Origin of the sequence: Paenibacillus sp. YN15 (assembly GCF_003285005.1) — a bacterium.
GTDB lineage: Bacteria > Bacillota > Bacilli > Paenibacillales > NBRC-103111 > Paenibacillus_AR.
In genome coordinates, this window is the sequence record NZ_QMFA01000012.1 from 1 (window position 1) to 57,671 (window position 57,671).

Below are 57,671 nucleotides of genomic sequence, written 5' to 3' on the forward strand. Positions count from 1 at the left end.
TACTGAGTTATTCTTACGTACTCAAGGGTTTAAGCTATTTTTTCAGGTGCGAAAGTTGAGTTATTAACTGAGCAAGTTCATAAGGAGGGTTTGAGTAATGTTGAACGTGTTTGATGTTGCCCATACGCTTGTGAATCATATCAAGGCCAATTATCCGGAAGACATTGCAATTATCGCTTATTACGGGTCGTATGCTCAAGGAACGGCTACTAAGCGTTCTGATTTGGACTTCTTTTTTATTCCTGCCACTTCTAACGGTTATCGTGCCGGCATCCAGTTTATTATTGACGGCATAAGCTTTGACTTTTGGCCTATCGGTTGGGAGCGCGCGGAAAGAATGGCTTCATTTAAAGAACCGCTAACTACGATTATCGCCGATTGCAAATTACTTTATATTCGTTCAGATGAGGACCGCGAACGCTTCATGAAGCTGCGTAACATAAGCGCCACCTTACAGCAGCCTGAAAATAAACAAAAACTGGTTGATCTGTCAGAGGCTGAACTTCATGATGTTTATGCGAGTTTGTATAAGATGAGCCGAGCAGGCGATGGGGATAATATTAGCTTTTACCGCTCAGAAGCGCAAAAGGTTCTGACAAAGGTGCTGCAAAGTCTTGCGCTGTTAAATCAATCGTACTTCACCAAAGGGTTTGGTAAAAACAAGGAGGAAATATTGCGATTACCGTTAAAACCGGCTGGCTTGGAGTCCTATATGAACACGATTATGCATGGTGTTACGGCGGGAGGTATTTTGCAGGCTTGTGAGCAGCTGACAGCAGATACTCTTGAATTAGTATTGGCACAAATGGAAAAGCACACTGGCTCTCCATCTTATCGGGATAGAATGAAAGGCCATTACGAAGAGGCAAAGGGGGTTTTGGACAAAATCATTACGGCTTGCGAAATGAAAGATTTTGATACGGCTTTTTACTATGCGGTCCATGTGCAGAATGAAATCGCCGGCTTTTTATTTTTTGCCGAAACCGGGCAGTGGCCATGCCACTTAATGGCTTACTCAGCATATCAGCAATTTTACATAAAAGCGGGGCTCCCGGAGCTTATTCCCCTTCTCAATTCCCATGATTTATCGCAACTGGAAGCAGGTATACACCATTTGAGTTCTTGTTTGGAAAGCCATTTACGTTCCAAAGGAGTCGAAATCAATCGGTTCCAAGATATTGAACAATTCGAAGCGTTTCTTAGGAATAAGGCGGAAAGTTCATAAAATTAACGGGGATGATAGTTCAACAAGGGATTATGGATTTGCCAAACCGCCGTTTTCCTGCCGCTATATTCAGCTTCCAGGTTCCGCCGCTGACCGCTCGTCTTTCGTGGCTGGGGTGTTGCAGTTGCTCTTTTTACGGAACTCAGCGCCCCTTATGGAGCAATATTGCCACCTTCTCGCCTGCAACGGAACTCAAATACCCTTATTTACTCAAATTTATGCTTTCTCCCCCTTCCTCCCCCCGTTTCCCCCTGGTAAGAGTCGCTGAGTTCCGTCCGCCAACATAAACAAATTTGCCCTTTAAGCGTCGCTGAATTCCGTTACAGCCCCCCCTCCTCTCTCCTCTCCCAACTCCCGTTCAAGCAGCTTCAGACTTCCGCCGCCGACCGCCCATCATTCGTTGGCAAGCTCCCATCGCCGCTTCTCCAGACAGCCCGGACAACTCGCTTACAACTTCTCGTTGCCGCCATAGCCGCCGCGGGTTATAATATTGGCATTACTGGTTGTGAAGCACACACCGCTATGATCCTTTCTATGGGATCTGGCGGTGTTTTTGCTTTATTTACATTATAGGAGGAGTGAGGAAATGTCGGGTTTTGCGCAAAAGTATGAGGCATGGCTGCAGAGTCAGATTGCGGCTGAAAAAAATCACCGCAGGCGTGAAATACTGGAGAAAGGTTTGGGGCATGGAACGGTGGAGTTTCTGCGGACGATCTGGTTTCCCACGGTAAGAAACTTTGATTACCTCTATCCGGAATGGGAGGTCAGGGATTTTCACAACGGGTACCGGTACGTGGATTTGGCCTACATGCCGGGAGGGCTAAAGGGAGGCATCGAAATTCAGGGCTACGGGCCCCATGCCCGGGATTTGGATGTCCGCCGGTTCAAGGATTTATGCTGGCGGCATTGCCTGCTGGCTCTGGGTGGCTGGACGTTTTTGCCGATAGCCTATCCGTCCATTCAGGAGGAGCCCGAACGTTGCCGGCAGCTGGTGTTGGCGTTTATCGGCAGGTTTATGTCGCCGGATTCGCCTGATCAACTGGCGGCTCTTGAGGCGGAAACTCTGCGTTACGCCAGACGGGTGATGCGTCCCTTTCCCGCAACGGAGCTCGCCTCCCATCTGCGCGTCACGGTGCGGTATGCCAGACGGTTGCTGCAGCATTTGGCCGAATTGGAGCTGGTTCGGGTTACCAACGGCAAGCAGCGAAATCGGTTGTATGGCTTAACGGAAATGAGCGACTCTTACGCCGGGAAATTGCAGGTTTCCAAAAAATAACGGAACTCAGACGCCGTTAATGGCCGAAAACGAGGCATAAACAAGCATAGACGGCCTCTTTCCCCCATTAGCGGCTCCTCAGTTCCGTTGCAAAATCAAAACCGGCAAATTTGTCTATTAAGGTGCTCTGAGTTCCGTTAGCGTAACCCCGTACGGAGCGACAGACTGAGCAGGTCCAAACTCGGCACAGCGTCCACCGCACAAGGTGCTCTGAGTTCCGTTAGCGAAACTCTGGCGCACACCCCCAGCCTGAGCTAGCCGGACTCGGCTCAGCAGTTAGCGCCGCCGCCCGGCGCGCAAAAAAGCAGCGGGCGCCGCATCCGCGTTCCCGCTGCTTCTCCCGCTGCTCCCCCGTTGGCGCAGCTTGCTTGCTTACCCCACTTCCACCTCGCCGCCAACACCGGCGGTGGTGAACTGGCTGTTGTACAGGTCGGCGTAGAAGCCTCCCGCGGCCAGAAGCTCCTGGTGGGTGCCCTTCTCGATGACCTTGCCGTGGTTCATCACCAGGATCAGATCCGCATCCCGGATGGTGGACAGCCGGTGGGCAATAACGAAGCTGGTCCGGCCTTGCATCAGCCGGGTCATGGCCTTCTGGATGTACACCTCGGTGCGCGTATCCACGCTGCTGGTGGCCTCATCCAGAATCAGGATGGCCGGATCGGCCAGAATAGCCCGGGCAATGGTCAACAGCTGCCGCTGCCCTTGCGAAATATTGGACGCATCCTCGTTCAAGATGGTGTTGTACCCGTCGGGCAGCGTCCGGATGAAGCGGTCCGCGTGCGCTGCCTTGGCCGCCGCGACAATCTCCTCCTCCGAAGCGCCCTTCCGTCCGTAGGCGATATTATCGCGAATGGTGCCGTTAAACAGCCAGGTATCCTGGAGCACCATGCCGAACAGGCTGCGCAGGCTGCCCCGCTTCCAGTCGCGGATATTGCGGCCGTCGATGGTAATGCTGCCGTCCCCCACCTCGTAGAAGCGCATCAGCAGGTTGACCAGCGTAGTTTTGCCTGCTCCGGTAGGACCGACAATGGCTACCGTCTGCCCCGGCTTCACCTCAATATTCATATCCTCGATCAGCGGCGCATCCGCCTTGTAGCCGAAGTTCACATGCTCGAAGCGGACGGTGCCCTGCACGGAATCCGCAGCGGCAATGGCCGTTGCCGCATCCGGCTCCTCTTCCGTCTCGTCCAGAATCTCGAAGACCCGCTCCGCAGAAGCGATGGTGGCCTGCAGCACGTTGGCGATATTGGCCGTTTGCACAATAGGCTGAGTGAACTGGCGCATATAGGAGATAAAAGCCTGCACATCACCGATGTTCATCCGTTCGCGGGCGACGAACAGACCGCCCACTACACAGATCAGCACATACCCTACGTTATTGACGAAGTTCAGCACCGGCATAATAACACCCGAAACAAAGTTAGCCTTATAGCCGGCTTCGTACAGTCTTTCATTAATCTCCTCGAATTTCTTGGCTGAGGACTCCTCGCGGCCGAAGGCCTTGACGATATTATGCCCCGTATACATCTCCTCGATATGGCCGTTCAATTCCCCCAAGGACCGGGCCTGGGCAATAAAATGGCTCTGCGAGCGTTTGGCAATCACTTGAGTAATAACAGCGCTGGCCGGGAGAGTCACCAGAGCAATCAACGTCATTATCGGGCTGATGGTGAGCATCATGACCAGAATTCCGATAATCGTGACCACAGAGGTAATCAGCTGGGTCAGACTTTGCTGCAGGGTGGTGCTGATGGTGTCGATATCGTTGGTGACGCGGCTTAAGATTTCCCCATGCTTCCGTCCATCATAATAACGGAGCGGAAGGCGGGTCAGCTTATCCTTCACCTTCTGGCGCAGATCATACATGGCCTTTTGGGCCACGTCCGCCATAATGAATTGGGTAATGTATGTGAAAAAGGCGCTTAAAATATACAGCCCGATCAGAATCAAACAAATCTGGGCGATATAATCGAAATCAATGGCTGCTCCCGGCACCTTGGCCACAAACTTGGCCATTACGCCTTCAAACAGCTTGGTTGTAGCTTTCCCCATAATCTTCGGGCTGACAATGGAGAACACCGTAGACAGGATGGCCACCAGGAAAATTGCCAGCAGCTTGCCCCGGTACGGGGACATATATTGAACCAGACGCTTGAAGGTGCCTTTGGCGTCCTTGGCCTTCTCTACCGGGCGTCCGAAGCCGCCGGGCCCCCCTCCTCCGGGACCGCCGCCGCCATGGCCGCGTTTGGGACGGTTCGATTGATTCTCACTCATGCGATCTCCTCCTCGGAAAGCTGGGACGCCACAATTTCACGGTAGACGCCGCAGGTGGACAGCAGCTCCTTGTGCTTGCCCATACCGGCGACACGTCCGTCCTCCAGCACAATAATCCGGTCCGCATCCACCACAGTGCTGACCCGTTGGGCCACAATCAGTACAGTGGCATCCCCGGTCTCATGGCGCAGGGCGGCCCGCAGACGGGCGTCCGTCTTGTAATCCAAGGCCGAGAAGCTGTCGTCGAAGATATAGATTTCCGGCTTGCGGACCAAAGCCCGGGCGATGGAGAGACGCTGCTTCTGTCCGCCGGACAGGTTGCTGCCTCCTTGGGAAATCATGGAGTCGAAGCCCTGCTCCATCTCCTGGATGAAATCCAGAGCCTGGGCGGTAGCGGCTGCATTGCGCACCTCTTCGTCGGTAGCGTCCTCCTTGCCGAAGCGGATATTATCCGCAGCCGTACCGGTGAACAGCACCGCCTTCTGAGGGACAAAGCCGATCTTCTGCCGCAGCGCCTCCTGGGTCATCTCCCGGACATCCACGCCGTCCACCAGCACATTCCCGTTTTCCACATCATAGAAACGGGGGATCAGCTGAATAAGAGTGGATTTGCCCGAACCGGTGCCCCCGATAATGGCCGTCACCTCGCCAGGCTCCGCTTTGAAGGTGATGCCGGACAACACCGGCTGCTCGGCCCCCGGATACCGGAAGGAAACATCCTTGAATTCCACATAGCCCTTTTGGCCCTTGGCGGATTTGGGGGAGGCGGGATCGTCGAATTCCGGCTCCATCGCCAGCACTTCATTAATACGGATGGCGGATGCTTGCGCCCGCGGCACCATGACGAACATGAAGGAAGCCATCAGGAAGGAGAACATGATCTGGAACACATATTGGACGAAGGCCATCATATCGCCTACCTGCATTTCGCCGATATCGATGCGCTTGGCGGCGAACCAGGTAACCGCAATAACCGTAAAGTTCATAATCAGCATCATGGCAGGCATAAAAAACGCCATCAGCTTGTTGACCCGGATGCCGGTGTCCGTCAGCTCCCAGTTGGCGCCGGTGAAGCGCTCCTTCTCATGCTCATCGCGGTTGAAGGCGCGGACAACGCGGATGCCCACAAGGAATTCCCGCAGCACCAGGTTCAGCTTGTCGATGCGCTTTTGCATAACCTTGAAATACGGCATGCCCTTGGAGGCGATAAACCAGATGGTCAGGCCCATCACCGGCAGCGAAATCGCCAGAATCCACGTCAGAATGTGGTCCCGGTTGTAGGCCATAATCAGACCGCCGATGCCCATAATCGGAGCGGAAATCATCATCCGCAGCATCATGATCAGCACCTGCTGCATCTGCTGCACGTCGTTGGTGGTCCGGGTAATCAGGGAGGCGGTGCCAACGGCGTCGAACTCCCGCAGAGTAAAATTGCCCACGTGATGGAAAACCTTGCCCCGCAGATCGCGGCCAAAGCCGATGGCGATGCGCGAGGAGAGGTACATGGCAATCACGGAGCAGATGGTGCCGCCCAAGGCGATCAGGAGCATCCAGCCGCCGGTGGACCAGATATAGCCGGTATCTTTTTGCACAATGCCCTTGTCCACAATGTCCGACATCAGCGTCGGCAGATACAAATCGGACAGGGACTGGAGGAACAGAAGCGCCACAGCGGCTACAAGCAGCCAGCTGTAAGGCTTCAAATAACGAAAGAGCTTCAGCACAGTCTCATCATCTCCAATTATCCTGAAATCGCGTCGCCCGTACCCGGAGCAAAAGTAGTCCGCATCCCTTTTTCCGAGGGTGCCGGGCGTCTATTTAGCATAAAACAAACTGCTTACTCGCATTCAACGGGCTTGCCGCCAACCTTATCTTCGTCATGCTGCAGAAGCCGGTCGCGCACAAGAGTCAATCCCTCCTTCATTTTCTCCTTGTCCTCGGGGGTCAATGCACCGAAATACTTCTGCTCCATATTGGCAAAAGCTTTCCTGACCTGAAGACAAAGCTCCTTGCCCTTGTCTGTCAGATAAACCCGGGACACTCGCTGGTCCTGCGGATCAGGACTGCGGCTGACATAACCGCTGGCCTCCATCCGCTTCAGCATAACCGTCAGCGTCGCCGGCTGGATATGCAGATGATCGGCAAGCTCCCGCTGCTTAAGCCCGCTTTTGTGGGCCAGAACAAACAAGACCGGCGGCTGCCCCGGATACAGCCCAAGGGGCTCCAGAGTGGCATGGACCAGTTGAAAATGAAGCCGGATCACTTGATTGAACAGCTGATACAAGGAATTTGTCTCTATATGAAACAAGATTCCATCCCACCTCCCGGAATTTCACCTCTAGCCAAGCTGACCATAGCAGGCATAAGCCTCATTCGCCCAAACAAGCCCGCAAAAAAAGGTTAGCCGTCAAACAATTAGGCACCTAACTATATTACACGATTTTCAAGCCAAAAGAAACCGGAACAAATTCTTAAAATTATATTATCCTTTTTCAAAAAGGGAAACCTCCGTCTCGAGGAGGAAAGGCGTCCACTCCCCCACAGAATAAAGCATCAGGCGGTGCATAGCCCGGGTGCAGGCCGTATAAAACAGCTTGCGCCGGCTCTCCTCCCCATATACTCTCCGGGATGCGTCATAGATGATGACGGCATCGAATTCCACTCCCTTGGCCAAATAAGCGGGAATGACCAGGAGACCCTTCGCGAATTCCGCAGAAGTCTTCGTCACCAGCTTCACATCCTCGTTGCCCTGCTCCCTCAGAAGCCGGTAAGCCTCTTCGCTTTCGGCCGCCGTCTGGGCAATAACCGCCACCGAGGAATACCCCTCCGCTTGAAGCATGGCCAAATCCCCGCGAAGCCTTGCGGCCAATTGCTCCTTGCTCTCCACTTGAGCAAGCGTCGGCTTTTTCCCGCTTCTATGGAAGGTTTCGATCTCCTTGCCTCCGGGCAAAAGCGACTTGGTGAATTCGGCAATTTCCCGGGTGGACCGGTAGCTCTTGGCCAGACGGAATTGCCTGGTGTCGGCTTCGCCGAACAGCTTCACCAGGGGAGAGCCGCCGCCGCGCAGCTCCGACGCTTGGGTAAAGATGGCTTGGCTGGAGTCGCCCAGCACCGTCATGCGGGCTCTCGGGAACAGCTTGGCAAGAAACTCATATTGGAAAACCGAATAGTCCTGGCCCTCATCCACAAAAACATGCCGGACTTCCGTATTGGTCCGGACCCCCTCCACCAGCTCCTTCACATACAGATACGGTGTGGCATCCTCATAAAACAGCCGCCCGCCGTCAAGCCGGGCCTGGGTCTGAGCACAGATTTCCGCCCACAGCGCAGGCAATGCGGTTTCGCCGGTCATGCTCCGGAAGGCCTCTCTCCCGCTGAACAACTGGGCATACACTCCGCGGATATTGATGAACGAGAGCCGTCTGACGCTTTTTCGCAGGGTCCTGAAATGCTCCTTCACCACCGCCTGCCTCAGTATATCCTCCTCCCGTTCGGCAAAGTCGAAATCATCCTCTTCGCCCCAGGTGATATTCTGCTGCTTCTCGTGAACGGCCTCATATGCTTCCGCAAAATCAAATACCCCCCCGGCCCGGTGCAGCCTTCCGAATGCCGCGGCATACTGCTCCTTGTCCAGATAATTCAGCTCCTCGCCGACCCACACCTCATCCCGCTCCTGCCGTTCCAGCAAGGTCAATTGGCGCAGCAGCCATTCCTGCAGCAGCGTCACCCGGTTGGTCAGGCGGATTGCCGGATCATAGCTGTAGAATTGGCTCCGCAGCTCATCCTCCGTGATCAGCTCGCGCCCGCGGAACCGGATGCTGTTAAATTGCATTCCCTCCCGGTTCAGCCACAGCCCGTAGCTCTGCAATGCACGCAAGAATGCCGCGGAGGCTTTGTAGGCCATTCCTTCCACCCGGGCCTCGTAGCCTTCCGTTCCGGAACCGGTCAAGACAACCTCCATTTGGTCAAAAGGGTCCTCCAGCGCCCACTCCTTCCCAAGAGCGTGCTCCAGATATTCCTGGAAGGTGGCCTGCTGCATATTCTCCTCGCCCAGCTCGGGGAGCACCGCCGATACATAGCTGTTGAAGACAGGGTTGGGGGAAAACAGCACGATCTGGTCAGCCTTCAGCCGCTCCCGGTTTTTGTAGAGCAGGTAGGCTACCCGCTGCAGGGCGGCAGAGGTTTTGCCGCTGCCCGCTACGCCATCCACAAGAACCATCCGGCTGGTATCGTCGCGGATGATGGCATTTTGCTCCTTCTGGATGGTGGCTACAATGCTCCTCATTTGGGAATCGGCTCCCTTGCCCAGAACCTGCTGCAAGAGCTCATCCCCGATGGTCAGGCTGGTGTCGAATACATTCTTCAGTTGGCCGTTGGCAATCTGGTATTGCCGCTTCAGTTGGATGGTCCCTGTGATTTCCCCGCCGGGCGCATGGAATGCGGCTTTGCCGGTGGAATAATCGTAATACATCCCGGCAATGGGGGTGCGCCAGTCATAAACCAGAAACGACATCCCATCCTCATCCGCAAAGGAAGCAACGCCAATGTAAATCTTCTCGTCGAAGCTTTCGCCGTCCTCGCGGAAATCGATTCTGCCGAAATAGGGGGAGGCCAGAAGCCGGTTCATATTTTTCCATTGCCGCAGCCGGAGCCGGTAGCTGCGTTCCCGCTCGGAGAGCAGCGCTTCCTGCTGCCTGATGCTGTGGAATGTCTCCTCGAAGTCCTCTTGTGAAGCTGTATTGACGGTCACTTCTTCCCAAAAGTGCTTGCGGATTTCCGCCGTCTGACTTCCCAGCCGATCTACATCAGGCTCCAGTTCGCGAATATTCTCCTCCAGCTTCTCCTTCACCTGCTCCAAATACGCCTGCTCCTGTTTCCAATCCGACCGCTTCATCATTTTCCCAGCACGCTCCCTTCAAAAAATAGAGAAGCAACCCCCTTGACAAACCTCTTGATAAATCCCCTTGACAAATGCCAAACTCCTTGCTACAATAAAATTGTAAAAGGAAATTAAAATTGGTCTTACTATGCGAAAAACCAAAATGATGACAGATCGTTTTTGATTATAGCACTGTGCATAGAGATGTGCAACTATAATTTTTGCTATTGAACCCGGCGGGCTTCCGTCGGGTTTTTCGATGTGCAATCCCCCGGTCCGGCCAGCCGGAGCGGATGCGCGGCTATACCGTTTGTCACGAGGCGATCATCGGCATCACATAACCGGGGGGCTATGAAGCTTATGCGTAGGTATGCGCTTTGTCACTCCCGTTTATTTGAAGGCACCAGGTAAATATAGGATAATAAAGGATAGTGGCTAAGCCTCCGTTGTCGCACCTCCTCTCCTTTGAGCCGGAAAGTTGCAGATTCCTTATATAGGTTTTATAATTAGACTTATTCTAATTAATAATGCCAGGGGGTCTGTGCCGTGAAGCCCAAAGGTCTTTTAACACCCCAACGGAAAGCCATTCTGGATGTTATATGCGCCTCATCGGACCATCCCACCGCGGCGGAGATTATGGACCGTTTGCGGGAGAGAGGCCGCCAATTTGCTTACGGAACGGTATACAATTCACTGAAATATTTGACCGAAACCGGCCAGATCCAGGAGCTGCGGGTAGGCGACGCCTGCCGCTACGATGCCCGGACAGAGCACCATCACCACATCCAATGCACCGTTTGCGGACGGGTGGACGAGGTGTTTGCTCCCATTCCCGGGGAATGGGCCGAGGAGGTAGCCCGGGAAACCGGATATCTCCTGGATCAGGACCAGATATTGCTGAAAGGAGTGTGTGCTTCATGCAGGGCACGAACAAGCTGACGGCGGAGGAAAAAGAGGAAATCAGACGTTTTCTCCCGCCGGGTGTGGACCCTGAGGAGGCTTATTGTACCGTAACCAACCGGATCGTCATTGTCAGTCCGGTGCCGGGAACGCTTCATGAGCTGGTGCGGGAGCTGGCGGCAGCCTGTTACGATGTAATGGTCTTCCACCACGCGGATTATTCCTTGCTCTTCCAGCTTAAGCCGGATCTGCTGATTCTGGATTTCACCCGGGAGGATCATGCCCCCGCCCTTGAGGGAATCGCCAATCTGGAAATGTACGGCACCAGACTTCTGCAGTTGGTTCCGCCTGTATCCGGAGCCTCCCTCCGGCTGGTTTCCGCCGCTTCGCTGGCTTGGCCTTCCTCCTTGGGCAATGCCTTGTCTGCAATCAAAACCCAAATGGCGCAAGCGCCAAGAGCCGGGAAGGCGGCAGCCCCTTTTCAACAGGAAGGCATTCTTCAATTGAAGGATTTGGTGCTGGATTTGAACCGGTATATGGTGCAGTGCGGCACACACCGGGTAGAGCTGACCAGGACGGAGTTCGATTTGCTGCGGGTCATTCTGGAGGGTGGAGGCAAAGTGCTGTCCCGGCAGGAGCTTCTGGACCGGGTATGGGGCGAGGGCTACTTTGGCGGGAGCAATATTGTGGATGTTCACGTCCGCTCTCTGCGCCAGAAGCTGGGCGACGATCCCAAAAAGTCCTCATATGTAGGAACAGTCCGCGGCATCGGCTACCGTGCAGTAGAGGAAGAATAGTGAAAGGACGTCATAATTTGTTCACCTTTTCTTCATCAAACCTTCATGCAGATTCCCTATAGGCTTGTTAAAATGTATTCATAACTTATATTTAGTCTAATTATTAATTAGAAATAAATATTATGAAATGCATCTTACAAGGAGGCTTGAATCGCATGTATGACGTGATTATCATCGGCGGCGGCCCTGCCGGAGCGACAGCAGCCATCTATACTGCCCGCGCCAATCTCTCCACCCTGGTGCTGGATAAAGCCCCCGGGGCCGGAGCCCTGGCGCTGACGCACAAAATCGCCAACTACCCCGGCGTTGCCGGAGAGATCAGCGGCAAAGAACTTTTGGATACGATAAGGGAGCAAGCCAAGAGCTTCGGCGCTGCCTTCGAAACCACCTCGATCACCGCGGTGGATCTGGAGGGCGAGACCAAGATGGTCTTTACCCCCGAAGGCATGTATGAGTCCAAAGCGGTGATTGTCGCCACCGGCTCCAAAGGCCGCAACCGGATGCTTCCCGGCGAGGAGAAGCTGCTGGGACGGGGCGTCAGCACCTGCGCCACCTGCGACGGAGCCTTCTATCAGGGCAAGGAGGTGGCGGTGATCGGCGACTCCGAGGAAGCGCTGGAGGAAGCGGCGGCTCTGACCAAATTCGCCTCCAAAATCCATTTTATCGTGCCGCGGCCTGATCTCCAGGGCGTGGACGGTTTCCCGGAGCTGGAGAACACCGTTTATCTGCCGAAGACCCGCCCTTTGGAAATTGTCGGCGAGAGCAAGGTTACCGGCGTGAAGCTCAAAACCGCCTCCGGCGAGGAGCAACTGCTTGAGGTGGACGGCGTATTCGTCTTCCTGTCCGGCAGCAAGCCGGGCACCGACTTCCTGGAAGGCCAGGTGCCTCTGGATGAAGCGGGCTTCATGGAGCTGGACGCCTTCATGCAATCCTCTGTCCCCGGTGTCTTCGGAGCCGGCGAGGTCCGCCGTTCTCCCGTGAAGCAAGCTGTAGTGGCCGCCGCCGACGGCGCCATCGCCGCCATGGCCGTGGATAAATTCATCCACCGCCGCGCCAATCTGATTCCCCAATACAAATAACCATATAAGGAGAGATTTTGACCATGTCCACTCCCGTAAAAGCCGTTGTTTACTCCAGTACCCACTGCACCTTCTGCAAGCAGCTGAAGGCCTATCTGACCGAGCAAAATGTGGAATTTGAAGAGCGCAACATCGATACCAGCGAAGCGTATGCCAAAGAACTGCAGGATCTGGGAATGAACTCCGTGCCTGTTACCGTTATCGGCGAAACCACCATTCTGGGCCTGAACCCCACCCGGATCAAAAAAGCTATCGCCGCTTTGGCCTAAAAAACGAGTTCCCCAAAGTGACGGGAGGCTCTGAAGGGAAGTCCCGGCGCTTTTGGGGGAGACCCCATATGCACAAACATACCCCTGCAACCACAAACCCAAAATTCGAGGAGGAAATAAACTATGAGTCAAGTTGTTGAAACCGCCGTTGTAAAAGTGGGCAAGCCCGCTCCGTCCTTTAACCTGCTGTCCACCAAAAACCTGGAGACGCTGGAAGAGCGCGTGGCCCTGGAAGACTATAAAGGCAAGTGGCTGGTTGTCTTTTTCTGGCCCTTCGACTTCACCTTTGTTTGCCCCACCGAAATCATTTCCCTGAGCGACGCATACGAGCAGTTCCTGGATCTGGATTGCGAAATTGTGGGCATTTCCACCGACAGCGTCCACACCCACCGCGCCTGGATCAATACCCCCCGGGACGCCAAGGGCATCGGCGACATCAAGTATCCGCTGGCTGCGGACTTCACCAAGGTAACCGCCCGCGCTTACGGCGTGCTGGATGAGGAGCTGGGCGCCGCCAACCGCGGCCTGTTCATCATCGACCCGGAAGGTATTCTGCGCTACCAAGTGGTCACCGACCTGAACGTGGGCCGCAGCGTAGATGAAACCCTCCGTGTGCTCCAAGCGCTGCAAGCCGGCGGACTGTGCCCGGCCAACTGGAAGCCCGGCGACAAAACACTGGGATAATTGAACTGCCAGCAGCGGCTGATGCCGCTCCTTTCACACCCGCCAGAGGAACTAAGGCGGGTGTTTTTGCATGTGAACGGGTATCCCGCACGGCCTGCCGGGGGATAGTGGGTATTGTATGTGTATGGAAGCAGCGGGTTGGGTAAAAAGACAGAGGTTGGTATGCGGACACAGGTTCCGTTATTCCTCGAAAAATTAGTGTTTTGACTTTTACGCGGACTGACGATCCGTTATGTGGCGGAAAACAGCCGGTTTAGGCGGTCAAACAGGCAAATAACGTATCCATTGTCCGTGAAATTTGCATAAGAGCTTATTTGTGAGAAATAACGGAACGTCGGTCCGGATAGCAGCTGGTTCCAGCTTCTAGATTCCAGCTTCCAGACATCAGAGTTCCAGCCCAGCACAGACGATTCGGAGGAGGTACAATAAATTGACCAATCGTAAGCAATTATCAGCCGTCATGGCTGGCTTGGGCATCTGCCTTGCATTGGCGGTGACGGCCGCAGGCTGCGGCAAGGAACAGGCCGCTCCCTCCCCTGCCGCGCCGCCTTCCATGGCAGCAGCCCCTTCGGCGACGGCGGTTACTCCCATTCCGTCCCCAAGCGCACCGGTTCCCCCTCCCGCTCCTTCTCCCACGGTTACAGGCGACGCAGCTCTTCCTGACAAGCTGAAGAGCATGACCCCGGATGAAAAGCTGGGGCAGCTGCTGGTAGCCGGACTTGACGGGACGGAAGCCGGTGACGAAGCCAGGCGGCTGGTGGAGGAAACCCATGTGGGCGGCTTCATCCTATACAAGCCCAATATGGTTAACACCGGGCAAACGGTGGCCCTGCTTAATCAATTGAAGAAATTTAACCGGCCGTCCGGGATTCCCCTTTGGCTTAGTGTGGACCAGGAGGGAGGCAAGGTCAGCCGGCTGCCTGTGGACATCGCCCTCCCGGCCAGCCGCGACCTTGCCGCCGGCGGTACGCCGGAGCGGGCCAAAGCCTTGGGCAAGGCGGTGGGCCAGGAGCTCCTGGCCTTTGGCTTCAACATGAACTATGCCCCGGTGCTGGATATTGACAGCAATCCGGCCAATCCGGTCATCGGCAGCCGCTCCTTCGGCTCTGACGCCAAGACGGTGAAGCTGTACGGCCTGGCGGCTATGCAGGGCCTGCAGGACAGCGGTGTGGTGTCGGTGGTGAAGCATTTTCCCGGGCATGGCGACACGGCCACGGATTCCCATCTGGAGCTGCCGGTGGTCAACAAAACCCTGGCGGAGCTGGAAAAGCTGGAGCTGGTGCCCTTCCGGGCCGCCGCAGAGGCCGGGGCGGATGCGGTGATGGCGGCGCACATTTTGCTGCCCCGCCTGGACCCGGACTATCCGGCCACCCTTTCGCCGGCCATCATCACAGGGCTGCTCCGGGAGAAAATCGGCTACGACGGGGTGGTCATCACCGACGATATGACCATGGGGGCCATCGTCAAGCACTACTCCCTGAAGGAGGCCGCCGTGCGGGCGGTGCAGGCGGGCTGCGACCTGGTTCTGGTAGCCCACGGCTACAGCCAGGTGCAGGAAGCGGCGCAGGGCCTAAAGGAGGCGCTGGCCGACGGCCGGTTGACCTGGGCGCGGATCGATGAAAGCGTGGCGCGGATATTGGCGCTGAAGGCCTCGCGGAAGCTGGCGGACACGCCTGTTGCGGCGTCCCCGGACATCGGGGCGCTGCAGGCCGCTGTGAAGCAGGCGCTGGCCGTGCACTAAAGCCGCCGCCGCGGCGGCGCGACCGCTGCGCGATCCCTGCTAGCCAAACCCTAACGAATATCAGAAGGCTTATTTCCCCCAAAACAGCAGGTTTGAAAATGCAACGAATATGAGCCACGTTATCTCCTGCTCACTGGGCTAATTTCAGCTTGCTTTTGCCAAATAAGCTTCCACAGATTCGTTAAACCGGAGACAGGAGGCTAATTGGCAAAATAACGCCGCTGATATTCGTTAGGGCGTGTTTGCACACACGCCCTGGGAAGCCGCCGCTGCCGATCCCGAACGGGCCTTTTGCAAGGAGCCTCGTCCCTGAGCTGCGGGCTTCAACAAAAAAACCGCCGGAGCCATGGTCCCGGCGGTTTGCTTTTGGATCAGATGATTACGGGTTTATTGCAGCAAAAGCGGGTCCGCATGCACCTCAAAGCCGTTTTGCTCCAGCAGATAACCCAAATACCGGTTTTCCTTCTTGAAGCTCCAGTCCGCCGTAAACAGCACCTTATCGGCAAATGTATATCTGGCGACCAGCACTCCGCCTACATACAGCTCCAAATTGCCCGGATTGTGGCTCAGGGTGTATTCCCCCTGAATATAATCCGTATTCGGCTCCCGCTTCTCCAGTGCAGTTAGCAGAATGCTTCTGACCTCGTTTTTCATGGGAATCACATCCTCCGCGAGATAATCCGGTTCACAAAACCGTTTATCAGAATTGTTCGACAGCGGAGGAGCAATCCCTTTGCATAATCATGTCTATTCCTTGACGGAAGCGGCTTGTGCCGCCAGCTCCTCTCCCAGCCAAGCGCCTTGGGCAATCAAGGTGCGCTGGAGTGAAGGCACCTCCACCTGGCGGGAGGTGATGCCTCCTGCCTGCACCGCCATCGCAGCGGCGGTTCCCGACGCCTGGCCCATTGCGAAGCAGTTGGGCATTACCCGCAGCGAACCCTGGACTGCCCGGTCCGAGGAGGCGGCCCGGCCCGGCACCCACAGATTCTCCAGCCCCTTGGGCAGCAGGCAGCGGTAAGGCACTCCATGGGATTCTCCGGGGTTCAAGCGGTGAATCCGGGTTTGTCCCTTGCTGTTGGCCAAGTGAACGTCGATGAAATAGGAGTTGCGGGCAATATCGTCGGGGAAGCTGCGCAGCTGCATAAAGTCCTCTGTCAGAAGCACATAATCCCCCTCGATCCGGCGGGTTTCCCGGATGCCCAGCTGCTCGCCGGTAGCCACTACGTGGACATGTTCAAAACCAGGCACATACTTGCGCAGGAAATCCACCTGCACCTGCACCAGCTTCCGCCCTTCCATGGCGCCGCGGGTCAAATCCTCCGGTTTGGTCCCGTCCACACCGAACACATGCCCGAAGTTTACGCTGACCAGATCATCCGCCAGCCAGGCAAAGCCGGACACCTTCTTGCGGCCCTCGGGAAGATCGCCGTTTTGCTGGGCTTTTTCCACTGCCAGAGGAATTTGCCCACCGTCTCCGCTCTCCTCCAGATATTGCAGAAACCGCTTATAGTCCGCACGGGCCAGCACATAACACATGGTGCCGGGCTGAAGTTCGCCCTCTTCCCCACCCTTCTGGAAAGGGGCGCCCGCCCGGGCGGCAAGATCGCCGTCCCCTGTGGCATCGATGAAATATTTGCTTTTGACCACGGAAAGCCCTGCCTTATTGGCCAGAATGACTCCCTCCAGCCGGGTGCCGTCCTCTGCCATCAGCACATCCGCCACAAAGGTATGGAACAGCACCTGCACCCCCGCCTCTGTTACGGCATCGTCGTAAACCAGCTTCAGCACCTCGGCATCAATGGGCACCCAGTCCAGCAGCTGGCCATAGCGCTCTTGGAAGGCAGCCGGACTGGCCGCTTTCATCTTCTCCAGCAGCTCAAGACCAATCCCGCGGATGACGGGCTTCTCCTTATCCGTATACGGGCAAAATGCCGGAACCAGCGCCAGCGTCCCCATTCCTCCAAGAAATCCCCGCTGCTCCAGAAGCAGCACCCGCGCGCCATTCCGCGCTGCCGCCAATGCCGCCGCCACTCCGGCAGGACCGCCTCCCGCCACCAGTACATCCGTTTCTGCCACAACCGGCAGCTCCCTGGCCGGCAACCGATAACCTTCGCTCATCATCCTTACCCCCTGCATAGTTGATTGAGGCGAACCGGGTACACCTCTGTTTGTCTTCAGTGTATAATAAAGAGTAGCTTCCGTTTAGTTATCATTTGGTTTACATATAGGAGGGTCCATCATGCCCCGCAAAAAAACAACCATGGAAGACCTGGCCCGCGAGCTGGGGGTAAGCCGTCTGACTGTTTCCAAGGCGCTGCGCGGCTTGCCGGGCATGTCGCTGGAAACCCGCCGGGACATTCTCCGGCTGGCCGAGGCCAAAGGCTACCTGACCCGGGAGCAGAAGGAAAGCGCCCTTTTTGAGCATACCTCCCTGCAGAGTCTCCAGCCAAGGCGGTTCTATATGGTGCTGCAAGAGCATAACGCTTCCCCTTCACACGTCCACCTGGAGCTGCTGAAGGGGCTGAACCAGCGCTTTCACGGCACTCATTCCTCTGTGGCGCCGCTGTTTGCTCCTGCCGCCGCCTCTCAGAGCGACGCCGCCTGGCGGGAGTGGTCGGACGGCTGCGGACTTGCTTTTGCCGACGGGATTTTCATTCCTCCCATGACTCCGCCGGAGCTGGAAAAACGTCTGCTTGACCTGCCGCTTCCCCGGATTTTGCTGAACTTCCCGCCCACCGGGGCCATGGCGGACAGTGTCGTCTGGGATGTGTACGAGTCGGTCAGGCAAGCGGTCCAGCTCCTGGCGGAGCATGGCCACCGGCGGATTCTGTATATCGGCGACACCCGCTCCTCCCGGGGCTACCGGCTCCGCTGGTCAGCCTTTGCCGAAGCCATGGCCGAACATGGGCTGGAAGCGGACCCGGCCCGGCACCTGACGGCGCCCCAGGAGGCTGACAGGATTGCCTGGCGGGAGGAATTTATCCGGCTGATGACTGCGGAAAAACCCACTGCCTTGCTCAACACCGTGGAGGGATATCTGCCATGGATCTACTATTTATGCAGCCAGTCGGGCCTGTCGATTCCTGCAGACTGTTCCCTGGTCAGCCTGGATGTATCGGCGGAGCCGCCTGCGCCGGGCCTCTGCTACTTCTATTTGCCTGTGCGGGAAACCGGAGCCCGGGCCGCCGACCGGATGATCTGGCGCATCGCCAATCCGGGTGAGCCGTTGGAGCATCTGCGGCTCCAGGGGCGGCTGGTCCGGGGGGACAGCCTGCGTGAAGCGCCCCGGGAGTAAGCAAGCACCGCTCCAGCGCTCCCCACTCTTGGAACAATCCGATGTGCGGATGTGCAATTTCTCTATACTGTCTCTACTTCAAAAATAATTTCTGCCGTAAACTCACACTGCGGATTTTTCACCTTCAAATCCAGCAGGTAAAGCTCCGCCAGTGTTGTTCTTGGACCCACAAAAATATCCTTTTCAACGGAAAATTCCAGTACATTCGGGTCGTAGACAACGAAAATGCGGCCCCTCTCGCCTTGAATCTCCACTCTGCCGGGGGATAGCGGCTTGGGCTCCCGGAAGGTGACGAAGCGTTCTGTCACAGACGAAGGCGCATGTTTAAATGTATAGCTATCCTTCACCGTCAGCTTGGGCGCTGCCGTTTTTTCAAATACGAAGGACCTTAGCAGGGATACCAGGCTGTTATCGTTATATGCCCTGGAAATCTCCAGTACAAATACATCTGTGCTCCCGGTACCGGACTGCTCCAGCACACGGGCGGACTGCTCCCGGCCCTCCGCTTGATAACCTCCGTTAATGACAGGAACGGAATGCCCCCGGGAGCTGTTGCACAAGATCGTATACCGCTCCGGCCCGAAATACTGCTTCGTATATTCACCCGCCCCTGTATCGGTCAGCAGCAATTCCCCATTGACATCCAGAATGAAATTTCCCACATCGTTATGATTATGCGGCTCATCATTGTGTCCGCCCTTGGCCGCCAGGGAAACGGCATTCATCCCTGTGCGAAGCCTGGAAACCAGCCACTGCGCATCCTTCAGGTAATAGGTTCCGCCTGCCAAACCTCCGCCTCCCATCCCCGGACTGCTCCAGATCAGATTGCGGATGGCTTCCGCCCAGTTGTGGCAATTGTTATCCATAAACCGGGCCCTGTATTGTAGATCCGGAATCTCCACCTCCCCAAAGCAGTTCTTCAAATACCAAGTCAACCCGGGCTGGAACTTGAAGGTCAGATTGGCGTCCGAAAAGCTGACCACATTATTATCGCTCAGATAGCATTTTTGCTGGAAAAGCGCAATCTGCCGAATCTTTTCTCCCTGCATGAGATCAATTTGCCCTGCAGTCCTTTGTCTCAGCAGTTCTGCAAAATAGGTATATAAACCAAAGCCGTACTTCCAGTAGCCCAGTCCTTCGGTACAGGCCCCATCCTCCGCATAGCCGCTGAGGAAGGTTTCCATTGTGCCCAGCAGCCGCAGCAAAACCGGGGCCAGCGCATCATTGTCCTTAATCAAATAAAGCGCCGCTGCGCCTACTGATCCTGCGCACACTGCCGCCCAATTGTTCGTCGCCGTCTCCCACCAGAACATGGAGTTGAGCTCACAGTAGGGCTGGAGAATCCTCTCCTTCACCAGCTCATGTACCCGGTGTACCACAATAGGGGCCAAACGCTCCTCCAGCATCGAGCATATTTCCATCAGCGCAAATCCGGTTTCGGAAGCAAAAAGGTCTACCTGCCGTTGATGCTCCCGAATCCTTCCAATGTTTTTCTTGCCGCCGGCATAGGGGCCCGTCTTTTCATAGACCGTCAGGCTCTCCCCGCCCAAATGCGCAGGCAGGCACCAGGTATATTCATCACAAATGGCCCAAATGGCATCCTCCAGCGCATGGATGTATGGGTCTTCTCCGCAGGCTGCCGATAAAACAGCAAAGGTTTTCAGCCTTCCCCTATGCTCGAAGTATTCACGTTCATATTCCTTTCTGGAACCGGTAAGATCGTATATTTTATAATCTGAAAAACGGAGGGATCGGATGGGCTGTTCCAGATAACGCCTTCCCGCTTCCAGTATGAGATGCCATTCCTCCTTATAAAATGGATTTTCCCCTTGAATTTCCTTCCACTTTTCCGAATTGCGCCCCTCCGCAAACAACACGGGTCTGCCTTGATTCACCTCGTCGCCATACAACAAGGCCGCTTTGATTTTCTGTAAATTCATAATTAATCCTCCACAAATCTATCAAGGATATTGAATGACCAGCTTCGGTTCAAAGCCTGTTTTTTCTCTTGAAGCAAAGCTTATGGAGCTTTGGGAGGAGCCTGTGCCTTCATTTACAAGCAGAAAGGAAACCTTCTTGTCATTCAGATGACTTCTTATATAATTGGTTACATCATACGAGATCCACTTTCCATTGTCCGTGGCATTTATGCTTTTGCCGGTAATATAGGCCGTTCCCGCGGGGGCATTGTTCCAGGTTATCCCTGTCTCGGACCAGGTTGTATCCGACACGCCGTAAAGCTTGATGGTCCTTGCAGCATCAGTCCCTATACTGGACACATACAGCCTTAATTCCGCTTTTGAACTTGTCGAAAATCCATAGGCGCTGAAATCGAATTTCACATACGACTTCCGGTTATATCCGCTATTGCTGGACGTATCCTTTTTAACCGGCAAATTATCGATTGTGCCATAGTTTGTATTGGCGTATGTCCCATCGGTTATATTGGCGTCTGCGCCCGGAAGAAAGCTCTTCCCGCCTTGGATTTCCAGCTTGGGTTCAAAGCCTGCCCGTTCCCGCGAGGCAAACAGTACCGTGTTTTGGGTGGAGGCTGTACCTTCGTTCACAAGCAGAAAGGATACGTTTTTATCGGTCAAATTACTTTTCACATAAGAAGACACATCAAACGAAATCCATTTTCCCTTGTCCGTATTGCTGATGCTCTGGCTTGTAATATAGGTTGCTCCTGCCGGAGCATTATTCCAGTTTATTCCCGTCTCTGACCAGGCTTCATTGGAAACTCCGTACAGCTTTATTATTCTGGTGGAGTCCGTGCCTATATTGCTTACATACAGCTTTAATTTTGCCTCCGGCTCCGAATAGTCAAATCCGCTAAAATCAAAATGCACGTACGCCTTACGGTTAAAGCCGGTATCAGCGGCGATATCCTTTTTTACCATAAGATTAGTATCCGCACCATAATTTGTGGCGGCATTTGCCCCATCGTTCACATAAGCATCCTTATTGGAGGTAAAGGTCTTCGCGCTCAGCTTAAATTTTGCACGGAACGTAGCCCCCTTCATATTAACTGCATTGATGCTCAGCTTGATGGTAGGCTCCAATTGCAAAACCGTTACATTGGAATCCTTGGATATCACATCGGCGCCTTTTCTGTTTATTTCCAGCACAATGGGCGAGCCGCCTACCTGGGTGGGATCAGACACAGCGAGCTCATAATCGGCATCCGTCTCTTTAGTGATCACGGAGGCTTTTCTCGTGCTGGTAATATCGCCTGCCGTTTTGGTGCTGTCATTCCAGAAGTTAACCGCCGTCAGCCCCAAGGTTGTCTCCTGCACCGCCTGTGCATCCGGTGAATTTTCGATAATTTTTATATTCGGATTGGCCGCATAAGCAGCCACCTGAGAGGTTGTTTTATTCGGCAGCAGCACGTAGGAATAGCCTTGATCCACCGGATTATTGCCGTGATTGAACCACATGGTCAAGTAATTCCTGGTCTGGGTTGCCGTGCGGGCGTCATCAATAACTCCGTTTTTATTAATGTCAAACCATGTTCCCGTCCGGGTTTCACGTTTTACCTGTACCGTAGAGCCCCCCGGGAAATAATAGCCGATATCGGATTTTGCCGTATTTCCGGCCAAGTGCGCCCAATTGGTGCCTGTAAGTGTTGCGCTTTGTCCGAGAGAAGGGATTTTCAGGCTGCCGTTTACGGTAAACCCATTGGCGCCGGAGCTATTCAACGCCCGATTCTCCACAATGGTCTCAATGGGCGAATTATCGGTGCTGTTTATGCCTGCTCCCAACAAAACAATCTCATCATCAAACATGAAATATGACTTTTTGGCATCCAGTGTTTTCGGCACATCATGGAGCTGCATGCCGGTTACCCCATAAAGCCCGGCAATATCCGCCCCTCCAACCCAGCTTCTTCCTCCCAGTATGCCTGACTTATAACCCTTTTTGCCTGTGGTATCACCGGGATCAATATCCGGTCTTGCGGACTTGTCCACGGTGGTTCCCGGAATCCGGTACGGATCAATGGTAGCCCAGTAATTGCCGTTATATTGCCCTTGGTCGCCGTTATAGAGATAGGTTGCGCCGTAATTGGTAAACCACCCGTGAAGATTCTCCTTGCTAAACGATTCATAGTTGTATATCCGGCTTGAAAACATGCTTAGCCCAAATGTATAATCCGGACGTCCATGCACCACACGGTCCATGTTCGGATACCTTTTGTGGGCCACAAAAGGGGCTGCTGCCGGAATCGCAGGATCATTCATAATCTGCTTTGCAATCTGCATTTCATACAGAGGCATATTCGGGAGAATGGGCTGAAAGGTATTATTGGTGATCCATCTTTTGAGCAAACGTTTGAAATATAGCCTGTCGCCGGAATCCGGCGCACTTTGCGAGGCGAATACCACCGCCCTCACTCCATCCATGCCATAGGAAAAATCATTTTGGGGAGAATAGGAGATGAATCTGCCGCGCACCATCGACATGAAACCGCCTTCATACATCACCGGCTCATAGACAGTATATATCCAATTATAAATATTGCTGACATTCGGATTGACCACCTGGTATCCGGTTCCGACTAAGCTGTCGACTATTTTAAGCAGTCCATACGCATAACCCGATCCGTATCCCCCGTTATACGCATGATGCTCATGCTGGATGAAAGACCCGTCCGGATAGACTCCTTCTCCGCTTGTAACCTCCAAATAAAGCGGGTCCATGGCATCCCTTCCTGCTGTCACCAACGCGGCCCGTTTGCTGACCGCACCTGCTTTCACAAACTCTTCGGCGAAGGAGAGCCGGTTGGCCCCCGTAAAAACACCTGAATACCCGCCGATGCTGGGCGTATAACGCAGAACCGCATCTACATATTTGTTCACCTGTGCGGCAGTGAGATGATCATACATTAAAATGGTACAGTTCATTAATTTTATCGCACCGCCGATTTGGTAATCCCACCAGTTGGGACTTGGAGCTTTTGGCGCGGTTGTACTGTACCTGTTTTGGTTCATCCACTCAAGGGCATTGACAATATCCGTTTTCAAGCTGGCATTATGGTACAGGCTTGAGCCTACTGTATTGTATGCGGTTGCCATAAATTCCAGCGATTTATAGGATTCATTAATATAATAGGAATATTGATTATCAGGCATATAATCCCATAGATACGTTCTTGTGGGAGACTTTTCCATCGTATTCCAACGTTCCTGTGCCGTCTGTGTCAGAGCCGCAATCTTGCTGGCGGTATTCGGATCATTGGGATCATAGGGTGAACCTCCGGTGAGATAGTTGAAGTGCTTCATCCTGATGGCGTCAAAATCATCCGCCGCCTTCACGGTCTGAATGGAAGGCGGAAAAAATAAAATCCCCGCTGCTAAAAAGAAAACAATACAACAGCTTACTAATTTTTTCATCATCCGACGCTCCTCGTAACATTTTTTCTTTCATTCCATACTTGTCCCGATCCATATTATGCAGCTATTCTGCATCATCTCCTTTCATATCCCGGATATCGCCTCTCATCTTTTTCTGATACTCCTTCGGAGTCAGCACATACCTTTCCTTAAAGAGCTTGATAAAATGCTGGATGCTGTTATATCCAAGCTGGGAAGCGATTTCCTTAACCGTGCGGTCGGACTCATACAGAAGCTTTGCCGCGCACTGCATTTTCTTTTCAGATAAATATTCAGAGAAGCCCATCCCGATCAAGGCTCTGAAATTCCTGCTTAAATAGGAGGCGCTTATATTCAATGCTTTGCTTACATTTTCAAGAGACAGATTGTTGTATATGTTTTCATCGATATAGGTTATAATTTTCTGCTCCAGCTCATTATTGATCATCGATTTCTTCGTATTTTGCCTTTTCAGACATAGAACCTGGAACACATCATTCATCCACATCCGAAAATCAGCGATATTCCCGATCTCCTGCATCTGCTCCCGCAAATCAAAACCAAAGGTATCCCATTCATTCATATCCAAACCGATTAAGGTTTTTTTGATGCCGGAAACGATGGAATTGAGAATATACATGCCGTCGTCCATATGATAGAAGCCGGTCATCAAATCCTCTACTATGGAATCCAGGAGTGTGCTGAAGTCAGTATCCTTCCCGCTTCTTATTGCATCCTCCAGCCTGTTTAACAGCTTAACCGGATTTTCAAGGTCATGCTTTGGGGAAACACATAAATCCTCATAGGCAAATATCCGTTTATGGGGCATAAAGTACATATATTTGCAGCACTCCTGCGCTTCTTTATAGGATTTGAATATGGCATCTCCCGTTCTCGGATAAGTCCCTCCGATGCAAAACGCAAATTTTGTATTCACCGCCGACTCAATTGCTGCTTGCAGCTGTCCGCAGATATTCTTCTTATCTTCCAATAGCTCAAAGTTGACGAATCCGACGATTGTTCTATCGTCCTCCGATATGCTTTCCACCTGCAGTCCTTCTCTTTTCATCCCCAGCTCCTGAACAATGCTGTAGTTGACAAGCATCCTGTTTTCATACCCCAGGCCCGTATCGGAATAGATTTGAATGATAAAGGTAAAGATGTAGCTCCCGGTAAAGCTCAAACCCGCCAATCTTTCGATATCCTTTACCTCGTCCAGATTGGTTTTCCCCAGGATCAGCCTTGAAATGGCATCATGGTGAATGATGGGCTTGTTTGCCTCCAATTTTTCACTCAAGCTGTGAATATTCCCCGCCAGGTTATGAATCGTCCCCTCCAGCATCTGGTATTCATTTTGGGCCAGAGTATTTTCCTCTCCGCGGAATACGGCAGACAGCTTTCTGATCCTGTCCAACACCACTCCGAAGGGTTGGTAAGCCCCTTTGGTAAACACGAAGGACATGGTCAAATTGACAACAAGCAGGATGATGCAAAGGGTCAGAATATAGAGCATCATCTGGCGGTTCTTATTATGGATGCTCTCAATGGACAGAACGGAAACATATTTCCAGTCGTTGTAGCCGGATTTTACATAGGAAACCGTGACCAGCTCTCCTTCACTTTTCAAATCCTTATTTCCGCTCATCTCCGACTGAAGGACAAACCTGCCTAAAGCCGTATCCGCAATGCTGGCTCCGATTTTGCTGCTGTCTTGATGGGCCACAATTTCCCCCTCTTTATTGACAATCAGCATCACCTCTTCTTGCTGCAAATTCATGTTTTTAATAAATTTATTGAGAAAGTCCTGCTTGATATTGATCACCACAATGGCCTTGCTTTCCTGATTGCTTACGTTATACGGAATATTTCTTTTGTAAGCGGTAACATTTCTTTCCGCTCCAGTTTTGACCGTTTCATTGACAAACCAGGAGCGTTCGGAAGCAGCATCCCTGTATTTGGATATCCATTCAAAGGCATAGTCATTTCCAGTTTCCACATCCTGAATAAAATGGACGTTGGAATTGATAAAAAGCACCTCTCCCGCCCGGTAATACACATCAATGGAGTCCAGAAAATCCATGGAGGATGTTATATTGAATATTTTTTGGCTGATCGTTAAAATTCTCGAAGGCGTGTTTCTTATATCATTCTCCATTGGAAATACCAAGTCATCATTGCTTTGCAGCTGTGAAAAATAGACATTGGGAAGATTAACCACTTTCTCAACAACGGTTTCATCCACGTAATTTCGGATTTCAAGAGCGTTTTTCGTATTGTATGCTTTGGCATTATCGTCATAGGTTTTGGTAAAAAAATTGAAAAAGACAGCCTGCGGTATGATGGTTGCCATGATAATCATGGCCATGTTAAAAATTAACATCCTTGCGAAAATTGTATTTAGCTTTAAAGGCAGTTTCATTATTGCTCCCCCTCCCCCTGATGTTTTCTAATTGCTCTATATCATTTAAGGGGAACGTAATCTTGTGCGATGAAAAGCATAACTTATCCGGAGTACCGATAACCCGCGTAACCGGTACTCCGATTGTTACAATAGCAGCTTAAGGCAATCTTATTTCGCTGTCAACGCCTTCCATGCATCCTGGGTTTGCTTAATCATTTCTTCCCCGCCATTGCTCATGAAGGTCTTTACATACTCGTCAAAGGAATCCACGCTTTTCTCGCCGGTAATAATTTTGAAATACGTTTCCACCGTCAGCTTCTGCAAGCTGGCATAGCTTTTGGAGTATGCATCCGTCGCAGGTATGGAAAGCTGCGTGTATGCCTTCACCAAATATTTGTCGCCAAAATCATATTGCGGGCCCTTCAGCTTTTTGGAAACCGCAGGCACCGTCTGCATGAAGTTAAAAATGTTTCTTCCTTTGCTGGCGCCCTCCTGAACGGTTTTTACCAAATCCACTAAGGTACCGTCGGGATTGATGGTGTAATCTCTATCTTTTTGTCCGTACATAGCCATCATGGTGTAATCTTTATCGGAAATATAGGTATCCAGCATTTTCAGAATCGTCTCGACCTTCCGCTCGTCCTTCACAACCTTTGAGGAAAATACCATGGATTCCGTAAAATTTTCACCTGCCAGCTGTCCGGATTTCCCTTTGGGGCCAACAGGGGCTTTGCCCAGCATGTAGTTCTTCCCGAATTCCACATCCGGCTTGATCTTTTTCCACTCCTGATAAATCGTTCCGCCGGGATCATTGGCCGCTAAGGGCGGTACCCAATGATAATACGAGGCAAATCCGTTCACGCCTACTCTCCCGTTCATAAAATCCTGCGAGAGCGCCCAATATCCTCCTTTATTCTCACCAGTTACAAACTCCGGATCAACAATGCCGTCCTTGTACCATTTCTGAAGCAATGACAGCGCTTCCTTCATTTCCGGCTGAACCGCATTCAATGCCGGAAGCCCTTGATCGTTCAATGACCACCGCAATTCGGGCATAGGGGTTCCCTTAAAATCATTGGAAGCGAAAGGCGGCGCTCCAAAGGCTCCCATGACGGCCGGCATGATGGAATTGGACAGACCATAGGTGTCTTTTTTCCCGTTTCCATCGGGATCATCATTTCTGAATTTGTAGAAGGCTTCCTCAAATTCCTGGAGTGTTTCCGGAATCTTGGTGATTCCCACTTTATTCAGCCAATCGATCCTCCATGAAATCACCGAGGGATACTGGCCGGTTCCTACGCCGGTGAACCCGTAGTTTTTCCCGTTTTGGGTGGTCAGTCTCCAAATTGTACTGTCCAGATTATTCTCTTGAATCAACTTCATATAATTGGGTGCATACTTGGCTATCTTTTCCACCGGAATTTCGCCGACAATGCCCTGCTCTACATACTTTTTAAGATTGGCTCTGTTTTTCAGCCTCATGATGTCGGGAACTTCTCCCGCGGACAGGCGAATGTTTAGGACCTCATCCCATTTCTGGTCGTCCACGTACCAGATATTGAATTTCGCATTAAACCGCTCCTCAACCGCCTTCACCACATCCGACTCCATATTGGGCTGCGCGACGGACTGCCACCCCAGCCAATCAATGGCAACCGGCGGCAATTTCCCCGCCTGTGAGGCAGCGGGTTCGGTTTTGGAGCTTGCTTCAGGCTGGCCTGCAGAATCCTTGCTGCAGCCTGCAACCGCCGTCAGTGCCAAGATGCCCGCAGTACAAATGAAAAGACCCCTTTTTGAACGGAATAACATAGCGTTCCTCCTACATTCAATTTGATTTATATTACCAGCATATCGCTGACAACATCATGCTTAGCCTTTTACGGACCCGATAAGCATTCCTTTGACAAAGTATTTCTGCAAAAACGGGTAGGTGCAAATGATGGGAAGAGTTGCAGCCACCAGGGCGGCCATCTTCATGGTTTCGCTGTTCACATAGATGTTCTGGCTTTCCCCCATCACATCCACCGATTGTCCTTGAAGCAGAATCTGTCTCAAAACATATTGCAAGACATATTTGTTTTGATCCTTGATATAAATCATGCAATCAAACCATGCATTCCAGTTTGAAACTGCTGACCACAACGCCGCAGTGGCGATAATCGGCATGGAGATGGGAATAACGATTTTAAACAGGATATACATCTCATTTGCGCCATCGATCCGGGCCGATTCCTCAATCTCTTGGGGAACCGTCATGAAGAAGTTTCTGACAATAATCAGCGTAAATGTGTTTACCGCTGCCGGAAGAATCAGCGCGCCAAAGCTGTTATAAAGCCCCAATCCTTTGACAAGCAGGTAGGACGGAATCAGTCCTCCGCTGAAATACATGGTAAATATAATAATCAGTGTCCAAAGCTTCCGGTTGGGCAGATAGCTTTTGGACAAGGGATAGGCCCCAATCGTATAAAGGAATACGGACAGCGCTGTAGCCACAACAGTACGTATAATGGTATTCCGGTAGGCCTCCCAGATTAAGGAATACTCCAGAATCCGCTTGTATCCTTCAAAGTCGAATTTGGTGGGAATGATATGAAAGCCGAAGCTGGATACAACAGAGGACGGGCTTACCGATATGGTAATGGCCTGCAGGAAGGGCAATAGGGTTGCGATTGACAGCAGGATCAATACGGTGTAAACGAATGTGTCTATAAGGACATCCTCTACCGTCCTTTTTATTCTCATAAAGTTACCTCGTTTCCTATAAAATAGCATAATTGCTGAATTTTCTTGCGATAAAGTTTGCATTCATCACCAATGTGAAAGCGACTACATTTTTAAACAACCCCACTGCTGTGGCATAACCAAAGTTCATATTCACAAGCCCTTCACGGTAGGTATAGGTGGAGATGACGTCTCCCACCGATAAAACCTTGGCATTCAACAGGTTATAAATCTGATCAAAATCATCCTGTATAATACTCCCCGTGGCAAAAATGAACATGATAATGATAACCGGCGTAATGGAGGGGATGGTGATATACCATATTCTTTGCAGCCTGCCTGCCCCGTCCATATTGGCAACATCATACAGCTCCGTGTTAATTCCTGCTACGGCGGCGAGATAGATGATGGATTGCCAGCCTACCTCCCGCCAGATCGAGGATGCTACGATAACTCCCCTAAACCAGTTTACGTCTGCAATAAAGAAGATGGGGTCAATGCCCAAAAGCTGAAGCAAAATATTGATCGGGCCCCGGCTGGGAGAAAGCAGCTCAATCAGGAATCCCGCCAGCACCACCCACGATATAAAATGTGGCAAATAAGTAACTGTTTGCACGGCTTTTTTAAAAAAGGTATGCCTGACTTCATTGATAATTAAGCACAGTATGATGGGTGCAGGGAAGCCGAAAAAAAGCTTGTAGAAGCTGATGATCAGTGTATTCTTCAATACAGGCAGAAAATCCAGACCGGTAAAAAGCATGGTGAAATGCTCCAGGCCAACCCACGGGCTTCCCGCAATCCCTTTCAAGGGATAAAAATCCTTAAAGGCCAACATGATTCCATACATGGGGGCATAGTGAAAAACCGCATAATAAACAAGCAAAGGCAATAGCAACAGGAATAAATACTTATGCTTTACATATTCCCTCAAGAGGGAATTTCGTTTTAAAAGACTTTTTCCTTTTTGTCGGGTGCCGTTTAATGGAGCCGGTATGGTAACATTGCTCTTCAAATTGTAATCCCTCTTTCTGTACATTCTGTATTTTCAACCTGCCTGCTGAGATTACCTTAACAGCTGAGGGTACCACTGTAAATTACAATGATCTTGTTTTCATGTTGTTTTATTGCCCGATTTCGCTCCGCCACTGCTGTTTTGTTGGATTTCCGGCCGGAAATATGGGGTAGGCGCTTCGTCCAGACGCGAAAAAAGAGCAGTTATCTTTTCGATAATCTGCCCTTTCTGATTGTCTGTCCTGCGTCTCCACTTATGACATTGGCTGCCGGTCTGTCCTTACTCTGGAGCCTACAGCTGCACTCCCACCGGGGCCGCATATACCACAAATTCCTCTTCGCCGTCCACTTGGAGCAGCCGGTCCGCCACCTCCTGCTCAAAGGCGGCAATAGCGCAGGTTCCGCAGCCAATGGCATGTGCGGACAGGTACAAATTCTGCATCACATGGCCCACATCCATAAGCATGACCCGGTGGGAGGCAATGGAGTACCGCCATTCGCTGCGGTAGGGCACCGCCGTATAAAAGAAGGTCACCGCTCCTTTGGCTGCCCAGCCTTGACCGCACAGGCTCACCGTTACCTCTTCCTCCAGATTGTCCACCGCAACCACAAATTCCAGGGCATGCTCCAGCGGAAGATAGTGGTAAATCCCCTTTTCCAACCCCTCCACCTGGAACACGGCCAGGTAGGTTTCAAAGGGATGCCTGGCTCCCGCCGAAGGCACCGGGCGCAGCGCCGCATACCCGCTGCCGCGGATGCCCGTTACTCCTTGGGTGGACCACAAGAGAAATGCCAGCTGCTCCAGGGAAATGGGCTCCTGCTTGTACACTCTCACGCTTTTGCGGGTTTGGAGCAAGGCCAGATAATCTGCCTGCTTCACGGTTCCCGCGAACTCCTTGGTCAACGGAATGACAGTTGTTCCTCTTGCCGGGTGGGACAGGGGCGGCTGGGGCAGCTTTTTGCTTTGGTCGGATTCATACTGGTCCTTGCCGAAGATGCTTTTCATAAAATTGCGGTTTTCCTGAATTTTCCGGCGCACTTCTTCCTCTGACAGCATTTCTCTTCCCTCCAAATAGTCTTGTTCATTATGAAAATTAACCCAATTGTACCGCAATCCTGCATTGACGGATAGCCTGTCTCTTTGTTAAAATAATTATAATTATTCCAATCATTTTAATCAGATTAATTTGGAGGCGGACCCTTTATGAAGGAAATCCCCATTGAATATGTAAAAGCCAACCAAACCGGCATCGTGCTGTCGGTGATTGCCTTTCTTGTGTTCCGTCAGCCCTGGATCATCGCTGCCCTATGGGTGATTCAGGCGGCGGGGCTGGCTACCGGGGGACGCTGGAATCCGTTTGCCGCCTTGGGCCGGCGTTTCCTTACCCCCAAGGGCAAGGAAACGCAAGCCGCGGAGCTGCTCCGGTTCAACAATTCGCTGGCCGTGGCTTTCCTTACGCTGTCGCTGGGAAGCCTGCTGCTGGGCTGGACCGCCGCAGGCTATGTGTTCGCCGTGATGCTGCTGGCGCGGCAGGCGCTGCCCTGCTGGGTTATTGCGTCGGCTGTACCCTCTACTTCTGGGTGAAGCAGCTTAGAGCCGGGCGCTTGACCGGAGGACGTTAAGCCATTTCACTGTTTCCGATTCCCGAAGAGTCTGCCGCGCAGGCTCTTTTTGGGTTTGCACGGCGGTTTGGACCATGCGGATAGTCCCCGGCGGAAATTCTCCCCGCGAGTCGGATTAATGTAAGCGCCAGACAATGTACGCTAACGGCCCCTCAACCGGAAAAAGTCCGGCAATAAGAACATAAAATGTATGCTATTTGCCAAATCCCCCTCAAAAACAGCCTCATTTACACCATTAGCATACATTTTCGGTACGCTATTTTGCTTCGAGCCGCTCAGTTTGCCGGATAGCATACATTTGATGACCGCTATCATGGGAGGTCCACGCAGGCGAGCAAGGCCGCAGCCGACTTACCTTTTCCCGCGGAATGTGGCAAAATAAAAGGATAGGCTGAAGCTGGCAATCCAATGTGAAACGAGGGGATGACGGTGCTGTCTCAGGAATGGGATTGGATCAAAAGCAAGGACCCTGTTTGGGAGACACCCGCACAGGAGTGCTACTATTACGTGTGGAGATGGAAAGAGCTTGGCCTCACCCGGTTTCTGGACCTGGGCTGCGGTCTGGGCCGCCATGCCCTGCAATTTGCGGAGGCGGGTTATGCGGTAACCGCCTTCGACCTGTCCCAATCGGGGCTGGACGCCCTTGCCGCAAGCGCTGCATCCCGGGAGCTGCCGATGGAGCTGGTGAGAGGGGACATGCAGGCTTTGCCTTTTGCCGACAATACCTTCGACAGCCTTCTCTCGTACCATTGCATTTATCACACGGATGTGAAGGGGCTGAAGCAAGCCGCCCGGGAAATCGCCAGAGTCACCCGCCCCGGCGACGAGATCTTCCTGACCCTGAATTCCACGCTAAGCCCCAACTATACCAGGGCCGGGCCCGAATACCGGCGGCTGGATGTGCGGACGCTGCAATATGCCAAGGACGGGGAAGAGGGCATTCCCCATTGTTATGTGAACGCCCATGAAGCGGCGGAGCTGTTCTCCGGCTTTGAGATGCTGCAATTCAGGCATGTGGAGGACCATTCCTTCCTGGGCAAAAAAGGCTGCCACTTCCACATCCATGCGCGGGCGCTTTAAATCGGTGCCATCTATTCAGGGAAAGCGGAGGGATATGCAATGAACAACACAGGCAAATTTACCGGAAAGGCCGAGCTTTACGCCAAGGCCAGGCCGGGATACCCACAGGCTATGCTGGACCGCATCGCCCAGGCGGCGGGAATCGGAGCAGGCTCGGAGGTGGCGGATATCGGGGCGGGCACCGGGATTTTTTCCAGGGCGCTGCTCACCTGCGGCTGCCGGGTCTACGGCGTGGAGCCCAATGCCGACATGCGTGCGGTAGCCGAGCGGGAGCTGGCGGATGAGCAGCGGTTTGTGCCCGTGGCCGGGACGGCGGAGGATACCACCCTTCCCGGCGGGAGCGTGGACGCGGTAACCGTAGCCCAAGCCTTCCATTGGTTTGATGCAGAGGCCTTCGGCCAAGAATGCCGGCGGATTCTCCGGCCTGGCGGCCAGGTGGTGCTGGTGTGGAATTCGCGGATTCACAACCGGGATTCCGTCCGCGAAAATGAAGCCGTCCTGCGGGAGTTCTGCCCCAATTTCACCGGCTTCAGCGGCGGGATCGCCTATCTGGACGACAAGATCGGAGGCTTCTTTCACCAGAATTTTACCGTAGAAAAATTCCCCAATGATCTGCCGTTTGACAAAACCGGCTTTATTGAGCGGAACCTGTCCAGCTCCTATTCGCTAAAACCCGGCGATCCCCGCTATGAGGAATACGTTGCGGCGCTGGAGGACCTGTTTGATCGCTGCGCCCAGGACGGCATCTACATGCAGCCCAACGAAACAGTGGCCTATTGGGGCCGCCCGTAACCGTTGGCCCCATAGAGGGCGGCGGCCGAGGCTAAGGCTATGCAGGTGGATGTCTTTTGGGACGGTGGCGTCGAGGCTGATGCGTGTGGATGACGATGGCCGCCAAACCAACTGCTTGATGGTGTTTTGTAGGCGCGGTGTGCTGGGCTCCAATATGGATTCTATTTGATCATGGTGGTCTGTTATTTTGTCAAAATAGGCACTTTCGGATGATCCGTCAAATAAAATTTTAAAATAAATGTGTTTACTTGGTGAGAAAATATAGGAAAAATCCCAACTGGGAAATGCTCGCCGCAATGCGCATAGACGGCAAAAAACCGGCCAGGTTTCCCTGTGCCGGTTTTTCGTCCATTGTATAGATCGTATGCGCACCGCTTGCCTGCGCTTTTATCTGCGGGACATGGTGACGCCGGTCTTGCTCTTGTACTTCTCGGTAGCTTCCTTGATGACGTCCTTGCCGCCCTTGGAGAGCCATTCTTCCACAGCCTTAGGCCAGTCGCTGATGGGCTCCTTGCCGTAAACCATCTTGACCATGTGTGTCAGCAGTACAGGAGGTGCAGTATCGGAGTTGGGAGCTACATCCGGATTTTTCACCAACGAATCCAGACGCGGGTCAAACTGGATGCCGTCGCGGCCTTCTTTTGCCAGAATCGTGTCGTAAACCTTGATCAGGTTCTTGCCTTCCTCTGTCAAGCTGAGAGAGCCTTTGTTGTAGGTGGTATCCTGCACCAGCCACAGGAAGGCTTGGCGGTAGCGCTCCTCATCCACGCCGTTGGCGTCAGTGGGGGAGGTGTAGGAAATCTTGCCATTTTCCTCCTGGTAGGTCTCTCCCTTGATGCCGAAGGTGAAGAAGGTTTCTGCTTCGTCGCTCATCATCCAATCGAAGAATTTGATAATATCCGCCGCATTCTTGGTGCCTTCCTTAATGAAGTAAGAGCGGGTAACAGAGCCGTAGAGATAATAGCCGCCCTTGCCGTCCGGTCCTACCGGGGAAGGAATGATTTCCAGCTTGGCGCCGGGAACGGTGGCCTTCATTTGCTGCTCCCACTGGAGAAGCTCGTTGGCGTTCATGGTCCACATGCCTGCTTTGCCGGCCAGAATGGCATTCTTGTAGTTGGTGGCGTTAATGGTGGCAAATTCCTTGTTGATGAGGCCTTCATCGTACATGGTCTTGTAGGTTTGGAGCGCCTTCATCATGTTTTCGTTGTCCATAAACTTGGGCTGAACCTGGCCGTTTACTTCCTCAAACATGGACAGGTACGGGTATACGTCATACGGTCCGAAGAAGGTGTCGGCATACTTGAAGTCCTGGCGGCCCATGTACGGGTTTTCCACACCCAGCTTCTTGAAGGCCCGCAGCACCTCGAGGTACTCGTCCACAGTTTTCGGCACAGGCAGTCCGGTTTGGTCCAGCAGGTCTTTACGAATCCAGGTAGCGCGGCGGGACGGGTTGGACAGGTACTCCGGTATGGCGTAAATCTTGCCCTGATAGCTTACGTTGTCCCAGGCATCCTTGGGGATTTTCTTCAACAGATTGGGACCGTACTGCTTCAGCAGATCATCCAGCGGCATAAATACGCCCGCCGCTACGGAGCCGGCCATTTCCTTGCCGTTGACGCCGCCGGCGCCTTGCACCACATCGGGAATATCGTTGGTGGCAAACATCTGCACCATCTTTTGCTCATATTCCTTGTGGGGCACCAGCACGATGTCCAGATCGGAGTTGGTCATCTCCTCCAGCTTTTTCACCCATTTATCGTTGTTGATATCGGGTGATTTCTCCACGTAGTTAAACGCCAGCGTCCGCAGCGAGATGGAGAATTTGGTTTTTTCAGGGGCTTTGGAAGCTGCAGGCGAGCTGCTGCCTCCCTCTTCTTTGTTGTCGCTTCCGCAGCCTGCTGCAACGCTGGCAGCCAATGCGGCGGTGAGACATACGCCAAGCCATTTTTTCATTGCGAACCTCTCCCTTTTTATCCATATAGGCAGGTGACTGAGTGGGTAAAGCGTTGTTTGTAAACGCTTTATCTTGCATGGCTTTATCTTATCGCCCGGACGGGATCACGACAATGGAATGATTCCATGTGGGATTGTCATTTTTTTAGATGGGCCGGTCAAAAGCCCTCTGCCGGGGTACCGTTATGGCCTTGGGCAGGCGTTTCGGCCGATGATGCGGTGGTGCGGGCTCGGCGGTGCGGCTGGAGCTATGCAGCTTGCCAGCTGCACGGCAATGCGACTCAGCGGTGCAGCAGCGCGGGCTGCGGGCTATACGGTGGTGCGGGCTCGGCGGTGCGGCTGTAACGGAACTATAAGACCCTTCTGCCGGGAAAAATCAGCAATTGGAGCATTAACGGAGCTATAGAACACTTAACCAGCGAAAATTGGCGCCGCAAGCCGTTGCAGGCCTCCTCGCGCCCCCGCAAGAGCTTCTGAGCTCCGCTAAAACTGAAACTAACCCGATTTTCCTCTGTAAGCGCCGCTGAGTTCCGCTGCGGATGAAGCGGGCGCGTGAGCGGAAGGTGGCGAAGCTGAGAATAGGGGCATAAGTCTCGTTGCGGATGCGGTGAGCGTATGGGCGAAAGGTGGCGAGGCCGAAGTTATAGGGGCATAGCGGAAACGGATTTCCGCTATGTCCTACCCACAGCTGGACGGAGACCTGTTAACGGAAGCAATTTTCCGCTAATCGGCCCGTTGGCTCCCTCACAGCGCCTGTTCCCCGCAGTTAGCGGTAATTCGCTTCCGCTATCCATGGCGATGCCAGACGGCTCCCAGAGATAGCGGAAAATCGCTTCCGCTACTGCGGGCCGGCTGATGGCATAAGACTCCGCAGCCCAGCCAGCCGCGGGCAGCGCCACATCTGCGCCTCCCGCTGCCGCCTCGCTCATTGCCCCTCCTGCCTCTCAGCTTAATACGGCTTGGCGACCTCCACCCGGCGGCTCACGCCTTGATAGGTGAAGTACAAGTGGACCCCATGGCCCTGGTCATCCATAAAATACGACACATAATCCTGCAACCCCGCCTTGCGCGGCGTAAGCAGGGTCACCAGCCGGTGGCTTGCCGCCTCCCGGGTGGACGCGGTCAGGTGCCAATGGGCGGGCTGCCCCTCCCACTCCGCCGGATCGACGCCGGTGAACTCATTATGCTGGGACAGCGTCAGATCGCCGGAGGAGCTATAGACGAAGCGCCCCTCCATCTGGGCTTTGACTCCGTTGACCAGGAAAGTCTGGCCCTTCAGCGTCATGGGATACAGAGTGTGGAACAACCAATCCACCTTGCCCGGCTGCGCCAGATCCACCGTATCCACAACCACCACGTAGGCGCTGTCCAACAGATAATATTCCCGTAAATAGCGCCGGATATAGGGCACATGCTCCCGGTAGGCCTCAGTGGCATCCATGGAGGCGTAGCTCACGCCGTCCCGGTGCCAGGCTTCCCGCACAGTTCCCGTAGCGGCCATATTCTTGGTTTTATCCGTACCCGCATACTGGCCCTGGCCGTCGATGAGGATCACATTCTTGGAGCGGGTCGCCTTGCGCCACTGCATATGCATCGTGCTGTTAAACGCCACATAGTACCCGCTTTCGATAGCCAACGGCTCCCCGTAGGCATGGAGCACGAAGGCGTTCTGATCCCCGTGGCTGTGGCTGACCGAGCCGTAGCGGCTGCTTTTGGCAAGCAGCATCAGATGCTCCGCGGGATCGTCCATCCGGTGGTGCATGGCCACCCAGCCTACGTCCCGGAACCACTTCAGCGGCTCCGCCTGCAAGGGCGCCACCGGCTCCACCTGGGGATAATCCCAGCGGTAGACCATCTCGTCGAAGCAGAAATCCCACCAGCCGTAATTGTAAAAAATCTTCTGGCTGTCCGGGTTCAGCTCCCGCGTCCGCTCATAGTACCACTGGTACAGGCCGTTGCCAGTCACCCCGGCGAATTGGCGGATGTTGAAGCCGGTCTTGAGGTTCACCGGATCGCCCAGGGAGGACTGGTCGCAGAAGCTGGCCCGGAGGGTATCCGGACTTAGCGCATATAAGGGGAAATCCCCGGTTTTGCGGAAAAAAGGACGGTTGTAGAAGTTGATGCCGGTATATTTGCGCACCAGGTTCAGCGCTTCGGTGACAAAGGCCATCTGAGTGGTCCAGTACATGGCCCCCTCCGCCCAGCCTCCGTCCTGGCCGCCCCAGGGCGTATACATAGCCGAGAAATACTCCAGAGCATAGTCCAGCCAATCCCGGGCCTCCGCTTCCTCACCCAGCATAGCGGTACAGCAGGGAATCAGCACCGAGGACAGGGAGCGGACCGCATGGCTGTCGTAGGGCACATGGTGAATCCGGGAGCGTTCGATAACATGGAACGCCACCTGGCGGGTGCGCTCAAGCAGCACCCCGCGGACCATGGCCCGCTCTTCCTCCGTCAGCTCCCCGTAGAGCCAGTCATAACCCCAGGCCAATGCTCCCGCCATGCGGAAAGCAGCCTCATCGTTGTAATCCCGGTGAGTGGTGCCGTCGGGATTCCAGGCGGCCGCATGGAGCAGCCAGGCCTTGGCCTTGGCGATCAGCTCCGCGTCCTCCAGGACCACGCCCGCCACGGCCAAATGCCGGATGGCGTACAGCATCTCCTGGCAGTCGATATACATCTGCCGCCACAGGGACGCTACCCGCTTGTTGTTCGGGTAGGGCTGCGGCTCGGCAATCAGCGGCCGCTCCGCCCAGGGCAGGGCGGCTTCGGCCAGGAACTCGGCCCAGCCAGTGCCCTCGGGGTCCCGCTTCACCGCCTCGCGGAAGCGGGGCAGCTCCTCCGCCTGCAGCCACAGGCGGGGATGGGCCGTTGCGGCGGCGGCATACCGCCGGGTCCGGTCGGGCAAGGGCGTCTCCGGCAGGCCGGGAGTCACGGTGAAGCCTCTGATCTTGCTCCATTCGGACAGCGTTCCGCCCTCTCCCGCCAGAGCGTACCGCCAATAATAGCTGCCGGGAGCCAGAATTTCATCCGGTGTAAACAGATTATAGGGAATATCGGCATACTCCCGGGTGGTTTCCGGGGCAAACCCCGGGTCCGCCGACAATTGGAGATGGTAGGAGCCTCCCTCCAAGGCCGCGGGCATCCAGGTAAACCGGGGCGGATTTTCGGCAATCTCCGTATGCTCCTCCGGGGCGTAAGCCACGTCGAGCACACCGTTATGAGGCTGAAATAATGGCGTTGCCATAAGAAGTCCTCCATTTGGTCAAGGATAGACAAATGTCGTGATAAGAGGGTTTAAAGCTCGGACGGCCCAATTCAGTTCAGCTTTAGCTTAGCTGCGTCAAACCCGAATCCGGGTCAAGAACAAAGCAGCCGCTGAACACTCCCGGCGTTTCCGTTTCCACCTGCACGGCGAAGCCGCCGCCTTCCCGCTCTACGGCAGTCAGCCGGATGGGTTCCTCCCCTGCCCGGTACACAGCCACAAACTCCGCCGACGTTCCCTTCTGCCGCAGCAGCAAACCGCTGATGGTCCGGCTGGGGTCCTCGGCTATGCCGGGGGTGCGGATATGATGCAGCTCCGCTCCTGGAGCCTGCAGAACAGCCGCCTGCACCGTAAAGCCTTCGCCGTCAAGGCGGAACGCCGCAGACAAAGCCGCGGCGGAGCTGTTGTCCCGCCGGGAAAGCAGCTCCACCAGGGCATAACCATCCTCCGTACCGGCGGCCTGGGGCGCAAGCGGTTCCCATGCCTCCTTCTCGCCCAGGGAAAGCTCTGCCGACGGATGCAGCCACCAATCGATCAGTTCGTCCCCTTCCGTTGTTACACGGAACCAGTCCACCAGCACCTCCCCGGTCAAAAGCAGATGGCGCTCCAGCACCGTCCCCGGGTACGCCCCCTCCGAACGGAGGCGGATGCAGGTTCCCGTTTCGTCCGCGCGGAACAGAGTGCAGGCTGCAATATGGGGAGCCTGGGAGCGGCCGCCGACGCTGACCGTGTTATGGCTGGCCGTGGTGGCGTACCAGCCCAAGCGCCGGGCGGAGCCGTAGGGGACGGTGCCCATCTCCGGGGCCACCTCGCCAAGCCGGTGCATAATGGATATATGCAGCTTGTCGAAATGACCGTGAGAACCTCCGTGCTCCCCGAAGTCCGTTTGTACGGACAGAGGATTGCCCTTCTGGCGCAGCACGGCAAAGCCGGAGTCCTCCAACAGAAGCGAAGACCGCTCCTTGCCTGCCTCCGGAACCGTCGCGGAAAACAGCTCCGCCTCCGTCGCCGGGCCATCCCCATAAAGCAGAGCCTCCAGGCCGCCCCGCTTCTCCGCACCGAAGATATAGCGGTAGCTGTGGGCCAATACCGGCAGTAGATCCCGGTCCCCGTAAACGGACAGCCCGGCTTCGAATACTTCCGCCACCTCCCGCGCAAAGGGTACGCGGTTATACGGGCCGTCATGCAGCGCAGGCAGCCGGCCTGTATCGCTGCTTAGCTCCGCCAGCACCTGGAGCATGCCGTGGAGGGACTGGCCCGCCTCTCCTTTGGCCCCGTACAGATCAACGCCGAAGCGCCGGCACATCTCGGCGGCAATGAAGTAAGCCCGCAGCACAAACAGATGGTAATAGGTGCTGCCCTCAAATTCAAAGCCGTCGGGCTTAACGCCGATGGACAGATGATGGTAGAAGCCGCCGGGGCCCTCCAGCAGGGTTTGCAGCTTGGCACGGTCCGCCCCTTTGGCGGCATATACGCAGGCCAGGCTGGCATTCAGCCAGGCCGTATAGTTGTTTTCCGCATTCTTTTTTTCGTGGATGAGAATGTGGCGGTACTGCTCCATGCTCTCTTCCAGCATGGTAAAAAAGGTCTGAAGCGCCTCCTCGTCCGCCGGGGCAAACTCCACCCCGCTGTCCTTCAGGAGCAGATACGCCCTGATCAGGGTGGTGGACCAGATGGCCTCCGTCAAGGCCTGATGGAAGGCTCTGCCCTTCAGCATCCAGGGCTGGGCGTCGGGATGGACGGGATACAAGGGGAACTGGCGGGCATACCCCGCCAGAATCTCCTTGGCCGTATCAGCGCACCACTCTTCCCCGTCCGCCGCGTACACCGCCGCCGCCTGAAGGGCGTAGCGGGCCATGGCCTGATGCCGGAACACCAGCCATGCTCCCCGGTAGGGTTCGCCCTCCAGCACACAGCCGTGGGGGCAGCGGAATTGGACGGCGTCCTCCTCCAGCGGATCAAACAGCAGCTCCGCATGATGCTCCGGGCACACATACTGATGCCACCAGCCGCCGGGTTCCAGGGGCAGCCGTATCTCCCGGAGCGGTTGTTGGCGTCCGGCCTCCGGCAGCGGGGCAGAGGCGTCCGCCCCTCCCCGCCACTCTGCCAGCTCCGCCTTCAGCTCATCCGCTGTCCGGCGGGCCCAGCTCCAGGCTGCGGTTTTGTCTTGGATGATTTTCATCGCATGAACAAGCCTCCGTTGATCTCGATGGTTTCTCCGGTGAGATAATCGGCCAGCTCCGAGGCCAGGAACAGAACCACCCGTCCCACATCCTGCGGCACTCCTTCCCTTCCCAGCGGGATCTTGGCGATAGTGGCCTGACGGGCCGCATCTGCCGTGAAGGTGGCATGGAAGGCGGTTTGGCCGATGAAGCCCGGGGAAATGGCGTTTACGTTGATGCCATGCGGTGCCAGCTCCTTGGCCAGCCCCTTGCTGTAGGACCATACGGCAGCCTTGCTGGCCGCATAAACGGATGCGCCCGGTCCGCCGCCGTCATGGGCTGCCAGGGAAGCCACGTTGACGATTTTGCCGCTTTTTTTGGCGATCATGCCTGCAGCTACTGCCTTGCAAGCGAAGACGCAGGATTTGAAGTTAACGTCCATGACCTTGTTGTAGTGCTCCTCATCCATCTCCGCATTGGGCACCCGCTTGATCATGCCGCCTGCGTTGTTGACCAGAATATCCACGGTGCCGCCGAAATGGGCTTCAATATCCTTCACCATTTGGTCCAGCTCTGCAGGATTGGTGGCATCCGCCTTGAAGGCATAGGCTTCGCCGCCCGCCTGACGGATGGCCTCAACGGCCTCCACTGGGTCGCCGTACAAATAGTTGATGGCTACTTTGGCGCCGGAAGCTGCCAGCGTTTCGGCAATTTGGCGGCCCAAGCCTGCGTTGGAACCGGTTACGAGTGCGATTTTACCTGTCAGATCGATATGCATATGGATGAATCCTCCTAATAGTAGTTTGGTTGTCATTTCTAACGGCGGTCACAGCCGTTATACGGGCTAAAACGGGGGGCTGCAATTTCTAACGGCGGCCAAAGCCGCTATTTCCGCTGCAGGAGCTCCTTTGGGGGCATTTTCCGTGAAATAAGAGCGCTCACTTCCGTTAAAATTCGAAAAAACCATTATGAGCTCAAATAACGGCGCTCTCTTCCGTTAGAATTCCGGAAGGGGGACTCCGCCCGGAATCTCTGCCGGTGACCGGGACTCCACTCGGAACCTCTGCCGATGGCTTCACCGGGAGCTTCCCCCCGGTCCTATCGGCGGTCTCACCGGCAGCCTCTTTCCCAAGCGGGAGCTCCTGCCCTTAAGCTTCGCCTCCCCGCTCCTTACTTCCTCTCCGGCAGCTGGCTGTTCCGCCGCTCTGCGGGCATGGACAGGGTCATCCGCGTCCCTTCCCCTTCGCTGCTTTCCACGCTCAGTCCGTATTCCTCGCCGAACACCATCTGAATCCGGCGGTGCACATTCATAAGGCCGATGCCGCCGCGGTGGTACAGCGAGTCGTCCTCCCCGCCTGCCAGCTGGTTCAGCTTCAGCTTTTCCCTAAGCCGCTCCAGCCGCCCCGGGGAGATGCCCGCGCCGTTGTCCTCTACCATCACCAGAAACCGGCCGTGCTCAATCCGGGCGTCGATGCGGATGTAGTGGCGGTCCTCAATGCCTCCGGGAAACGCATGCTGGAAAATATTCTCGATCAGGGGCTGCAGCGTAAGACGAACCGTTTTTTCCAGCAGCAGTCCCGGCGGAATGATCACATCAATCTCGAACTCCCGGTCGATGCGGTGCTTGAGAATGGTCATGTAGCTTAAGACATGGCGCAATTCATTGGCGATGGTAATTTCCTTCAGATTGGTCTGGATGGAGTAGCGGAGCATAAACGCCATGGCTTCCACCATCTCAGTAATTTCCTCCGACTCCTGAATCACCGCGTAGCTCTTGATGGTTTCCAGCGTGTTGTACAAAAAATGCGGGTTAATCTGCAGCTGCAAGGCCTGAAATTCCGCCTGCTGCCGCTCCAGCCGGGTTTCCTGAAGCTCCAGCGCCGCCTTCTGGGTGGTAAGCTCCGCCTCGTACACCCGCTCAATCATGTCCGACAGTCTGCTGACCATCAGGTTGTAGCTGCGCATCAGTCCCCCCAGCTCATCCTGGCGGTCATCCGTATCCAGCCGCTGCCAGTTCCCCTTTTCCGTCTCCCGCATGCCTTCCTTCAGCACCTTAATGGGTCTGGTAATGGACTGGCCAAAGCGGGTAGCCAGAAGCAGGGTGCCCACCAGAGTCAGCACCCCCACCAGAATCGTGGTGGTGCGGATGGTGGAGATGGGCTCCCGCAGCTCGCTGACCGGCATGGTCACCACCAGCTGCCAGTTGGAATAGTCCGACTTCCGGGAAACAAACAGATAATCCTTTCCCTCTACCCCCTCAATGTAGGAGGTATTGGGGTGAGCCGCCACATTGGCCAGCAGCTCGGGGGACAGGACCGGTCCCGTCCCTGTGGGCTGATACAAGGGTTTGCCGAATTCATCCAGGATGAGGAAGAAGCCTCCCTGCCCCAGGTCCAGGGGTTCCCAGATCCGGGCCAGCTCCTGGGCCTTGAACTCGATGGCCAGAATGCCGTTGGGCCGGTAAGAGGAGACGCCGCGGATTTGACGCACCATGCTGATGATGCCGGCGTTGGGCACATTTTGCACATTGGTGTTGAGAATGGCGATCCGCCCGCTCTCCGGGGTTTGGGACGCCAAAGCCTTGTACCGGTCCGCCGCATTGAACTGGGTGCTGTACGCCTGGTTGGCGTTATCGTCGCTGATGGCCTTGCCGTTCTCATTAATCACATAAATCAGGTTGATCTGCGGATACAGGATAAACAACGAGCGGAACAGATACTTCTGGATGTCATTGGTGTATTGGTAATACGAGTAGCTGTCCTCCGGGTCCATATCCAGGAACTGCTTCACCTGGTAATAGGACAGAACGGAATCGCTGGCTTTTTCATAATTTTGCAGATACAGGTCCGTCTGGTAGGAGGCGCTGCGGATCACCTGGGCAATGGTCCGTTCCGTGGATTGGTCCAGGGCGCTGGAGGCCTGAAAGTACGAGATGAAGCCGACCATGGACAAGGACAGGACAATCACCGTCAGAAACGAGACGAACAGCTTGGCGGAAAGGCTCTTTCGCAGCATTATTCGATCCCCAGCTGGCTGCGGTATTCGGAAGGGGACAGGCCGGTATATTTCTTGAAGGTTTTGGTGAAATGGGGATGATCCGCATACCCCACCTCAAAGGAGATATCCGTAATCCTGTATTGGGATTGCCCCAAGAGCTTCTTGGCCTTCTCCATTCTCCGGCTGATCCGGTAATGGACGAAGGTTTCCCCCGTCACCTGCTTGAACAGCTGGCTGAAATAGGAGGGATTCAGCCCCAACAGCTCCGCTACCTCCTCCAGGGAGATTTCCCGGGCCAGGTTCTCCTCCATAAAGGCCTTGGCCTCCTCCACCGGGTCCTTGGCCTTGCCCTTGCGCCTCACCCGCAGCTCCTGCAGGATTTCGCGGACCGCTCCCGAGAACTGCCCGAACAATTCGGCAGGCATCCCTTCCCGCAGGCGGAGGGCGCTTTGGGAGGGATTCACAGAGCTGGCATGCAGCCGCCGGATCAAAAGGGTATACCCCTCCTCCAGCAGCTCCTTGTGCTGGCTGCGGCTCATTTTCCGCCGGAGCATCTCGCTCTCCCATTCCTGAAGAACGGCCCCCAGCTTCTCCTCCTCCAAATTCCAGACGGCGTCATGAAGCCGTTCCACCCAATCGTCCAGCTTGGCCACCGCTACGAAGCCTGTCGGCTCATTGGCCGCCTCCTCCAGCTTGGCGATGGTCTTCTGCAGCTCCGCCCGGCCCACCGGCTTCAGCAAATATTCCTTTACGCCGTAGGACACGCATTGGCGGGCATATTCAAAGTCTCCGTAGCCGGACACCACTACGATCTGGGTTACCGTATCCATGCCGGCCAGACGCCGGCACAGCTCCAGCCCGTCCATCCGGGGCATCCGGATATCGGTAAATAAATAGTCGGGTTGATCTTCCTTCATGAGAGCCAGCGCTTCCTCTCCGTCTGCGGCCAGACGGATGTCCGCCCCAGGCCCGACAATCTGGCGGACCATAACGGAAAGACCCTTTCGAATAACCGGCTCGTCGTCTACAATGACGATTTTTCTCATGCTGGAAGCCCCCCTTTTGCTGTGTCCGGGCTTGCTTTCGGCTACTGCTCTCTCCTTGGCGGTTGTTGCCGCGGAGCGCTGGTTTGGCCTAGCAGCCCGTCCTTATGATCCGAACGTGCATATCTGTCTTATTGTACCACATTCGGGCATTTAGGCTTTTACCGAGCCCACCATCATCCCCTGTACAAAATGCCGCTGCAGGAAAGGATACACCATGATAATGGGAAGTGTAGCAATGATGATGACCGCCATTTTGATGCCCTCCGGCGAGGTATGGGCCAGCGAGCTGAAAACCGAGGAAGCGGGGTCGATGCTGATGTCATCGCTTTCAAACAGCTTCTTCAGCTTCACCTGCAGGGGCCACAGTGACGGTTTGTTGATGTAATACAGGGCGTTCATGTAAGCATTCCAGTGTCCCACCGCATAGAAAATTCCCAGGGACGCCATAACCGGCTTGGACAAAGGAAGCACGATGCTGTAAATGATCCGCAGCTCGCCGCAGCCGTCGATCCGCGAGGAGTCGATGAGCTCCGGGGGAATCTGCATGAAGAAGCTGCGCATCACGAAGAAATTGAAGGCGCTGATGGCGCCGGGAATCATCAGGGCCCACAGGGTGTTCATCAGGCCCACATTCTTGATCAGAATGAAGTTGGGGATCAGCGGCGCGGTGAACACCATGGTGAACAGCACCATAAGCACAACGTACCTGCGTCCCACAAACTCCGGCCGGGAAACGGGATAAGCCAGTGAAGAGGTAGCCGCCAGATTGATGAAGGTGCCCAGCACCGTAATGTACACCGACACGCCGAAGGCCCGCCAGATGGATTGGTCGCTGAAGACGTATTGGTAGTTGATCATGGTAAATTCTTTGGGCCATAGGCCCACCCGGCCGTTAATGATCGCGTCCGAGGTGCTGAAGGACTGGGCGATGACGTTCAGGAACGGCAGGAACATCGCCAGCGCAATCAGCGTCAGCAGCACCAGGTTGAAGATGTTGAAAATATTTTGTCCGCGGGTATAGCGCGCTCTCATTATGAAGCACCTCCTGAAGGCTTTCCGCCAGGAAAGCCGGCATCGTAAGCATAGACTAATACAGGGACTCGCCGGTGGTTTTTTTGCTCAGGAAGTTCCCGATGAACACCAGCATCAGCCCCACCACGGATTTGAACAGACCGACTGCAGTGGTGTAGCTGTATTGCTGGGACAAGAGGCCCGCCTTGTAGATGTAGGTGTCGAGAATTTCACCGTTGCCTGTATTCAGCGCATTCAGGAAAACCCATACCCGCTCAAAGCCCAAATCCAGGAACTTGCCGATGTGCAGCAGGAACAGGATCATGATGGTGGGAATCAAAGACGGCAAGGTAATGGCCATGGTCTGCTTCCAGCGTCCGGCGCCGTCCACCTCGGCAGCTTCGTACAGGTCCGGGTTGATGCCTGCCAGCGCCGCCAGATAAATGATGGTGCCGTAGCCGGAATCCCGCCAGATGCCGGAGCCGATGAGCACTGTGCGGATGTAGGAATTTTCGCCGAGGAAATAAATCGGTTCAAAGCCCAGCCACTCGATGACATGGTTCACGATGCCTGTAGACGGAGACAGGATGCCCAGGGCGATACCGCTGATAATAACCCAGGACAAGAAGTGGGGCATATACACGATGGTTTGCAGCAGCCGCTTGTACACCACCAGTCTGATCTCGTTTAAGAGAAGAGCCAGAATAATCGGCGCCGGGAAAGCAAACACCAGATCATATAATCCCAACAGAATGGTATTGGTCAGAATCCGCATAAAATCCTGATACTGAAACATGGTCTTGAAATGCTCCAGCCCTACCCATTCACTGCCTGTAAAGCCCTTGAAAATATTGTAATTCTGAAATGCAATAACCGATCCGGCCAGCGGCACATACTTGAAAATGATGAAATAAATAATGCCGGGCAAAGCGATCAGATACAAGGTTCTGTATTTCCACATATACGTCAACAGAGAGTGTTTGGTCGTCGCCTTGTAGCTCACCCGGTCCGCCGCTGTAACTTTAGCCGCCATGTTCCTTCCTCCCTAAGGGCTATCCGAAGGATAGCCTACTTCGTAAGCATGAGCCAGGTTTTGCATAGGCAAAACTCGCATCGTAAGCATGAGCCAGGTTTTGCGTAAGCAAAACTCGCATCATAAACTAGGTTTTCCGCAAGTTTGCCGGGGCATTTTCATCCAGCGGAATTTCGTTGAATTCGATGGTGATAAATTGTTCCTCCCGTTGGATAATTCGGGATAATTCCTTGGTAAACACATGGACGATCTCATCTTTTTGCTCCTGGGTGCGTCCTTCATACATCTTGATGGTGATATGAGGCACTCTATTCCCTCCTTTCCCAAGCCAAGTCACTGAATCTGCTTTTATCGTACCCTGATTCCGGGAATCCCAAAATGGAGTCCCTGTGAGTAAGCTTGTGTTTTTTTTAGGTATGAAACCGCTCTATCGGCAGGGTTATCCGGCGCCCCGCAAGATGGGCTAAAGACAAACCCGGTTTGAATTATTATAGACAATATGTTAAATTGTTTATGTAAAAATAAACGAATTGGAGTTTTGTTTATGAGCAGTCTTTTGTTTGAGGCGACAATTGAGGAGCTGAAGCTTGGCTTCCGGCGGGAGGGACGGCGGCGGCTCTGCCTGTGCTGCGGCTTCGAGACGGAGGCCGGGCTGGTCTATCCCGCGGAGGGCCGGTTTTATGAGGCGGAGCGGTATATGGAGGCGCATATTGAAGAGGAGCACGGCGGGATGCTCAGGTTTCTGCTGGCGCTGGACAGAAGCGCCACCGGCCTGACCGGCACCCACAAGCGGCTGCTGGAGCTCAGCGCCCAAGGGTTGAGCGATGACCAGCTCCAGAAGGAGATGGGCATCGGCAGCTCCTCCACCATCCGCAACCACCGCTTTGCCCTGCGGGAGAAGGAGCGCCAGGCCCGGCTGTTTCTGGCAGTGATGGAGCTGATGGCGGCGCAGGGGGCAAAGGCGGCCCCGGCTAGCGGCGGCTCCGGCGTTGCAGCGGGAGCCGCGGGCAATCCCAAAGAAAAGCATGGCCGCGAAGAGCTGGCATCCCTGTTCCCTCTGGGGACAGACGGACCGCTCTCCCGCTATCCCTCCCGCAGCAAGCCGTTGAAGCTGGTCTTGGATGTGATTGCAGAGCATTTTGCCTATGGAGAAATCTACACGGAGCAGCAGGTGAATGACTTGCTGGAGCCGGTTTATGCGGACTACGCCTTGCTGCGGCGCAGCCTGGTGGACTACGGCTATCTGGAACGGAAGAAGGATGGAAGCGAATATTGGCGCCTGGCGCGCAGGAAGGAAGATGACGCTGTGGACCGGCGGAAGGAATTGCAGGAGTTGGCCAAGGAGATCAAGGTGGAGGCGGGGATTTATTGCATCCGCAACCTCAAAAATGACAAGAGACTGGTGGAGAGCACCCCCAACCTCAAAAAGCTCAACGGACTCAAGCTGTCCCTGGACATGGGAAGCCACATGAACCGGCAGCTTCAGAAGGATTGGACCGCTATCGGGGAGGATTCCTTCGCCTTCGAGGTGCTGGAAAAGCTGAAGAGGCCGGAAACCGGCCCCTTCGATGAAAAGCGGGAGCTGAAAAAGCTGAAAGAAAAGTGGCTGCAGGAGCTGATGCCTTTCGGCGACCGGGGCTACAATTCGGATAAAGAGCGCCCGGAGGAATAGCGCGGCGGGGCTACACCTCCGCCTCATAGACCATCAGCTTCACCACGGAGCCGGAGCGGTTCTCCAGACCATGGCTCCAGCCGGGTTTGTTGAGAATCACATCCCCCGGCTTCACCTCCCGCTCCTCCCCATTGACGGTCATAATGCCTTGGCCTTCCAGGATGACATATACCTCTTCATTGGTTTGCCTATGGGTATGGTAGCCGATGGAGGTTTCCGGCGGCAGCTCCATGTAATAGAAAAACTTCAGCTTGCTGTCATGGTCTTCCTCACTGAACAGCTTCACGGAGCGGACCTCTCCTTTGCCCTTGTGGCTGCTGGCCGTTTTCAGCGGAGCCTCCAAAAAATTGCGTATGATCATGGTGCAATCTCCTTTCCGAAGGTGGATATTCCTTAACCTTCATTATAATCGATTTGCCTCATGAAAGCTTTTCCGGCAAAGATGGCATACTATCCGTAAAGAGGTGAATATGATGTCCCGGCCCCCCGAACCGAATGCCCGTTTGTTTGTAGCTCTGCCTTTGCCGGAGCAGTTGAAGGCCAAAATGGAGACGGAGATGGAACAGCTCCGGAAGGAGCTTTCTTTTCAAAAGTGGGTCCATCCCCAGGATCTGCATCTTACTCTTGTGTTCCTGGGGGATACGGCTCCTGAAGCTGTTGAGGGGATCATTGCCCAGCTTAAGGAAGCCGTTGGCGGGCACCGCCCGTTCCCCCTCGGGCTGAAGGAAGCCGGAGTTTTCGGGCAGCCGAACTCGCCCCGGGTTCTGTGGGCAGGTGTTGACGGGGCATTGGAAGCGCTTAAGTCGCTGCAGGCCGATATATCCTCCCGGTTGCAAACCGTCGGCTATGTGCCGGAGAGCCGCCCCTACTCTCCCCATCTGACCTTGGCCCGCCGATACACCGGAAGCGAACCGTTACCCAGGGAGGCGTTAGCCGCTTTTTCTGCCGGTGAGCCCGCTTACCAATGGACCGCCGACCGGGTGGTGCTGTATCAGACGCGCCTGAACCGGTTGCCTATGTATGAGGAGTTGGCCTCCATCCCGCTTTCCTGACAGCCGGCGCGGTCCCGTAATACAGCTTTACCGCATAGCCGCATTACCGGAGTTTTCACAAAAAAACGCTGCCCGTGTCATAGACCGGAGCAGCGTTTTTTTGCAATAGGTGCTATTTAGTGGAAGCTTACGGATTTACCTTGGCTTTAAACACTTGCTTGCCGTCCTTGTACTCCAGCACAACAGCGGATTTCACCGGGTCATGGGTTTCGTTCAGCGTCAGGGAGCCGGTAGCCAGCTTCAGATCCTTGGTTTGGGCCAGGGCATCGGTGATCTTCTGCGGATCAGTGGAATTGGCGCGCTTGATGGCATCCACCAGCATGTTCACAGCATCATAACCGAGAGCAGCCAGGGAGTCGGGAGTTTCATTGTTGTTTTCCTTCTTGAAGGCTTCCACGAACTTCTTGATCTCTGCCGAGCTGTCGTCAGCGGCATAGTGGTTGGACAGATAGGTGTTGTTCAGAGCGTCCTTGCCGGCAATCTCCAGGAGCTGCGGGGAATCCCAGCCGTCGCCGCCCATAATGGGAGCCTTGATGCCCAGCTCGCGGGCTTGCTTCACAATCTTGCCGACTTCCTCATAGTAGCCGGGAACATAGATGAATTCCGGGTTCTTTTCCTTGATGCGGGTCAGAACCGCTTTGAAGTCGGTATCCTTTTGCTGATAGGATTCTTCGGCTACAATGGTGCCGCCGTTTTTGGTGAAGGTTTCTTTAAAGAACTTTTGGAGACCCTTGGAATAGTCGGAGGAGGAGTCCAGATAGATAGCTGCGTTCTTCGCCTTCAGCTCCTTGGAGGCGAAGTCTGCCGCCACCTTGCCTTGGAAGGGGTCGATGAAGCAAACGCGGAATACATACTCATTCACCTTGTTGGTGCGCTCATCCACGGTAACCTTGGGGTTGGTGGCGGAGGTGGTGATGAGCGGTACTTTCTTCTCTTGTGCAACCGGTACGGCGCCCAAGGTGTTGGTGGAGGTTACGGGCCCAATCAGCGCCACAACCTTGTCGTTGGAGATGAGCTTCTGTGCAGCCCGTGTAGCTTCCTCGGATTTGGAGGCATTGTCGGCTTGAATCAGTTCAAGCTGCTTGCCCAACACGCCGCCTGCGGCGTTGATTTCGTTGACGGCCAGCTTCAATCCTTTCATCGAGGAATTGCCGAAGGAAGCTTGCCCGCCGGTCATCTCGAAGTTGGCTCCAATCTTGATGGTACCCCCTGTGTCTCCTCCGCTTGCGGAGTTCTCTTTTTTCTCCCCGCAGCCTGCCAGGGGGGCGACTGTCAGCACCAGTGCTGTCGCCGCAGCGATCCATGTTTTCTTCATTTCTGATTCCCTTCCTTCTCCCATTAATGATGAATTGTATATTCTGAACGTGTCTGGGGCACGTTTCATTCGGCTCTGGCTTCACTTTTTGGGGGAAAATTGCTTAATGGCCGCCCAGGTAAGCCGCCTTGATTTCCTCGGATTGCGACAGCTCTGCGGCAGTGCCCGACAGCACAATATTGCCGGTCTCCAGCACGTAGGCCCGGTCAGCAATCTTGAGGGCCTGATTGGCGTTTTGCTCCACGAGCAGGACGGTGGTGCCTTGTTTGTTGATTTCCTCGACGGTGCGGAAAATATCCTGCACCAGGAGCGGAGCAAGCCCCATGGAGGGCTCATCCAGAAGCAGCAGCTTGGGGCGGGACATCAGCGCCCGGCCAATGGCCAGCATCTGCTGCTCGCCGCCGGACAAGGTGCCGGATTGCTGTTTTTTGCGCTCCAGAAGGCGGGGGAAACGCTCGTACACCCCATCCATGTCCTTCTTGATCTGCTGGGAATCCTTGCGCAGATAAGCGCCCAGCTCCAGGTTCTCCTCAACGGACATATTGGCGAACACGCGCCGTCCCTCGGGACAATGAATCAGACCCTGCATGACGATAGAGGTAGCGGACTGCCCGGCGATGGATTTGCCCAGGAACCTGATGTCGCCGGTCTTGGGCTTCAGGAGGCCGGACAGAGTTTTCAGAAGCGTGGACTTGCCTGCGCCGTTGGCGCCGATCAGCGTCACAATCTCCCCTTCGAGCACCTCCAGGCTTACACCCTGCAGCGCATGGATTGCTCCGTAATATACATTGATGTCTTCAACCTTCAGCATGAATTAAGCCTCCTGTCCCAAGTATGCCTCGATTACCTTCGGATTTGAACGGATCATCTCCGGCGTGCCGTTGGCAATCAGCATACCCCGGTCCAGTACATAGATGCGGTCGCACACGCCCATAACCAGGGACATGTCATGCTCAATCAGGAGGATGGTCAGATTGAATTCCTCCCGTATCCAGCGGATCAGATGCATCAATTCTTCCGTTTCATTGGGATTCATCCCGGCGGCCGGCTCATCCAGAAGCAGCAGCTTGGGCCGGGAAGCCAAGGCGCGGGCAATCTCCAGACGGCGCTGGTTGCCGTAGCTTAAGTTCTTGGCCAGCTCATCCTTCATATGATCCAGCTTGAAAATTTTCAGCAGATTCAGCGCCTCTGTGGTAATTTCCTGCTCGCCCTTGAAAAATCCGGGCAGTCTCAGAAAGGTGGTCCAGACGCTGTGCTTGGCATGCTGGTGGAAGGCAATCTTCACATTCTCCTCCACCGTCATATTGCCGAACAGCCGGATGTTCTGGAAGGTGCGGGCAGCGCCTTTCCAGTTGATCTTATAGGGCTTCATGCCCCCAATGGACTCCCCCGACAGCAGCACCTGGCCCTCGGAGGGCTCGTATACGCCGGTCAGCAGATTAAAGAGGGTGGTTTTGCCCGCTCCATTGGGGCCGATCAGCCCGATGAGCTCCCCTTCGTTCAAGTACAGGGATACATCGGTCAGAGCCTTCAGGCCGCCGAAGGTACGGCTGGCTTGTTTGACATTAAGAAGCGCTAGAGACGTCGCTGTCATGGACATTCGCTCCCTTCTTCCGGAACCGTTTGGTTATGAATTTATAATTGAATTCCTTATTCCCCATCATGCCGCTTGGGCGGAAGATCATCATAATAACCAGGGCCAGGGAATAAATAATCATCCGCAGCTCGGGATAATCCTGCAGCAGGGTGAAGATCATGGTCAGCGCAACAGCTCCCACAATAGCCCCTGTGGTGCTGCCCAGGCCGCCCAATACGACCATAACCAGAATTTCAAAGGATTTCAGGAAGTTAAAGCTGGTGGGGTTGATGACATAGAACTTGTGGGCATAAAGCGCTCCGCCGACTCCGGCGAAGAAGGAACCGATCACAAAGGCGATGACCTTGTAGATGGTGGTATTGATCCCCATGGATTCGGCCGCAATCTCATTCTCGCGGATGGCGATGCAGGCACGGCCGTGGGTGGAGCGTACGAAGTTCTGGATCACAATAACCGTAATGACGGTAAAGAGGAATACCCATCCCCAGGTGGTTTTGGCCGGAATGCCGCTTAAGCCCGAGGCTCCGCCGACATATTCCGTATTCAACAAAGCGATCCGGATAATCTCTCCGAGGCCCAGAGTGGCAATGGCCAGATAGTCGCCCTTCAAACGAAGGGTAGGCAAACCGATGAGAAATCCGAACAGGGCGGCCACTGTACCCCCGGCTACAATTGCCAGCGGAAAGGCCCAGTTGAAGTCCAATGTGAGAATGGCTGACGTATAGGCGCCAATGGACATAAATCCGGCATGGCCCAGGGAGAATTGGCCGGTGAAGCCGTTGATGAGGTTCAGCGATACGGTAAGGATGATATTGATGCAGATAAGGATCAGCGTAGTCTCCGCCACATCATTCAGGGTTCCGCCGGACACCAGCACCTGGAAGACAAAAAAGACGATCAGACAGCCTGCCAGCATGGCGGCAAAGGGTTTTGCGGCTTTCAGCATGGCGGGCACCTACACTTTCTCCCGGATGTTCTTGCCGAACAGACCGGAGGGTTTAAAAATCAGAATAAGAATCAGCACTGCGAAGGCAACGCCGTCCCGCCACATGGAGTAACCCACCGAGGAAACGCCGGTTTCCACTGTGCCCAGAAGCAGACCGCCCACCAGAGCGCCGGGAATGCTGCCGATTCCGCCCAAAACGGCGGCGACAAAAGCCTTCAGACCGGGGAGCATCCCCATCAGCGGATCAACGGAATTGTACGTCATGCCGAATATAACGCCGGCTGCAGCAGCCAGTGCGGAGCCAATGGCAAAGGTGGAGGAGATGGTCCGGTCCACATTGATGCCCATCAGGCGGGCGGCCTCCATGTCGAAGGATACGGCGCGCATGGCCTTGCCGGTTTTGGTCCGCTGGACAATGTATTGGAGGACAACCATCAGCAAAACAGTGAGGAGAAGAATCATAATCTGGTTGGAGTCAATTTGCAGGCCCAGGATATCAAATTGCTTCTTGGCGATAATCTCCGGGAAGCCCTTGGGCTGCGGCCCGACGATGAAGATGCCGCCGTTCTCCAGCAGGAAGGACACACCCACCGCTGTAATCAGAATGGATATCCGCGAGGCGTTCCGCAGAGGACGGTAAGCGATGCGTTCGATGACCATGCCGAGAATTGCGCTGAAGAGCATGGAGGACACCAATGCGATCAGGAACACCACAACTGGGGGCAGATTGTATTGATCCAAGCCTTTGGCAACATAGAGGCCTGCGAAGGCGCCCACCATAAACACGTCGCCGTGTGCAAAATTAATCAGCTTAATAATGCCGTAAACCATCGTATAGCCCAAGGCGATAAGCGCGTAAATGCTCCCCACCGACAGACCGTTGATGATCTGTTGAATGTAATATTCCATTAGTACACCTCTTCTGTGTTAGGAATGTGTTAGTAATTATAACACCACATGTTGTTTGTTGTAAATAACTATCTATTCCCCCTTTTGTTCCGCCAACTAAAAACAAACGTCTCCCATGGGAGGACAAAAATGATTTATTGCTTCATAGATTATCATAAAAGCGGGAGCTTGTGATATAAGTTTACACACAAAATGTGTACAGTTTTTTAACAATGGTTATTAGGCTGGTCAATTCCTGAAAGGGGCTTTCCGCCCAACTTCTGTGCAATATAAAAAGGCGGCCGGATTGGTCCGCCGCCTGCGTTCTTGCTCTTTTCTTCCTATCTGTCCTTCATCTCCGGATTGTTGTTGTGAATCGGAGGAAGCTGTCTTGTTCCGATGGACATGGGCGATTGGCACTTCCAACAAGTTGGAGTCGATTCAAATGAAAAGTTGTTTCTCATCCAGCACGTGCATTCTTCATTCGTACATACCCAGACAGCCGTTGCCTCACAAGGAATTTCTTCCCGCCATTTATTCCGTGAATACATGAATATCCCTCCTGGCATATGGATAATCTCTTTCGGACTAAATCGAGGATAAGTGGACAGGGGACCGCCGCCGCTTGGAGCAGCGCAATGTTGCACATGTTGCCAAAAAATAAAAAGCCGCCCTCAACCATAAAGGCCAAGGGCAGCTTGGTTATCCGAGATTACAGCTTAACAACGTTCTCGGCTTGCGGGCCGCGGTTGCCTTGAACTACGTTGAACTCAACGCGTTGGCCTTCGTCCAAAGTCTTGAAGCCGTCGCCAACGATAGCGCTGAAGTGTACGAATACGTCGTTGCCGCCTTCAACTTCGATGAAACCGAAGCCCTTTTCTGCGTTGAACCATTTAACTGTACCTGTTTGCATGGTATTACCTCCAAAAAGTTTGTTCAATATGGCCTTCTTTATTCCTAAAAATAAAAAATCCGCATAATTCGGAAAGGTTATGATGAGTATAGATAACCTTTGCCATTATGTGAATTCAGGTTTCCATATCGTTGAAACCATCATACCACATTGCGGACAGCATTACAAATTTTTGGGGAACATTTTTTTGTTTAAAGAAAAACCCCCCGGAGGACAGCATCTTCCGGAGGGTCGCCTCTGCTTATATCGGATAGGTCTGGATAGCCTGGGCTTACTTTTCCTTCTTGGCGTGGGAGCCGTCACAGTTCCCGGAGCTGTTTTTGGTGTTGCCGCATGCGCATTTTCCCATTGGGAGCACCTCCATATATAATTTGTAATAATTATTTTATAATAATAACACCACCACTTACTTTTGTAAAGTTATAAAATTAATGTAAGAATGATTCTCAATCGCAATTGCAAATTAATGGTGGCTACTCAGCTGTCTGTTTGGAATAATTGTGTTTTAAAAGGACTTGGAGCCCTTATTGTCTCCGCAGGCACATTCTGTCCCAATTCCAATTGCTATTAGCTGCTTTTAGTGACAACATCTCTGATGTATGGCAGATGGTGGTGGGATGCTGGGAATGTAGAACAATATGGAAGTATATGGAATGCCCATAATGTAAAAGTGCATTTATTTCATGAGTCAACTGCTGGAACGGAGGGGCATCATGCAAAAGTACATCTATTTCACCTGGATTTTAGCTTTTTGGCGGTTTTAAATGAAAATAACTGCACTTTTGCATGATCGGAGCGAGAAAGTGGGCTCGCAGCCCAAAATAGATGCACTTTTGCATTATAGCATTTCCAGGAGCTGGATCTGCGGCAGGATGGCGCAAAAAAACTGCCTTCGGTTAGAGCAGGAAGCGCCATCTGGACCGTACCTCCGTTATTCATCAAATTAGCGCTCTTACGGACATTTTACGGACATACAGTGCGCTGTTTACACTGGGAAACCTCCAAATCCGCTGTTTTTCAAGCGGCGCTCGAGACAGTTAGGGTATTACGGACAATAGCTGGGTAGTTGCAAATTAATGTGGCGTTAAGCTTGTCTTCAGGCCCCGTTCAGCTTGCCCGGGCATAATAAACTGTGCGGGTGAGTTTTCCGCCTGACGGCCATTTCAATTAGAGAAGGGATGTTACGCATTTGAAAAACACATCATTGGGAATTAGCCGCATCTGGATGGTTTCCTCCTTTGTTCTGCTTGCTGCGCTTATTATTTATATCATTATTTATCCCCCCGGAAAATCGGAGGACGCCACGGTAGCCAAGGTGAACGGTACCCCCATCCTGAAATCCCAGCTGTACAGCGCAATGGTCAAGGCCGGCGGTCCGCAGACTCTGGAAACCATGATCAGCGAGGAGCTGGTCAAGCAGGAAAGCGACAAAGCCAACATCCAGGTTACGGATGCCGATCTGGACAAGGAAGTGGAGCAAATCAAGAAATCCTTCTCGTCGGACGAGGAATTCACCCAAGCTCTTGCTACCTATAATATGACCTTGGAATCGCTGAAGGAGGACATGTATATTCAGGTGCAGCTGCGCAAGCTGCTGGAGCCTCAGGTTAAGGTCACCGATGAGGAGATCAAAACCTACTACGACACTAATCTGGAGTCCATGAAAACTCCCGAGGAGGTCCGCGCCTCGCATATTCTGGTAGCCACTAAAGAAGAAGCCGAAGCCGTATTGGCCAGCCTGCAGGGCGGCGCCGACTTCGCCACTCTGGCCAAGGAAAAATCCACGGATACCGGCTCAAAGGAAGCAGGCGGGGATTTGGACTTTTTCGCCAAGGGCATCATGGAGGAGCCGTTTGAAACCGCCGCCTTTGCCCTCAAGACCGGGGAGCTGAGCAGTGTTGTGGAAACCAGCCACGGGTTTCATGTGATTAAAGCAACAGACCATAAGGATGCAACAACCCCCACTTTGGAGGAGAAAACGGAGGAAATCCGCCAAGCCCTTTCGGAGGAGCAAATTTCCACCCTGTCCCAAAGCTGGCTTCAGGAGAAGCGCGCCGCGGCCAGTGTGGAAAGCTTCCTGGAATAGCATGTTTTCCAACCTGTTTACACTGAATGGCTCGGTTTATTATCATTTTCTTCTAAGGTTTGCTATAATATAGAAGAATCGATTGTAAACCTGACTGGGGAAAGGACGGAGCCATTCATGTATGATGTAGCGATTATCGGAGCAGGACCCACCGGCGCAAGCGCCGCGCTGTTCGCCGCCAAGGCGGGCAAAAAAACATTGGTTATCGACGCCAACCAAAGCATCACTAAACGGGCATGGATCGAAAATCATTACGGCGTAAATGAAATTACCGGTCCGGATCTGGTGGAGAACGGCAAGAAGCAGGCCGCCAAATTCGGTG

The 57,671-nt window shown here is 54.0% G+C and carries 46 protein-coding genes (1 of these 46 running past the window's edge); 16 read left to right on the forward strand and 30 right to left on the reverse strand.

What is annotated here, in order from left to right; all coding sequences use genetic code 11:
• Nucleotides 1–97 precede the first annotated feature (97 nt).
• Complete coding sequence (locus DQG13_RS11860; protein WP_113019980.1) at nt 98–1,225, forward strand: kanamycin nucleotidyltransferase C-terminal domain-containing protein; 1,128 nt, start codon at nt 98–100, stop codon at nt 1,223–1,225.
• A gap of 586 nt (nt 1,226–1,811) precedes the next feature.
• A complete protein-coding gene (locus DQG13_RS11865; protein ID WP_113019981.1) occupies nt 1,812–2,501 on the forward strand; it encodes a methyltransferase family protein in 690 nt (229 codons plus the stop codon).
• Nucleotides 2,502–2,873: 372 nt separating this feature from the next.
• Here DQG13_RS11865 and DQG13_RS11870 read toward each other — a convergent pair whose 3' ends face one another.
• The 4 genes from DQG13_RS11870 to helD all read right to left on the reverse strand — a co-directional run bounded on the left by DQG13_RS11870 (nt 2,874) and on the right by helD (nt 9,669).
• A complete protein-coding gene (locus tag DQG13_RS11870; RefSeq protein WP_113019982.1) occupies nt 2,874–4,775 on the reverse strand; it encodes an ABC transporter ATP-binding protein in 1,902 nt (633 codons plus the stop codon).
• The gene (locus DQG13_RS11875) at nt 4,772–6,499 is read right to left on the reverse strand and encodes an ABC transporter ATP-binding protein (protein WP_113019983.1); all 1,728 of its coding nucleotides are present in this window, start codon (nt 6,497–6,499) and stop codon (nt 4,772–4,774) included. Before DQG13_RS11875 ends, DQG13_RS11870 begins: the two co-directional genes overlap by 4 nt.
• 113 nt (nt 6,500–6,612) lie before the next feature.
• The gene (locus DQG13_RS11880; protein ID WP_181592714.1) at nt 6,613–7,083 is read right to left on the reverse strand and encodes a MarR family winged helix-turn-helix transcriptional regulator; all 471 of its coding nucleotides are present in this window, start codon (nt 7,081–7,083) and stop codon (nt 6,613–6,615) included.
• A 174-nt stretch (nt 7,084–7,257) separates the two neighbouring features.
• Nucleotides 7,258–9,669, reverse strand: coding sequence for an RNA polymerase recycling motor HelD (gene helD, locus DQG13_RS11885; RefSeq protein ID WP_113020078.1), 2,412 nt, complete (start codon nt 9,667–9,669; stop codon nt 7,258–7,260).
• Between the two features lie 531 nt (nt 9,670–10,200).
• On the opposite strand from helD, the gene DQG13_RS11890 reads away from it, so the two are divergent.
• The 6 genes from DQG13_RS11890 (at nt 10,201) to nagZ (ending at nt 15,124) form a co-directional block, all read left to right on the forward strand.
• Nucleotides 10,201–10,593, forward strand: a complete 393-nt coding sequence (locus DQG13_RS11890) for a Fur family transcriptional regulator (protein WP_113020079.1) — start codon at nt 10,201–10,203, stop codon at nt 10,591–10,593.
• Nucleotides 10,572–11,351 (forward strand): winged helix family transcriptional regulator, encoded by a 780-nt coding sequence (locus DQG13_RS11895; RefSeq protein ID WP_181592715.1) that lies wholly within the window; start codon nt 10,572–10,574, stop codon nt 11,349–11,351. The genes DQG13_RS11890 and DQG13_RS11895 overlap by 22 nt, the downstream gene beginning before the upstream one ends.
• 155 nt (nt 11,352–11,506) lie before the next feature.
• Nucleotides 11,507–12,430, forward strand: a complete 924-nt coding sequence (locus DQG13_RS11900) for an FAD-dependent oxidoreductase (RefSeq protein WP_113019986.1) — start codon at nt 11,507–11,509, stop codon at nt 12,428–12,430.
• Nucleotides 12,431–12,453: 23 nt separating this feature from the next.
• Nucleotides 12,454–12,699 carry a glutaredoxin family protein gene (locus DQG13_RS11905; protein WP_113019987.1) on the forward strand — a complete coding sequence of 82 codons (246 nt, stop codon included), beginning with the start codon at nt 12,454–12,456 and terminating at the stop codon, nt 12,697–12,699.
• 123 nt (nt 12,700–12,822) lie between these two features.
• Entirely contained in the window at nt 12,823–13,383 is a 561-nt protein-coding gene (locus DQG13_RS11910; protein ID WP_113019988.1) for a peroxiredoxin, read from the forward strand.
• Nucleotides 13,384–13,813: 430 nt separating this feature from the next.
• Nucleotides 13,814–15,124 (forward strand): beta-N-acetylhexosaminidase, encoded by a 1,311-nt coding sequence (gene nagZ / locus DQG13_RS11915; RefSeq protein ID WP_113019989.1) that lies wholly within the window; start codon nt 13,814–13,816, stop codon nt 15,122–15,124.
• Nucleotides 15,125–15,511: 387 nt separating this feature from the next.
• Here nagZ and DQG13_RS11920 read toward each other — a convergent pair whose 3' ends face one another.
• Nucleotides 15,512–15,778: a hypothetical protein gene (locus tag DQG13_RS11920; protein WP_113019990.1), complete on the reverse strand. Its 267-nt coding sequence runs from the start codon at nt 15,776–15,778 to the stop codon at nt 15,512–15,514.
• 93 nt (nt 15,779–15,871) lie between these two features.
• The gene (locus tag DQG13_RS11925) at nt 15,872–17,242 is read right to left on the reverse strand and encodes an FAD-dependent oxidoreductase (RefSeq protein WP_113019991.1); all 1,371 of its coding nucleotides are present in this window, start codon (nt 17,240–17,242) and stop codon (nt 15,872–15,874) included.
• Nucleotides 17,243–17,363: 121 nt separating this feature from the next.
• Between DQG13_RS11925 and DQG13_RS11930 the strand changes: the two genes are divergently transcribed.
• A complete protein-coding gene (locus DQG13_RS11930; protein ID WP_113019992.1) occupies nt 17,364–18,419 on the forward strand; it encodes a LacI family DNA-binding transcriptional regulator in 1,056 nt (351 codons plus the stop codon).
• A 62-nt stretch (nt 18,420–18,481) separates the two neighbouring features.
• Here DQG13_RS11930 and DQG13_RS11935 read toward each other — a convergent pair whose 3' ends face one another.
• The 7 genes from DQG13_RS11935 to DQG13_RS11965 all read right to left on the reverse strand — a co-directional run bounded on the left by DQG13_RS11935 (nt 18,482) and on the right by DQG13_RS11965 (nt 30,978).
• Complete coding sequence (locus DQG13_RS11935; RefSeq protein WP_113019993.1) at nt 18,482–20,359, reverse strand: heparinase II/III domain-containing protein; 1,878 nt, start codon at nt 20,357–20,359, stop codon at nt 18,482–18,484.
• 21 nt (nt 20,360–20,380) lie between these two features.
• The gene (locus tag DQG13_RS11940) at nt 20,381–23,812 is read right to left on the reverse strand and encodes a CBM96 family carbohydrate-binding protein (RefSeq protein ID WP_113019994.1); all 3,432 of its coding nucleotides are present in this window, start codon (nt 23,810–23,812) and stop codon (nt 20,381–20,383) included.
• A 61-nt stretch (nt 23,813–23,873) separates the two neighbouring features.
• Nucleotides 23,874–26,153: a helix-turn-helix domain-containing protein gene (locus DQG13_RS11945; protein WP_181592716.1), complete on the reverse strand. Its 2,280-nt coding sequence runs from the start codon at nt 26,151–26,153 to the stop codon at nt 23,874–23,876.
• 204 nt (nt 26,154–26,357) lie between these two features.
• Nucleotides 26,358–27,998 (reverse strand): type 2 periplasmic-binding domain-containing protein, encoded by a 1,641-nt coding sequence (locus DQG13_RS11950; protein WP_113019996.1) that lies wholly within the window; start codon nt 27,996–27,998, stop codon nt 26,358–26,360.
• 60 nt (nt 27,999–28,058) lie between these two features.
• Nucleotides 28,059–28,931, reverse strand: coding sequence for a carbohydrate ABC transporter permease (locus DQG13_RS11955; protein ID WP_113019997.1), 873 nt, complete (start codon nt 28,929–28,931; stop codon nt 28,059–28,061).
• Nucleotides 28,932–28,947: 16 nt separating this feature from the next.
• Nucleotides 28,948–29,718 carry an ABC transporter permease gene (locus tag DQG13_RS11960; RefSeq protein ID WP_258525637.1) on the reverse strand — a complete coding sequence of 257 codons (771 nt, stop codon included), beginning with the start codon at nt 29,716–29,718 and terminating at the stop codon, nt 28,948–28,950.
• Between the two features lie 495 nt (nt 29,719–30,213).
• The gene (locus DQG13_RS11965) at nt 30,214–30,978 is read right to left on the reverse strand and encodes a SagB/ThcOx family dehydrogenase (RefSeq protein WP_113019999.1); all 765 of its coding nucleotides are present in this window, start codon (nt 30,976–30,978) and stop codon (nt 30,214–30,216) included.
• A 147-nt stretch (nt 30,979–31,125) separates the two neighbouring features.
• Between DQG13_RS11965 and DQG13_RS11970 the strand changes: the two genes are divergently transcribed.
• The 3 genes from DQG13_RS11970 to DQG13_RS11980 all read left to right on the forward strand — a co-directional run bounded on the left by DQG13_RS11970 (nt 31,126) and on the right by DQG13_RS11980 (nt 33,416).
• Nucleotides 31,126–31,506: a DUF4395 domain-containing protein gene (locus tag DQG13_RS11970; protein ID WP_309472230.1), complete on the forward strand. Its 381-nt coding sequence runs from the start codon at nt 31,126–31,128 to the stop codon at nt 31,504–31,506.
• Between the two features lie 461 nt (nt 31,507–31,967).
• Entirely contained in the window at nt 31,968–32,624 is a 657-nt protein-coding gene (locus DQG13_RS11975) for a class I SAM-dependent methyltransferase (RefSeq protein ID WP_113020000.1), read from the forward strand.
• A 39-nt stretch (nt 32,625–32,663) separates the two neighbouring features.
• The gene (locus DQG13_RS11980; protein WP_113020001.1) at nt 32,664–33,416 is read left to right on the forward strand and encodes a class I SAM-dependent methyltransferase; all 753 of its coding nucleotides are present in this window, start codon (nt 32,664–32,666) and stop codon (nt 33,414–33,416) included.
• Nucleotides 33,417–33,803: 387 nt separating this feature from the next.
• Here the strand turns inward: DQG13_RS11980 and DQG13_RS11985 are convergent, their stop codons facing one another.
• The 9 genes from DQG13_RS11985 to DQG13_RS12030 all read right to left on the reverse strand — a co-directional run bounded on the left by DQG13_RS11985 (nt 33,804) and on the right by DQG13_RS12030 (nt 47,187).
• The gene (locus tag DQG13_RS11985; protein WP_113020002.1) at nt 33,804–35,369 is read right to left on the reverse strand and encodes an extracellular solute-binding protein; all 1,566 of its coding nucleotides are present in this window, start codon (nt 35,367–35,369) and stop codon (nt 33,804–33,806) included.
• 949 nt (nt 35,370–36,318) lie between these two features.
• Nucleotides 36,319–38,613, reverse strand: a complete 2,295-nt coding sequence (locus DQG13_RS11995) for a DUF4962 domain-containing protein (RefSeq protein WP_113020004.1) — start codon at nt 38,611–38,613, stop codon at nt 36,319–36,321.
• Between the two features lie 82 nt (nt 38,614–38,695).
• Nucleotides 38,696–40,813 (reverse strand): heparinase II/III domain-containing protein, encoded by a 2,118-nt coding sequence (locus tag DQG13_RS12000; RefSeq protein WP_113020005.1) that lies wholly within the window; start codon nt 40,811–40,813, stop codon nt 38,696–38,698.
• A complete protein-coding gene (locus DQG13_RS12005) occupies nt 40,810–41,571 on the reverse strand; it encodes an SDR family NAD(P)-dependent oxidoreductase (protein ID WP_113020006.1) in 762 nt (253 codons plus the stop codon). The genes DQG13_RS12000 and DQG13_RS12005 overlap by 4 nt, the downstream gene beginning before the upstream one ends.
• A 392-nt stretch (nt 41,572–41,963) precedes the next feature.
• A complete protein-coding gene (locus DQG13_RS12010; protein ID WP_113020007.1) occupies nt 41,964–43,808 on the reverse strand; it encodes a cache domain-containing sensor histidine kinase in 1,845 nt (614 codons plus the stop codon).
• Nucleotides 43,808–44,836: a response regulator transcription factor gene (locus DQG13_RS12015; RefSeq protein WP_113020008.1), complete on the reverse strand. Its 1,029-nt coding sequence runs from the start codon at nt 44,834–44,836 to the stop codon at nt 43,808–43,810. Before DQG13_RS12015 ends, DQG13_RS12010 begins: the two co-directional genes overlap by 1 nt.
• A gap of 150 nt (nt 44,837–44,986) precedes the next feature.
• Nucleotides 44,987–45,868, reverse strand: coding sequence for a carbohydrate ABC transporter permease (locus tag DQG13_RS12020; RefSeq protein ID WP_113020009.1), 882 nt, complete (start codon nt 45,866–45,868; stop codon nt 44,987–44,989).
• 55 nt (nt 45,869–45,923) lie between these two features.
• A complete protein-coding gene (locus tag DQG13_RS12025) occupies nt 45,924–46,880 on the reverse strand; it encodes an ABC transporter permease (RefSeq protein WP_113020010.1) in 957 nt (318 codons plus the stop codon).
• A 127-nt stretch (nt 46,881–47,007) separates the two neighbouring features.
• Nucleotides 47,008–47,187: a tautomerase family protein gene (locus DQG13_RS12030; RefSeq protein WP_113020011.1), complete on the reverse strand. Its 180-nt coding sequence runs from the start codon at nt 47,185–47,187 to the stop codon at nt 47,008–47,010.
• Between the two features lie 237 nt (nt 47,188–47,424).
• On the opposite strand from DQG13_RS12030, the gene DQG13_RS12035 reads away from it, so the two are divergent.
• Nucleotides 47,425–48,552 (forward strand): DUF2087 domain-containing protein, encoded by a 1,128-nt coding sequence (locus DQG13_RS12035; protein WP_113020012.1) that lies wholly within the window; start codon nt 47,425–47,427, stop codon nt 48,550–48,552.
• A 10-nt stretch (nt 48,553–48,562) separates the two neighbouring features.
• Here the strand turns inward: DQG13_RS12035 and DQG13_RS12040 are convergent, their stop codons facing one another.
• A complete protein-coding gene (locus DQG13_RS12040) occupies nt 48,563–48,913 on the reverse strand; it encodes a cupin domain-containing protein (RefSeq protein ID WP_113020013.1) in 351 nt (116 codons plus the stop codon).
• Nucleotides 48,914–49,022: 109 nt separating this feature from the next.
• Here DQG13_RS12040 and thpR point away from each other — a divergent pair, with 109 nt between their 5' ends.
• Nucleotides 49,023–49,604, forward strand: a complete 582-nt coding sequence (gene thpR, locus DQG13_RS12045) for an RNA 2',3'-cyclic phosphodiesterase (protein ID WP_113020014.1) — start codon at nt 49,023–49,025, stop codon at nt 49,602–49,604.
• A 127-nt stretch (nt 49,605–49,731) separates the two neighbouring features.
• On the opposite strand, the gene DQG13_RS12050 is transcribed toward thpR, so the two are convergent.
• The 7 genes from DQG13_RS12050 to DQG13_RS12080 form a co-directional block, all read right to left on the reverse strand.
• Nucleotides 49,732–50,919, reverse strand: a complete 1,188-nt coding sequence (locus tag DQG13_RS12050; RefSeq protein ID WP_113020015.1) for an ABC transporter substrate-binding protein — start codon at nt 50,917–50,919, stop codon at nt 49,732–49,734.
• A 103-nt stretch (nt 50,920–51,022) separates the two neighbouring features.
• On the reverse strand, nt 51,023–51,730 hold the full coding sequence (locus tag DQG13_RS12055) for an ABC transporter ATP-binding protein (protein WP_113020016.1): 708 nt from the start codon (nt 51,728–51,730) through the stop codon (nt 51,023–51,025).
• A gap of 3 nt (nt 51,731–51,733) precedes the next feature.
• Nucleotides 51,734–52,513 carry an ABC transporter ATP-binding protein gene (locus DQG13_RS12060; protein WP_113020017.1) on the reverse strand — a complete coding sequence of 260 codons (780 nt, stop codon included), beginning with the start codon at nt 52,511–52,513 and terminating at the stop codon, nt 51,734–51,736.
• Nucleotides 52,485–53,462, reverse strand: coding sequence for a branched-chain amino acid ABC transporter permease (locus tag DQG13_RS12065; protein WP_113020080.1), 978 nt, complete (start codon nt 53,460–53,462; stop codon nt 52,485–52,487). Before DQG13_RS12065 ends, DQG13_RS12060 begins: the two co-directional genes overlap by 29 nt.
• A gap of 9 nt (nt 53,463–53,471) precedes the next feature.
• A complete protein-coding gene (locus tag DQG13_RS12070; RefSeq protein ID WP_113020018.1) occupies nt 53,472–54,371 on the reverse strand; it encodes a branched-chain amino acid ABC transporter permease in 900 nt (299 codons plus the stop codon).
• Nucleotides 54,372–54,691: 320 nt separating this feature from the next.
• Entirely contained in the window at nt 54,692–54,919 is a 228-nt protein-coding gene (locus DQG13_RS12075; protein ID WP_309472231.1) for a cold-inducible protein YdjO-related protein, read from the reverse strand.
• A gap of 143 nt (nt 54,920–55,062) precedes the next feature.
• Nucleotides 55,063–55,263, reverse strand: coding sequence for a cold-shock protein (locus tag DQG13_RS12080; protein ID WP_025692494.1), 201 nt, complete (start codon nt 55,261–55,263; stop codon nt 55,063–55,065).
• A gap of 1,189 nt (nt 55,264–56,452) precedes the next feature.
• On the opposite strand from DQG13_RS12080, the gene DQG13_RS12085 reads away from it, so the two are divergent.
• Nucleotides 56,453–57,349, forward strand: coding sequence for a peptidylprolyl isomerase (locus DQG13_RS12085; protein ID WP_113020020.1), 897 nt, complete (start codon nt 56,453–56,455; stop codon nt 57,347–57,349).
• A 117-nt stretch (nt 57,350–57,466) separates the two neighbouring features.
• Nucleotides 57,467–57,671: the start of an FAD-dependent oxidoreductase gene (locus DQG13_RS12090; protein WP_113020021.1), read on the forward strand. It continues 359 nt past the right edge of the window; the window shows 205 of its 564 coding nt (coding positions 1–205); it begins with the start codon at nt 57,467–57,469; the stop codon falls past the right edge of the window.

What these genes read in the sequence shown, in the direction of transcription:
- DQG13_RS11860 (WP_113019980.1), top strand. Translation starts at nt 98, where the DNA reads ATGTTGAACGTGTTTGATGTTGCCCATACGCTTGTGAATCATATCAAG.
- DQG13_RS11865 (WP_113019981.1), top strand. Translation starts at nt 1,812, where the DNA reads ATGTCGGGTTTTGCGCAAAAGTATGAGGCATGGCTGCAGAGTCAGATT.
- DQG13_RS11870 (WP_113019982.1), bottom strand. Translation starts at nt 4,775, where the DNA reads ATGAGTGAGAATCAATCGAACCGTCCCAAACGCGGCCATGGCGGCGGC.
- helD (WP_113020078.1), bottom strand. Translation starts at nt 9,669, where the DNA reads ATGAAGCGGTCGGATTGGAAACAGGAGCAGGCGTATTTGGAGCAGGTG.
- DQG13_RS11895 (WP_181592715.1), top strand. Translation starts at nt 10,572, where the DNA reads ATGCAGGGCACGAACAAGCTGACGGCGGAGGAAAAAGAGGAAATCAGA.
- DQG13_RS11900 (WP_113019986.1), top strand. Translation starts at nt 11,507, where the DNA reads ATGTATGACGTGATTATCATCGGCGGCGGCCCTGCCGGAGCGACAGCA.
- DQG13_RS11905 (WP_113019987.1), top strand. Translation starts at nt 12,454, where the DNA reads ATGTCCACTCCCGTAAAAGCCGTTGTTTACTCCAGTACCCACTGCACC.
- DQG13_RS11910 (WP_113019988.1), top strand. Translation starts at nt 12,823, where the DNA reads ATGAGTCAAGTTGTTGAAACCGCCGTTGTAAAAGTGGGCAAGCCCGCT.
- DQG13_RS11920 (WP_113019990.1), bottom strand. Translation starts at nt 15,778, where the DNA reads ATGAAAAACGAGGTCAGAAGCATTCTGCTAACTGCACTGGAGAAGCGG.
- DQG13_RS11925 (WP_113019991.1), bottom strand. Translation starts at nt 17,242, where the DNA reads ATGAGCGAAGGTTATCGGTTGCCGGCCAGGGAGCTGCCGGTTGTGGCA.
- DQG13_RS11930 (WP_113019992.1), top strand. Translation starts at nt 17,364, where the DNA reads ATGCCCCGCAAAAAAACAACCATGGAAGACCTGGCCCGCGAGCTGGGG.
- DQG13_RS11935 (WP_113019993.1), bottom strand. Translation starts at nt 20,359, where the DNA reads ATGAATTTACAGAAAATCAAAGCGGCCTTGTTGTATGGCGACGAGGTG.
- DQG13_RS11940 (WP_113019994.1), bottom strand. Translation starts at nt 23,812, where the DNA reads ATGATGAAAAAATTAGTAAGCTGTTGTATTGTTTTCTTTTTAGCAGCG.
- DQG13_RS11945 (WP_181592716.1), bottom strand. Translation starts at nt 26,153, where the DNA reads ATGGCCATGATTATCATGGCAACCATCATACCGCAGGCTGTCTTTTTC.
- DQG13_RS11950 (WP_113019996.1), bottom strand. Translation starts at nt 27,998, where the DNA reads ATGTTATTCCGTTCAAAAAGGGGTCTTTTCATTTGTACTGCGGGCATC.
- DQG13_RS11955 (WP_113019997.1), bottom strand. Translation starts at nt 28,931, where the DNA reads ATGAGAATAAAAAGGACGGTAGAGGATGTCCTTATAGACACATTCGTT.
- DQG13_RS11965 (WP_113019999.1), bottom strand. Translation starts at nt 30,978, where the DNA reads ATGCTGTCAGAGGAAGAAGTGCGCCGGAAAATTCAGGAAAACCGCAAT.
- DQG13_RS11970 (WP_309472230.1), top strand. Translation starts at nt 31,126, where the DNA reads ATGAAGGAAATCCCCATTGAATATGTAAAAGCCAACCAAACCGGCATC.
- DQG13_RS11975 (WP_113020000.1), top strand. Translation starts at nt 31,968, where the DNA reads ATGACGGTGCTGTCTCAGGAATGGGATTGGATCAAAAGCAAGGACCCT.
- DQG13_RS11980 (WP_113020001.1), top strand. Translation starts at nt 32,664, where the DNA reads ATGAACAACACAGGCAAATTTACCGGAAAGGCCGAGCTTTACGCCAAG.
- DQG13_RS11985 (WP_113020002.1), bottom strand. Translation starts at nt 35,369, where the DNA reads ATGAAAAAATGGCTTGGCGTATGTCTCACCGCCGCATTGGCTGCCAGC.
- DQG13_RS11995 (WP_113020004.1), bottom strand. Translation starts at nt 38,613, where the DNA reads ATGGCAACGCCATTATTTCAGCCTCATAACGGTGTGCTCGACGTGGCT.
- DQG13_RS12000 (WP_113020005.1), bottom strand. Translation starts at nt 40,813, where the DNA reads ATGAAAATCATCCAAGACAAAACCGCAGCCTGGAGCTGGGCCCGCCGG.
- DQG13_RS12005 (WP_113020006.1), bottom strand. Translation starts at nt 41,571, where the DNA reads ATGCATATCGATCTGACAGGTAAAATCGCACTCGTAACCGGTTCCAAC.
- DQG13_RS12010 (WP_113020007.1), bottom strand. Translation starts at nt 43,808, where the DNA reads ATGCTGCGAAAGAGCCTTTCCGCCAAGCTGTTCGTCTCGTTTCTGACG.
- DQG13_RS12015 (WP_113020008.1), bottom strand. Translation starts at nt 44,836, where the DNA reads ATGAGAAAAATCGTCATTGTAGACGACGAGCCGGTTATTCGAAAGGGT.
- DQG13_RS12020 (WP_113020009.1), bottom strand. Translation starts at nt 45,868, where the DNA reads ATGAGAGCGCGCTATACCCGCGGACAAAATATTTTCAACATCTTCAAC.
- DQG13_RS12025 (WP_113020010.1), bottom strand. Translation starts at nt 46,880, where the DNA reads ATGGCGGCTAAAGTTACAGCGGCGGACCGGGTGAGCTACAAGGCGACG.
- DQG13_RS12035 (WP_113020012.1), top strand. Translation starts at nt 47,425, where the DNA reads ATGAGCAGTCTTTTGTTTGAGGCGACAATTGAGGAGCTGAAGCTTGGC.
- DQG13_RS12040 (WP_113020013.1), bottom strand. Translation starts at nt 48,913, where the DNA reads ATGATCATACGCAATTTTTTGGAGGCTCCGCTGAAAACGGCCAGCAGC.
- thpR (WP_113020014.1), top strand. Translation starts at nt 49,023, where the DNA reads ATGATGTCCCGGCCCCCCGAACCGAATGCCCGTTTGTTTGTAGCTCTG.
- DQG13_RS12050 (WP_113020015.1), bottom strand. Translation starts at nt 50,919, where the DNA reads ATGAAGAAAACATGGATCGCTGCGGCGACAGCACTGGTGCTGACAGTC.
- DQG13_RS12055 (WP_113020016.1), bottom strand. Translation starts at nt 51,730, where the DNA reads ATGCTGAAGGTTGAAGACATCAATGTATATTACGGAGCAATCCATGCG.
- DQG13_RS12060 (WP_113020017.1), bottom strand. Translation starts at nt 52,513, where the DNA reads ATGACAGCGACGTCTCTAGCGCTTCTTAATGTCAAACAAGCCAGCCGT.
- DQG13_RS12065 (WP_113020080.1), bottom strand. Translation starts at nt 53,462, where the DNA reads ATGCTGAAAGCCGCAAAACCCTTTGCCGCCATGCTGGCAGGCTGTCTG.
- DQG13_RS12070 (WP_113020018.1), bottom strand. Translation starts at nt 54,371, where the DNA reads ATGGAATATTACATTCAACAGATCATCAACGGTCTGTCGGTGGGGAGC.
- DQG13_RS12075 (WP_309472231.1), bottom strand. Translation starts at nt 54,919, where the DNA reads ATGCCAGGAGGGATATTCATGTATTCACGGAATAAATGGCGGGAAGAA.
- DQG13_RS12080 (WP_025692494.1), bottom strand. Translation starts at nt 55,263, where the DNA reads ATGCAAACAGGTACAGTTAAATGGTTCAACGCAGAAAAGGGCTTCGGT.